We start from the raw sequence: 57,186 nt of genomic DNA on the forward strand, positions 1-57,186 counted from the left end.
GCAGCGACTTGGATTGCTTGAGCTGGGAGTGGTTACGGATTCTGCTGGATTAGGTCAGGAACTGGCCGAATCAACGCCTGCTGAGACTGGCGCCGCTGTGGGAACCCGTCACCGGGACGTGGTTCCTGCAAGTGCCGTCGTTGACACAGGAAGCCCCACCCTCAAGGAACGAGCCGCATCAGCGGCGAGCGAGTAGGGTGGGGTAGTTCACTGGCTTCGCTTCTGTCGGCCACGCGCACTCGATAGCGCACGCGAACCGACGTAGATTAGAGAATGAGTTTTGATGTTTCTCTGGACCTACCTAAATACAAATAGTTTCTATCGATTGCCGCACAATCGACTGCTATCACTTGGAATAGGAACGATGAAACAGCACAATATAGGGCCATTAGGCCTACTAAAACACCGAATCACGAATGGAGAGGTTCGGTTCGAGGTGGCGTTCGAGGTTGGCTCTCGTTCTGCTACCGAACCCCCCAATAACTGAGAACTATGGCCTAATACTCGCTAAAATCCGAATATTGGGGCGTGGTGGTAGTGTCTCAACGTAGTCATCAGCATATCCGCGAATCCCGAACACATAATTTTTATATCTATTATATCAATCTGGTGATTCTCCGGTTCGTGCTGCCTGTCTCTCCGGAGAAGACTGGTCGCAGGGCACCAAAGTGACGTTCCCCGTCTACCCTGCGGAACCGATTCGGTGGGTTTTACGCGCCGGCACTTCGTCCCCCCGAGTATGGGAGACGACTACCGAACCGAACGCGACAGTCTCGGCGAAATCGAAGTTCCAGCGGACGCGTACTGGGGCGCACAGACCCAGCGCGCCGTCGAGAACTTCCCCATCTCGGACGCCACGTTCGGGCGGCGCTTCGTGCGCGCGCTCGGCGTCGTGAAGAAGGCCGCCGCGCAGGCGAACAACGACCTCGGTTTGGTCGACGACGAGAAAGCCGACGCTATCGTCGAGGCCGCCGACGAAGTCATCGAGGGTGAGCACGACGACCAGTTCCCCGTCGACGTCTTCCAGACCGGAAGCGGGACGTCCTCGAACATGAACGCCAACGAGGTCATCGCGAACCGCGCAGCCGAAATTCTCGGTGAGGAAGTCGGCGCGCGCGTCGTCCACCCCAACGACCACGTCAACTACGGCCAGTCCAGCAACGACGTCATTCCGACCGCGATGCACGTCGCCGCGCTGGAAGCCGTCGAGAAGGACGTCGAGCCCGCGCTCGAACTGCTCGCCGACGCCCTCGACCAGAAGGCCGACGAGTTCGACGGCGTCGTCAAGACCGGCCGCACGCACCTCCAGGACGCCACGCCCGTGCGCCTCGGCCAGGAGTTCGGCGGCTACCGGACGCAGGTCGAGAAAGGCATCGAGCGCGTGCGCGACGTGAAAGCCCACCTCTCGGAGCTCGCGCTCGGCGGCACCGCGGTCGGCACCGGGCTCAACACGCACCCCGAGTTCCCCGAGAAGGCTGCCGCGTACATCTCCGAGGAGACCGGCGTCTCCTTCCGCGAGGCCGACGACCACTTCGAGGCCCAAGCCGCCCACGACGCGATGAACGAGGCCCACGGCGCGCTCCGCACGGTCGCGGGCTCGCTGAACAAGATCGCCAACGACCTCCGCCTGCTCGCGTCCGGGCCGCGCAACGGCCTCGGGGAGATCGAGCAGCCCGAGAACCAGCCCGGCTCCTCCATCATGCCCGGGAAAATCAACCCCGTCGTGGCGGAAGCCGTCAATCAGGTCCACAAGCAGGTCGTCGGCAACGACGCCGCCGTGAACGCGGGTGCCGTCGAGGGCCAGCTCGACCTCAACCTCTACAAGCCCGTGCTGGCGCACAACTTCCTCGAATCCTCGAAGGTCATCGCGAACGCCAGCGTCGCGTTCGCGGAGAAGTTCGTGGCGAAGCTCGAAGCCAACGAGGAGTACTGCGAGGAGCAGGTCGAGCGCTCGATGGCGCTGGCGACCGCGCTCAACCCCGCCATCGGCTACGACAAGGCCAGCGAGGTCGCGAAGGCCGCGCTCAAGGAGGGGAAGTCGGTCAAGGGGGTCGTCGTCGAGAAGGGCTACCTCTCCGAGTCGGAAGCCGAGGACGTCCTCGACCCCGAGAAGATGACCCACCGCGGCATCCTCTCGGGCGACGACTGACGACACGGGACGGCAGCGAACCGCGAACGAAATTTTTTCGAAGTGAGTTGGGCGGGACCCGTGTCAGTATTCGAGCCGCTGGGAGAGCGCGTCGCCGATGCGTTTCATGCCGTGGTCTCCGGGGTGGAGTAGGTCGGCGGCCAGCCCGGAGAGTGGCAGCAGTTCGGGACCCTCGACGAGCGAGAGGTTGTCGTGGGGTGATTCCTCGACGATGGAGCGCAACGTCTCCCGGTACGCCGTGGCGTGCTCGGCATCGCCCGATTCGGTCACGTCGTCGAAGTACGGGAACAGCGTCACGCACGTAATCGGCTTCTCGGGGTGGGCGGCCGCGATGGTGTCGACGAACGTGTCGGCGCGTTCGTGGAACTCCCCTGGAGAGAACCCACCGGAGGCCGCCATGTTCACCGAGATGGTGAGCGTCGCCACGTCCCAGTCGTCGCGGGCGGCGATGTGTTCGGCCATCGCAGTCTCGCAGTACGCGGACCCGGAGCAGCCGAGGTTCAGCGCGTCGAACCCGCAGTTCCGCGCGACGTGCGTGACGTAGTCCGTGTGAGGGACCGACGCCGCTGCACCCTCGGTAATCGACGTTCCGTACGCGAGATACCGCTGGTCGGGGAGCTCGTCAGATGTGGGTGGCCGGCAGTCGCCGGTGACGTCGTGGACGGCGATGGCCTGGTGGCGGTCGAATCGGATGCGGCAGACGCGCGGGTCGAACCGACCCGTCTCGTCGTCGGACGCGAGTTCCCGGAGTCGCTCGGGCACGCTGAACGTCAGCGTCTCGGGCTCGGTGCCGACGTCGGTCGGCTTCCACGGCTGAAACTCCCCCCAGAACGTGTGAATCTCGGTCGGTTCGGACGCGGACAGCGTCACCTCGACTTCGGCGTCGTCGGCGTGTGGGACGAACCTGACCTCGCTGCCGGTCGGGTGGCGAACGCGGTCGCGGGCCATGTCGTTCAAGCCGTCGCCCACCGCCGTGGGAACGCGGCAGAGGCGGTGGCCGCCGTCGGCCCACTCCGCGGGGACCGTCTCCGTGACGTTGTGCAGTGAGACGGACGGATAGTTCGCTCCCTCCATGTGGTCCTCGTCTGGAGGGGTTCACGTGAGTGTGTCGGAGTCCCGTCTCGTCGATTCGGCTCGCCCACCTTCTTGTACCCGCGTTTCGATGACCGACGCATGGAACGACTCGACTCCCGCGTCCGCCTCATCTGGTTCCTCCGCGTGTTCGTCGGTTCCGTCGTCGCCGGCGCCGTCGCGGCCGTCGTGACGGGGGTCGTCGACCGCGTGGCCGTCTCGCCGCTCCTCGCCGGCGGCGGCGTGTTCGTCGCCTTCCTCGTGCTCGGTGCCGTCCACACCGTCCTCCGGTACCGAGCGTGGCGGTTCGAAGTCCGCGAGGACACCCTCTACATCGAGCGCGGCGTGCTCGTGAACGTCCGCACGGCCGTCCCGTTCGTGCGCGTCCAGCACGTCGACGCGCGCCGCGGCCCGATCGAGCGGGTGCTCGGGTTGAGTAGCGTCGTCGTCTACACCGCCGGGTCGCGCGGGGCGGACGTCTCGATTCCCGGGCTGGTCGCCGAGCGCGCCGACGACGTCCAGGAGACGTTGCGTCGCCTCGCAATCGAGAGCGAGCCCGAGACCGGCGACGCCGGGGATGCAGTGTGAAACTCCACCCGCTGTCGATTCCCGTCCGCGTCGTCTCGCGCGCCGTCGGCATCGTGTGGGCGTTCATCTTCGCCGGCTTCGCGTTCGCGGGCGGCGATCCGGTGTTGCTCAGCGGCGTCGTCGTGCTCGCGGTCGTGGTGCTCGCCGGGCTCGCGGGCTACGAGGTGGCCTACTACCGCCGCTTCGACTACGAACTCACCGGCGAGAGCCTCGACATTTCCTCGGGGGTGTTCTCGCGGCGCGAGCGCGAGATTCCGCTGCGCCGCGTGCAGAACGTCGACGTCACGCGGTCGTTCGTCGCGCGCCTGCTCGGCATCGCGGTGGTCGACGTGGAGACGGCGGGCGGCGGCGGCACCGAGGCGAACCTGCGGTTCGTCGGCGGCGAGGAAGCCGACCGCCTGCAGGAAGCGATTCGGGCGAAGCGCGCCGCGCTACAGCGGGAGGCGGGCGCAGAGGCCGAATCCGAGGAAGCGGAAGCCGCGGCGTCGGCGGGCGGCGAGACGCTGTTCGAGCTCTCGGACCGCGACCTCGTGCTGTACGGCGCGCTCTCGTTCGACCCGCGGCTGGCCTCGGGCGTGGTCGCGCTCGCGACGTTCCTCGCGCCCACGTTCGGGGACCGCATCTCGCTGTCCGGGCTCGGCATCGCCGCCGTCGTCGGCTTCGCTCTCGTCGCTGCGCTCGCGCTGTGGGCGGCGTCGGCGGTCGCGCGCATCGTCCAGTTCTACGGCTTCCGGCTGCGCCGCGTCGGCGACGACCTGCGCTACGAGCGCGGCCTGCTCTCGCGGCACGACGGCACTATTCCGCTGTCGAAGCTCCAGACCGTCGCCGTCGAGGAGAACGTCCTGATGCGGCGCTTCGGCTTCGCGTCGCTGGCCGTCGAGACCGCGGGCTACGCGCCCGGCAGCCAGCCCAGCGGCGGCTCGGAGGCAGCCATCCCGATTGCGCCCCGCGAGGACGTGCTCTCGCTGGCGCAGACGCTCGAACCGTTCCACGACTTCGAGGTCGAACGGCCGCCCGAGCGCGCCCGCAAGCGCTACGTCCGCCGGTACCTGCTCGTGGGTCTCGCGGTGGTCGCCGCGGGGTTCCTCGTCGACCAGTTCCTCACGAGCGTCCCGTGGTACGCCGCCAGTGTGTTGCTCCCGCTCGCGTGGCCCGCCGCGCGGCTCACGCACCGCCATCGCGGCTACGAAGTCGGCCCGGACCACGTCGTCACGCAGGGCGGATTCTGGAACCGCAGCACGCGCATCGTTCCCTACCGCCGCATCCAGACGGTCATCCGGCGACGGACCGTCTTCCAGCAGCGCTGGCGGCTCGCGACGGTCGTCTTCGACACCGCCGGCTCGCGCTCGATATCGGCGGGTGACGCCGCGGCGCTGGACCGCGACGAGGACGACGCCGACAGCATCGCGGTGGCCGTCCGCGACCGCGTCCTCGACGTCATCTACGAGCGTGACCGGGAGTAGTCGGGACGACAGACTGAACGGTTTTTTATCGTTCGCCCGCACACGACCACGTAATGACCGAGTTCGACTACGACGAGCTGGGACTCGTCGCCGGGCTGGAAATCCACCAGCAACTGGACACGGCGACGAAGCTGTTCTGCGAGTGCCCGACAGAGCGCCGCGAGCCCGAGGCGGCCGAGCGGACGTTCACGCGCTACCTCCACCCGACGCGCTCGGAGCTCGGGGAGATTGACGAGGCCGCCCTCGAAGAGAGCAAGGTCGAACGGGAGTTCGAGTACCTCGCGTACGACACGACGTGTCTCGTCGAGGAGGACGACGAGCCACCCCACCGCCTCGACGAGGAAGCCCTCGGCACGGCGCTGGAAATCACGCAACTGCTGGACATGGACCCGGTCGACCGCGCGCACGTGATGCGGAAGGTCGTCATCGACGGGTCGAACACGTCGGGCTTCCAGCGGTCGACGCTGGTCGCCCACGACGGCGAAATCGAGACCAGCGAGGGCAGCGTCGGCATCGAGGACCTGATGCTCGAAGAGGAGTCCGCCCAGCGCGTCGAGGAGCGCGAGGGCGGCGTGCAGTTCTCACTGGACCGGCTGGGCATCCCCCTCGTCGAGATTGGCACGAAGCCGGACATCTCGACGCCCGAGCAGGCGCTGGAGGCCGCCGAGCGCATCGGGATGTTGCTGCGCTCGACGGGGAAGGTCAAGCGCGGGCTCGGGACGATTCGCCAGGACGTCAACGTCTCCATCGCGGAGGGCGCGCGCGTGGAAATGAAAGGCGTCCAGAGCCTCGACGACATCGACGACCTCGTGCGCGAGGAGGTCCGGCGGCAGGTCGAACTCGTGGACGTCGCCGACGAACTCCAGGACCGTGACGCCAGCGTCGGCGACACGCAGGACGTCTCCGACGTCTTCGCGGAGACGGGGTCGGGCGTCATCCGGGGTGCGCTGGACGCCGACGGCGTCGTCTACGCGGTCCCCCTGTACGGCTTCGACGGGCTGGTCGGCCGCGAACTGCAGGCGGACCGCCGGCTCGGCACGGAGTTCTCCGACCACGCCAAGCGCCACGGCGCGGGCGGCATCTTCCACACTGACGAACTCCCGGCGTACGGCGTCACCGAGGACGAAGTCGAAGCCCTCCGCGAGGCAGTCGGCGCGGGCGAGAACGATGCGGTCGCTATCGTGGCGGACGAGCCGTCGGTGGCGACGGGCGCTATCGACGCGGTCGCGGAGCGCGCGGAGACGGCCATCGAGGGCGTCCCCGAGGAGACGCGCGGCGCGAACGACGACGGCACGTCGGAGTACCTGCGGCCGCTGCCGGGCGCGGCGCGGATGTACCCCGAGACGGACGTGCCGCCCGTCGACCCCGACCCCTCGGAGGTCGAACCGCCGGAGTTGTTGACCGAGAAGGTCGAGCGGTACCAGGAGGACTACGACCTCGATGCGGGGCTCGCCGAGCAGGTTGCGTACGGTCGGCGGTGGCCGCTGTTCGAGGAGCGGGTCGAGGCCGGCGTGGATGCGACGCTTGCTGCGCAGACGCTGGAGTCGACGGTGACGGAGTTGCGCCGCGACGACGTACCCGTCGAGAATCTCACCGACGACCACTTCCGCGGCGTGCTCGACCTCGTGGCGGAGGGGGAACTCGCCCAGGAGGGGGTTCCGGAGCTGCTGGCGGCGCTGGCCGAGCAGCCCGACCGGGAGGCCGCCGACCTCGCCGAGGACCTCGGGCTCGGCTCCGCGGGCGAGGACGAGGTCCGCGAGGCAGTCGTGGAAGTCGTCGAGCGGAACAGCGGACAGGTCGAGGAGGAAGGAATGGGTGCGTTCTCCGGGCTGATGGGCGAGTGCATGGGCGCGCTCCGCGGGAAGGCGGACGGCGACCTCGTCAGCGAGGTGCTGCGCGAGGAGATTCAGAAGCGCGCGTAGCTACTCGTCGGCTAACTCTTCGAGAAGCGTCTCCAGTTCGTAGCTCTGGAGCGGGCGCTGGGTGTCTTTCTGCCGGGCGATGACGAACGTGGAGTTCGTGCGGTCGACTTCGGGGATGGCTTCGAAGTCGGAGATGAGGCGTTCGACGTCGTCGGAGTGCGGGAGGCGTGCGAGCACCATGAAGTCGGTCTCGCCCATCGTGAAGAACGTCTGCGTGACGCCTTCGACGCCGCTGATTTTCTCGCCGACGTCCTCGTAGCTCCCCTCGTAGGAGGTCAGGACTTCGAGGACGACAGTCACGCCGAGGCCGAGTTCGTCGAGGTCGAGGTCGTAGAGGTCGTCCTCGACGATGCCTTGCTCGCGGAGATTGTTGAGGCGGTAGTGAATCGTGGAGACGGGGATGTCGGTCTCCTCGTGGAGTTCCTCGGGGCTGCCGGTCCCGAGGTCGGAGATGGCTTTCAGGAGGCGTACGTCGCGTTCGTCCATGCCTGTCGGCATCGACAGGCGCGAGGATAAGCCTGTGGGAGTCGGCTACAACCTCCCCGGCAGAGGTTTGACATCGACACTAATGAACGACCGTTATATTGCCTTGTAACTCATCAACGCAGACTTCTTTGAAGAAAACTCTAATATATCTACGGCTATTTGTAGAAACATGAGCTACCGACGTCCCCGGTTGGGCGTCTCCCCTGCGGCCCTGATGTTCATCGCGCTCGCCGCCATCTGGGGGACTTCGTTCCCAGCCATCGAAATCGGGCTGCACACCGTGCCAGCCCTCTCGTTCGCCGCCATCAGGTACAGCCTCGCAGGCCTCATCATTCTCGGCTACGCCGTCTACGCCACCGACCGCTGGCGGCCCCGCGGCACCGAGGAGTGGCTCGCGGTCAGCGTCGCCGGCCTCCTCGTCATCGCCGTCTACCACGGGTTGCTGTACCTCGGCGAGCTCCGCGTCTCCGGCGCAATCGCCGCCATCGTCGTCAGCCTCTCGCCCGTCCTCACGGCCGGTCTCGCGAGCGTGCTCCTCGACAGCGACGTCGACCTCGTCGAAGGCCTCGGCCTGCTCGCCGGATTCGCCGGCGTCGTCATCGTCGCCTCCCCCGGCGGCGGTGGCACCGACCTGTTCGGCGTCGCACTCGTGTTCGGCGGTGCCGTCGCGTTCGCGCTCGGTGCCGTCCTCGCGCGCCCGCTGTCCACCGACCTCCCCGTCGAGACGATGGAAGCGTGGGCGATGCTGCTCGGCGCCGGCGTCCTCTGGATTGGCGCGGGCGCTCGCGGCGAATCCCTCGCGGGCGTCGAGTGGACGCTCCCCGCGCTCGCCAGCCTCGCGTACCTCACGCTGGTCGCGGGCTGCGTCGGCTTCCTGCTGTACTTCGAGCTGCTCGACCGCATCGGCGCGGCGGAACTCCACCTCGTCGGTTACCTCGAACCCGTCGTCGCCGCGCTGATGGCGTGGGCGCTGCTCGGGCAGGTCGTCGACTCGCAGGCGCTCGCCGGCTTCGCGGCTATCTTCCTCGGGTTCGCGCTGCTCGAACGCGACGTCCTCTTCGAAGCGGCCGTCACCACCGCCGATGCCGTCCGTTCCCACTAGCTGGCAGCGTCCCCAACAGCTAACGCGGTCCATTTCGAACCCCTCCGACGTGACCGTTTACTTCGAAGACCTCGACGAGGGTGACGTCCTCGAATTCGGCACGTACGACGTCACCGAGGACGAAATTGTGGAGTTCGCCGAGCGCTACGACCCGCAGTGGTTCCACACCCAGCCCGAGCGCGCCCGCGAAGAGTCGCATTTCGACGACCTCGCGGCGTCTGGCTGGCACACGTGCGCGATAGCGATGCGACTCGTCGTCGACGGCCACTACGTCGACGCCGCCGGCCTCGGCGCGCTCGGCATCGAGCAACTCCGCTGGCCGAACCCCACGGTCCCGGGTGATTCGCTGTCAGTCACCGTCGAAATCCTGGAGATGCGGCGCTCCGAAAGCGACCCTACCCGTGGCCTCGTCACGCTCAACCACACCGTCACCAACCAGGCCAGCGAGGTCAAACTGGAGATGCGGCCGACCGTGATGTACGCGTGCCGGAACAGCGGGTGACGACCGCTACAACGAAGAATAGGCGCAATATGTAGCGTAGCTACCTACTCCATCTGGTTCTCGGCGCGCCGCAGCAGCCCGAGGACGGTGTTGATTTCCCGGCCCGTCGGGTGGGTGCGGCCGACCATGCGGCGGAGCATCCGCATCGCCTTGTCGCGTTTCTCCTCGGGGTAGTCGATTTCCGCGAGGAAGTCCTCGGCGTGGTCGTGGAAGCGCTCGATGGATTCTTCCTCGGCGCGGTGGCGCTCGACGTCCGGCAACTGGGTCTCGTTCATCGCGAGGTCCCGGAGTTCGTACAGCGCGACGGTGGCGGCCTGCCCGAGGTTCATCACCGGGTAGTCGTGGGAGGCGGGAATCGACGCCACTTCGTCGATTTGCGCGAGTTCGTCGTTCGTCAGGCCGACGCGCTCGCGGCCGAACACCAGCGCCGTGTTCGACTCGACGTCCGCGAGGCTCTCGGAGAGCTCCGCGGGCGTGCGGAACGGGAACCGCACGTGCTTGGTGGCGTCCTCGTTCGTGATGGCGGTGAAGCCGACGGTGTGGAACTCCGAGGTGAGGTCCTCGAAGGAGAGTTCGCGGGCGTTCGGGAGCACGTCCTCGCGGGCCTGTCCCGCGAAGCCGTAGGCTTCCGAGTCCCGGCCGAGGTACGGCGGGTCCACGAGCAGGAGGTCCTCGAAGCCGAAATTCTTCATCGCTCGTGCGATGGTGCCGACGTTGCCGGAGGTCTTGGCGTCCACGACGGCGACGTCTGGCTTACTCATCGCTCGTGGGGTAGTCGGCGTCCAGGTCGAGGTCGAGCTCGTCGGCGTCCTCGATTTCCGGCCGAAGGTCGATGCCGGCCTGTTCGTCCTCGGGCAACTCGACGTTGTGAATCTCGGGATCAGGGATGTCCGGATTCGGCGTCTGCTCTGGGTCGGTAGCGACGTGCTCGGGGCCGTCGTACCACTCCGGCGCGCGCTCGCCGTCCGCGAACCACTCGCGGAACGCCTCTTGGAATTCCTCGGTGCCGCGGTACTGCTCGCCGCCGGCTTCGAGGAACCAGTAGTAGAAGTCGACCTCGTGTTCGGCGCACAGCAGGACTTCCGCGCGGGGTTCGCCGTACACCGCAGCGGGCGTGTTCCGCGACGTGTCGTCGTCACCGTGGAGGAGATAGCAGGCGTCACACGGCCGGTCCATCAGCGCCGGCAGCCGCTGCAGGCGCGCGCTGGCGTCGTCGGGCATCTCGTCGAAGTCCCGGTAGTCGCCGTGCTCGTCGAAGACCTCGTCCTCGTCGAAGCGCCACCCCCGGAAGCCGATGCTCACCTTGCTCATTAGCGGCGCGTAGGCGACCGACGTACAAAAGTCGCCTGAAGGCTCCCGCCACGCGGGAGGCGGCCGCGAGCCCCGGAACCGATTCGCCTTTGGGCGAGGGGTTCCGCCTTCGAGGCATGCAGACGGTCGACGCCGCCGGGCTCCCGATTGGAGACGACCACCCGCCCCGCATTATGGGCGTGTTGAACGTCTCGAAGGAATCGCCGTACGACCCCAGCGTCTTCGACGACCCCGACGAGGCGGCCGCGTACGTCGACGAGGAGCTCGTCGGCGAGGGCGCGGACATCGTCGACGTCGGCCTCGAATCCGCGAACAAGAAGTTCGACGTGCTCTCCCCCGAGCAGGAGCTCGACCGGCTGGACACCGCCGTCGAGACCATCCAGCGCGTCGGGAGCGACGCCGTATTCTCTATCGAGACGCGGTACGCGGAGGTCGCCGACGAAGCGCTCTCGCGTGGCTTCGACATGGTCAACGACATCTGCGGGTTCGCCGACCCCGAGATGCCCGAGGTCTGTGAGGCCCACGACGCGGCCGTCGTGAAGATGGCGAGCCCGCCGGACCTCGAACGTCCCGGTGCAATCGAGGACGTGGACTGGGCGGCGCGAAGCGCCGCCAATCCAGAGCGTAGCCGCAGCTACGCGGACGACATCTACGACGCGCTCACGCTGAACGGCTTCACGGACAAGACCATCGTCGACCCGGCGTTCGGCGGGTGGAGCGAGGACAAGACGCTCGCAGACGATCGCGAGACGTTCGACCGGCTCCGAGAGTTCCGCGGGCACGGCTACCCCATCCTCGTCTCAATCAATCGGAAGAACTTCCTCCGCGAGGTTGCCGACCGCTCCACGGAGGAGGCGCTGCCCGTCTCGCTGGCGGCGACGTCGATGGCCGTCGAGCGCGGCGCACACATCGTCCGTACGCACGACGTCGCCGAAACGCGGGACGCTGCGCTCATCGGCTACGAGTTCCGCCGCGACCGTTACGAGGCTGAGCACGTCGAGGAATTGGACGTGACGACCGTTGCGGAGGCTGAGCGCCACGTGAAGCGGCTGGACGGCGACCTCGATGCTGCCGGCGACGCGGCCGCTCGCGCGTACGAGGTACACGGCCTCGACGGCGACGACCGCGCGGTGCTGGCGGCCAAAGGTGTCGCCGTCACGGGGGACGACCCGGCGTTCGTCGCAGCCCCTATCAGCGTGCTTCGGGCTGCCGCGGATGCGCTCGAATCCCCGGACGGCGTGCTGGGGGAACTCACAGCGGCGTGGTCGACTCGCACGTAACGGGAAAACTTATACCGGCGGGGCCTAAATCCGAGGTTGGAAGCCGGACCCCCGCTGGGTAGGGGTACTTCGCGGGGCGTCTCGGCTCGAACCAGGAATCCTTTCATTTATTCGACTTCGTAGCGACAGCCATGGACTTCACCGACTGGGCGCCGGTCTACGAGGAGGTACTCGCCGACTTCGGGTTCGACAGAGCCGCCGACGAGCACGCGCGAGACGTGCTCGCGGAGTACGCCGAGCCGTTCGACCTGACGCGCCTCGACTGCACGGGCCAGCGGGTCGCTATCGCCGGTGGCGCAGCGTCACTGGCCGGCGAGACCGCGGTTGCAGCCGATGCAGACGTCGTGTTCGCCGCGTCGACCGCCGTCGACGTGCTCGACGATGCGGGCGTCGACGTCGACCTGATGGTGACCGACCTCGACAAGAACCCCGACACTGCGCGCCGGCTCACCGAATCGGGGACGCCGGTCGCGGCGCACGCCCACGGCGACAACGTTCCCGCCGTCCGCGAGCACGTCCCGAAATTCGACCTCGCGCACGTCCTCGGCACGACGCAAGCCGAACCCGTGGACGCGGTCTACAACTTCGGGGGGTTCACGGACGGCGACCGCGCGGCGTTCCTCGCGGACCACTTCGGCGCCGCGGAACTGACCTTCCCCGGCTGGGACTTCGAGGACCCGTCGGTCGGCGACCAGAAAGCGCAGAAACTGGCGTGGGCCGAACGCCTCCTGTCCTGGCTCGAACGCCGGCGTGGCGACCGGTTCGGCGTGCTCGACGGACGACGCGACGGCATCGACGCGCTCCCGTAGCTACCCGCCTACGGTGACGGTCGCGTCGTTGGCGATGCCGATGGAGACAGTGTCGTCGCCGGTGAACTCGTAGGTCTGCTCGGTCGTCTCCCCGTCGACGGTGACGGCGACGACGTACTCGCCGCTCCCCTCGAACGCCGGTAGCTCCTCGTCGGTTTCGGCGTCGACAGTCACGTCCTCGCTGTACACGCTGTCGCCGTCGTTCAGCACTTCCACGGTGACGTCGTGGCTCGTCTCGTCGTTGTTGACGAGCAGGACGTTCGTCGTCGCCGAACTCCCGAATCCGAGTGCGCTACAGCCGGCGGTGGCGACGAGGACGCCGACGAGCGCGATCAGCACGACCTGCTTGCTCCGACTGTCCATACCCACCCCTGACAGAGTGAACGTAAAGAACGCCGGATAGCTCAAAGAACGGTCGAACTCTTCGACTGCGTGCGAGGCGTTATTCGGGTGCCACGGCCGCCAGCGTCTGGTCGATGACCTCGCGGTCGGCGGCGCGTGGGAACGAGACGGCGATGGCGTCGATACCGTCGACGGCCGCGAACTTGGCGACGCGCTGGCGGACCGTCTCGGGCGTGCCGGCGGCCGCCAGCGCGTCCAGCAGGTCGTCGGAGACGCTGGCGACGGCGCGCTCGCGGTCGCCGTCCTGCCACGCGCCGTGGATGGTCTCGGCGGCGTCCTCGTAGCCCTGCCGGGCGACCGCATCCCGGTAGAACGTCCCCATGCCGCCGACGTAGAACGCGAGATGCTGGCGCGCGAGGTCGCGGGCGGCGTCGCTGTCGGGCAGCGCACAGCACGGCAGCATGAACGTCGTGTGGACGTCCTCGGCGTCGCGGTTGCCGAGGCTCGCGCCGCGCCGGAGGTCCGCGTAGCGGTCCTCGAAGCCCGCCTGCGTGAACATGAGCGCGTGCCAGCCGTCGGCGAACCGGCCCGCGAGTTCGACGGCTTTCGGGCCCATGCCGGTGATGTCGATTTCGGGGACGGGCTCCGGCGGGTCCTGTCGCAGCCTGAAGCCGCGGGTCTGGACGACGTCGCCGTCGTAGTCGACTTGTTCGCCCGACAGCACTTGTCGAACGGCTTCGACGTACTCGCGCGTTCGCTTCAGGGGGTTACCGAACTCTTGGCCGTGCCAGCCCTCGACGACTGCGGGGCCGCTCGGGCCGAGGCCGAGGCGGAACCGGCCACCGGACTGCTCCTGAAGTGTGGCGGCGGTCTGCCCGAGGAGCGCGGCGCTCCGGGAGTACGTGTTCACGATGCTGGTGCCGACGCCGATGGTGTCGGTGCGGTCGGCGAGCGCGGCCAGCGTGGTGACGGCGTCCCGGCCCCACGTCTCCGGGAACCAGACGCGGTCGTAGCCGAGTTCTTCGGCACGTTCGCCGATGCCGACGACGTCGGACAGCGAATCCTGTGCGGCGACCGGCAGGTGGACGGTGCGGGCGGTCACGACTCCGGGTTTCGCACCTCGCCGCATAAATCTGTGTCAACTCGTGACAACCCGCGGTGGGTTGGCCTACTCCTCGACGAGTTCGAACTTCTGGACTTTCCCCGTGGTCGTGCGCGGGAGTTCGTCCACGAACTCGACCTCGCGGGGGTGTTTGTACTCCGCGAGGCGGTCCAGACAGAACTGCTTGAGGTCGTCGGCGCTCACGTCGGCGTCCGGGGCTTTCACGACGAACGCCTTCACCGTCTCGCCGCGGCGGTCGTCCGGAATCCCGACGATAGCTACGTCGGCGACGGCGTCGTGCTCGAAGAGCAGTTCCTCGACTTCGCGGGGGTAGACGTTGTAGCCCGCCGTGTTTATCATGTGCTTCTTCCGGTCGACGACGTAGAAGTAGCCGTCCTCGTCGTGGTAGCCGAGGTCGCCCGTGTGGAACCAGCGCTTTCCCTCTGCTTCGGTGAACGCTTCTTCGTTGGCGTCCGGAAGTCCCGAGTATTCCTTCATCACGTTCGGACCAGAGACGACGAGCTCACCCGTGATGTCGTCCATCTCGACGTCATCTTCGTCTATCGGCCCTACCTCGATTGGTGGGACGTCCTCGAAGTCGGCGGTGACGATGCGCGCGTCGATGCCCTCTAATGGTTTCCCGATGGAACCGACGCGCCGCCCCCAGTTCGGGCTGTTGAAGTGGGTGACGGGGCTGGTCTCCGTGAGCCCGTACCCCTCGTAGATTTTCACCGGGTAGAGCTCTTCGAAGCGCCGCAGCACCTCGACGGGGATGCCGGAGCCACCCACTGTACACTGGCGCAGCGAGGAGAGGTCGAACGCCTCGGCGTTGGGTTGGTTGATGACGTCGTTGTACATCGCGGGCACGCCGTCGAACAGCGTCAGGTCGGCGTCCGCGACGAGGCTCATCGCCTCCTGGGCGTCCCACGCGGGCAGCGGGTAGAACGACGCACCCGCGAACAGCGCGGCGTTCATCCCGACGGTCATCCCGTAGATGTGGAACAGCGGGAGCACGCCGAGTTTGCGGTCCGACGGCCGCACGCCATCGGGGACGATGTCGATGGACTGGTCGGCGTTCGACGCGAGGTTGTGGTGGGTGAGCTGGACCCCCTTCGGCTTCCCGGTGGTGCCGGAGGTGTACGGCTGGACGGCGACGTCGTCGTCCGCGCGCTCGGCGACGCTGTCGTCGCCGCTGGTGAGGAACTCCCGGAACGGCGTTCCCGTGTCGGCGTCGCCGCCGACGGTGACGACGCGCTCGACGCTCGTGTCGTCGCGTACCTGCTCGACGAACGGGACGACGTCGGCGAGCGCGACGACCGTTTCGGCCCCGGAGTCCGAGAGCAGGTGTCGGATTTCGCGGCTCTTGTACTGGGGGTTCATCGGCACGACCGTACACCCCGCGCGGAGCGCGCCGTGGAACGCGACGACGAATTGCGGGAGGTTCGGGAGGTAGATGCCGACCGCGTCGCCGGCTTCGACACCCGCGTCGCGGAGCGCGGCGGCGAACTGCCCGGTTTGGGCCCAGAGCTCCCCGTAGGATAGCTCGGCGTCCTCGTAGACGACGGCGGGTCGCGCTGGCTGCTCGTCGACGACGGACTCGATGTGGCGGACTAGATTCGTCACGGCTACTCCGCCCAAGGAAGTCTACCATCAATAATACTGGTGTTCGCTGGGGTCGCATCGACCCGGTGGCCTTTTGCCGGGTGACCACGCATCCGAACGCATGACAGCGTTCGACGCCGAGGACGTGCAGGCGTTCATCCAATCGTACGTCGACGACCACGGCTTCCTCTCCTTTCTGGACCTCCAGGTGGAGGCCGTCGACGACGGCGAAATGACGCTGCGCATCCCCTACGACGGGAAGCTCACCAACCACGGCGCAGGCGAAGGGAACGTCCACGGCGGCATCGCCGCGACCATCATCGACACCGCAGGCGGACTCGCCATCCGCACGACCCTCGACGAACCCGTCACCGCTGGCGTCGCCACCATCGACCTGAACGTCTCCTACCTCCGGCCTGCCCGCGGCGACCTCGTTGCCGAAGCCGAAGTCATCCGCGTCGGCTCCACGGTCGGCGTTGCTGAGGTTACAGTCACCTGCGAAGACGACGAGGGAGAACGCGTCGAAGTTGCGGTCGGCCGCGGGTCGTTCCGCGTGTTCGAGTAGCGGTACTTTTTCGCAGTCCCCGTCCCACGAGTCGGGCATGCAGCTGTTCTGGCACCGCCGCGACCTCCGCACGGCCGACAACCGCGGGCTCGCCGCGGCCACCGATTCGGGCGAGGTCGTCCCCGTGTTCTGCTTCGACGACGTCGTCCTCGACCACGCGAGCCCGCCACGAGTGGCGTTCATGCTGGACGCGCTCGCCGACCTGCGGGCGCGCTACCGCGACCTCGGCAGCGACCTCCTCGTCCGTCGCGGCGACGCGTCGGCGGCGCTGCCCGCGCTCGCCGAGGAGTACGATGTCGACCGCGTCGTCTGGAACCACGACTACTCGGGGCTCGCCCGCGAGCGCGACGAGGCCGTCCGCGCCGCGCTCGACGACGCTAGCGTCTCCCACGAGCAGGTCCACGACGCGGTCTTCCACGAGCCCGGCGCGATTCGCACGAACGCCGGCGACCCCTACTCCGTGTACACGTACTTCTGGAAGAAGTGGCAGGACCGCGAGAAACCGGAGCCAGTCCCCGAACCAGCCGAGGGAGACCTCGCGGACGTGTCGGGCGAGGAGTTGCCGACAGTGGCGGACCTCGGATTCGCGGAGCCCGACGCAAAACTGCCAGCCGCAGGGACGGACGCAGCTCGCGAGCGCCTCGCGGCCTTCTGCGAGGACGACATCTTCCGCTACGAGGAGGCCCGCGACTACCCCGCGCAAGCGGCGACGTCGCGGCTCTCCCAGGACCTCAAATTCGGGACGATTGGCGTCCGCGAACTGTACGAGCGAACGGAGGACGCGATGGCCGAGGCGGACGGCGAGGCGGAGCGTGAGGGCGTCGAGGAGTATCAGGGGCAACTCGCGTGGCGGGAGTTCTACGCACAAGTACTGTACTTCAATCCGGAAGTCGTCTCGCAGAACTACAAGGAGTACGCGAACCCAATCGAGTGGCGCGACGACGATGCCGAACTCGCGGCGTGGAAGCGTGGGGAGACGGGGTACCCAATCGTCGATGCGGGAATGCGTCAACTCCGCGAGGAGGCGTACATGCACAATCGCGTGCGGATGATTGTCGCCTCGTTCCTGACGAAGGACCTCCTGGTGGATTGGCGCGAGGGGTACGACCACTTCCGCGGGCACCTCGTCGACCACGACACCGCCAACGACAACGGCGGCTGGCAGTGGGCGGCCTCCACGGGCACCGACGCACAGCCGTACTTCCGCATCTTCAATCCGACGACGCAGGGCGAGCGCTACGACCCGGACGCCGAGTACATCACCGAGTACGTCCCGGAGCTACGGGACGTGGCTGCCGAGAAGATTCACGCGTGGCCGGAGTTGGACGCCGACGAGCGCGCGGAACTCGCGCCCGACTACCCGGATCCGATTGTGGACCACGGCGAGCGCCGCGAGGAAGCAATATCGATGTTCGAGCGGGCACGCGGCGACGGCTAACCGGAGTCGGAAATACGGTTAGTACAGACAAGGCACTTACCGGAGCCGTGCGAGTGTTCAGGTATGAATCGACGGCACGTTCTTCTGGGAGCGACAGCCGCCTTAGCGGGAATGGCGGGCTGTTCCTCGGGCGATAGTGCCTCTCCAACAGACTCCGATGGAATCTCTGGAACTACAACACCAGGCTCGGAGACAGCAACGGAGACGACATCACCGACAACAATTGAGCAAGCCACAATCGAAGACCTGAATCTTGGTGCAGCTGTCGTCACGCAACCATCGGAGGAATCACCGGCCGAGATAGCACTGACGCTTGCTCACACACACGATGAGTCGATATCGGTCTCCCCGGTGAGCTTGGGAACGTACGCCTTCGAGTTTCTGCAGCCACTGAGTGGGGAGCGCGGTGCCGTATTGTTGTACCCGGATTCGCCCCGTGTGAGTCTTGCGCAGGGTGAATTTCCGGAGGACCCCGTCAACGGCTGTTGGCGGGTGATTGATACGAGTGCGGAGGGTGAACGAGGCCCCTATCTCAAGGGACAGAATCTGGCAAAAGAGAAAGAAATTGCGCCAGATGAAACGTACAGTGTCCTCCACGAAGCCTATTATCGAGGGCCGGACTCCTACTGTTTCCCGGCCGACACCTATGAGACGATGGCCGAGATAGAGTTCGGCGATCGAGAGCAGAGCGTTGAACTCACCTACACTCTCGATGTTTCCTCTGGCGGAGAGTTCGAGATTTCTGTCGAACACGAGTTGTGGGACGAATCGAATTGAACCGAGAAACGCGTTATACTACTATGGCAACGTCTCCTAATTGCCGTAGAGACGACGGCTGAGCTTACCCGTGCGTTATATTCGCACACCTACTGAGCGGCTGTTTCACGTCAAATCAGCTGGTGAGAACCCGCCTCGATGCGGTTCGGCGTTTCGTAAGGTACAGACAAGCCGATTCACGGTTAGTACAACTGCAGGCGGTCACAAAACCTATGTTTATGTTGTTGTGAAATCCTTGTAAGGAAAATGAGTGAAGCGATAGAGCAATCCCGGGAGACGATATTCCACGGATACATCGGCTGGCACGTCAGAGCGATTATCTGGACAGTTCAGGTCATTATCATCGGGGTTATCCTCCAATTCGTATTGGGAAGAATTGGTACTCTACTCACATTCCCGGTATCTGCTCTGCTGTTGTTCCGCCAGCTCCACCACCACATCATTCACGAAACAACTGAATAAGTCGCCCCAACTTCGCGGTTTGCACCCCTACTGAGCGGCTATTTCACTCCGGGTTCGCTGGGAAGAATTTGCCTCGGTGTGATGCGTAGCTTCTCTAAGTACGCGGGATCGTGGTATCGGTCAGTCTCGAAGTGACTTGATTGTGTTTTCTGTCTACCCACAAAACACTTTATTGCTGGTTTGGGAACTGACAGTATGCGCCGTGAATTGATGGTCGTCCTCCTCGTGCTGCTCGCTGGCTGTAGCGGGCTGAACGGCGGCGCTCCCTCCACGCAACCAACAGAGACGACGTCCCCGGACCCAACAACTACGTCCAGCCCGTCGAATGCAACGCCGAGTAACACTGTCAACTACACCGAACTCTCGGACACCGAGCAACGAGCGTTCGATACCGCCCAGCAGCGACAAGTCGGGTTCGCTCCCGACGCTATCCGTGAGTCACCATACGTCAATCGAACGTACTTCCCCACTGACGCTCAGGACGTTTTCCAGAATCACGAGTACGTCCTGAAGAACGGGACGTACTATCGCCTCACGTGGCATGTCGGACCAATCGTGGCACAGCATATAATCGAGGTCTCTGAACGAGAGCAAGCACCGCCTGAGAATGCCACTGTCGTGTCTCTCGGAAATTTCACGCCGGACGTTCGAGAGGCCGTCGAAAAGGCGATTGAGAACGGACGGTACGAGACGACGTTTGGGAAATGGAATGCGTTACCTGACGAGTTAGACGGTGTCGATTATATCCGAGACGGTGAACAATATTATGAACTAAGCATCGGATACGGTGATTACTGGGGCGAGGAAGTGCGCGCGGAGCCAGTCCAGTAGCAAGTCAGTACTCAATATAGATGCATCTCTACTGAGCATTTGTTTTACACCAAATGCAGTTGGTGAGAACCTGTCTCGAAGTGGCGAGTAGCTTCGGTATGTGCAGGGTTCTCTAATTGTTATGTACTCACAGAAAACTTATTGCTACAACGGCAGTTATAATTAACGTGAATAACCGGGTTCAAGCAGGCCTCATTACTGTGCTTACACTCGGCATCCTGTACGTTCTCGCCACAATTGAGGGGCGGCCAAATGCGACCGCCCTCTCGCCCCTCGGGTCTGCCCCAGCAATCGGAGTAACAGGAATCGTTTTTGGAGTGGCTAGTTACGTTACAATCACGGAGAAATACGGCCCAGAATCAATCCTAGAGGCCGCGAGTGTCGTCACGCTCATGTATGGTGGAGCTGCGCTTGGACTCACTGAGTTCAGCCTGTGGTTGCTGGACAAGGAGATTCTCTTCTTAGTGTTCGGCTTGGGAACGATACCCGCTGCAACCGGCGGAGCGCTCGCAGTAGGGTCATATAGAGATGAACTGCTGTTTGGTAGTGTATTCGTTGTGGTATCGCTAGGTTTGGCGTTCTATCTTCGCGGCGACCTGCTGAACCGAGTCGTCCTGCACACGTGGGCGATGGTTCCCGGGCTCCTCCTTGGATTTGTGTACACGAGTGCGATGAAAGCCGGCGTATTTGAGTGATCGACCGTGCCCGACTCACCTGAGAGATTCGCCCATTTGCTTTTAATTGGTATAGACACGAGAGGTCTCGCTAAGTACAGGGCGTTTATTGAGTTTTCATCATAGTCTTCTGTAATTAGATACTTGTATGCAGATTACCATGTGTGATTTATGGCACGAAAAAGAGTGATTTTTCGACTCAACCTCATCATCTGGCTTCTATCCATCCTTATTGCGATGGAACTATGGCCAGTTCTACGCACGGGAAGGGGAATCGTAGTCATCTTAATCGTGACGCTGGCCGCCATTCTCTATTGGGGCCTTTATAAGATAGATTGACAGTCCATCTATCGACTGAGGGACTGTTCCACGCCAAATCTAGCTGGTGAGAACCCGCCTCAACGTGATGAGTAGCTCCGATACGTACAGCGCCCACCATATTGTAGGCCCATCCACAAATATAATATCCCCCAACTTTTAGTTGAAACCAAACACATGAAGTCATCCTCTTCCCGCCGAAAATTCCTCTCCACCGTTACGACACTCTCTATGTTAGGTATAGCGGGATGCTCTTCCTCTCAGCAACGCACCGACGCAACGGTATACCTCTCAAATCTGTTGGATAGTAAACAGGCAGTAGTTATTCAAATTTTCGATGCTAATGATTCCAAAGTTTGGGAGCAACAAGCAGAACTACCTGCTGCACCACCTAACGAGGCCCCATCTGTCAACACAGTAAACGCCTTACAATCCGTCGAGATAGGTTCCAAATTCCGGATTGAAGTCGATGTTGACTCAATCGAAAAAACAGCGACGAGATATATTACGATTGACTGCAAGGATAGTGAATTCGTCAGAATCCGAATTATGAAGCGATATGAAGGGGGAAAACCGGTAGTCGATTTCAGAGAGCCTTCTTGCTAGATGAAGCACGCAACAGAGCCAGAACGGAGCCACAACTTTCGAGCTTAGTTCACACCCCTACTGATCGACTGTTCGACGCCAAATCCAGTTCGGGAGAACCCATCCCGATGTGGTGCGGCATTTCGTTAAGTGCAGACAAGACATTTACACGTTCGAAGGATTCTACCCGTATGGCTACGACAGAGGCTAAATCACTCATCATTTTAGGACTCATCAGTAGTCTTCTTACCATCGTTGGTCTTTGGCCTGAATATGGGCCGTTAAATGCTGACCTTCCGGAATTGGCCACTATTCTTCTCCTTCTGATTAATCTCGGATTTGTCGTAACTGGTTGGTTCTGGTTCCGAGAGTCTGCACCCGGTCAAAGTCGGTACGAGCAGGTTCCAGCGGTCGTTATTAGTCTGGTCGGTATCACGGGTATCGTCGGGAGTCTTGTCGTGTTTCAGCCGTGGCAGTACACTGGGATGGCCGCCGGTCTATTTTTCGTTTCTACTGGTCTGTTCGTTATTCCCGGTATCGGGCTAAGTCTGAGTGGCTATTTCTGGTTTCGGCAGCGGGAGATGCGGTATCCACTTGCATTGTTGGTTGGTTTACTGGCTGTCGGTCTCTTATATATCATCCGTCAGCGATTGAGTGTTATTATTGAAATTCCGCTCTTTGCGATTGTCGTTGTGGCTGTCTTCGCTCTGCCAGTTGTCGTAGTTCTCCGGGTTACTCACCATAGTCATTAGCAAAGTAACTACCACCACTCTACTGAGCGGCTGTTTCACTCTGAATCAGCTGGTGAGAACCCGCCTCGATAGGTTGAGTACTTTCGTTACGTACGGGTGTACAACTAATTATTCTGAGTTAACCCTCGCGTCAAGGTCAAAGGGTGTAATATTGCTGTCAGAGACTGCCTGATTCCGGGGCTCAGTATTGTGGACTCGGAGATAGCCGAATCCATCATCTCCCCATGTGGTACTGACCGATGCGACACCACCGAGGGTAAGTTCGTTAAAGGCGGTTTGTGTGGCCGCTGTATTGACTGGGGTCTTATCTCCCTCAGTCGATTCTACATTAGCAAGATACCGCACGTCCTGGAACTGATTTCTTAGTGCCTCGTGGAGATCGTCGGAAACGGTAACGAACCGTTCATCGATAGCAGACGCTATGTACTCCGGATCGTAGGACCCGTGGAGGATATTTTCATCCTGCTCGAAAATCACGTTGAGCAGGTCAGTCCTGACCGGGTTCCCATCAGCACTGGTCACCTCGACGTCGATTGATTTCCTCAAAACGAGTCCTGTCGTCGTGTCGGACGTACCAAGGCAGCCAATCACCCCGACAGCACTCGCAGTACTCACTCCTGCGAGAAACTTCCGGCGGGAGGGCATACCCTAGACATGTGGCATACCGAGAAAATATCTTGTGCCTGGTTCACTTCACCAATACTCGATATACACCGCTTGGGCGGCTGTTCCACTCTGAACCAGCTGGTGAAAACCAGCTTCCTCGGTGTTCGATGAATCGCTAAGTACAGACGACCTACCCATCGTTGCGTACAGTGGCGGTACTGCTTCTCGAACTACTTGGGATAGTCGCGCCTGGACTACCTGTGGCCTCACTCTCTGACGGTCCGAAACGGCCGACGCTCAGGAGGCCAGGAAGATTGTCGCGGCGAGCAGGATGACGAAGAGCAGGAACGGAAGGAGGATCCAGACCACGCCCCACCAGCTCGACCCAGTCGAGTCGTCGTCCGAGGGTTGTAGAGACCCTGGAGGGGAATCACCCATGGCGCTACCGGGGTCATTCATGTGTGAGTCTTTGGCGTGCCTCCCATAAATACTTCCTGTGGTAACTGTTCGGAACGATGTCGGCCAGCTCCACGTCTCTCGTTTGGGAGTGTAGCAGTCGCAATCCTCTCGAGCGGCTGTTCCACGCCAAATCAAGTCCGTGAGCACATGCCTCGATGTGGTGCGTTGTTTCTGGAAGTACAGTTGCACCACCACTCAGTACAGATCTCCACAAGACACTTCGCACAGTCGTTATCTAGCTTTGCTGTGAACCGGTGAAGTATTGTATTGGCTGTTTCCGGGGTGATTCTACTATGGATCGCGGTTCGTATGGGAGGGCTCTCAACGGGCTATGGGCTCGGTCGAGCATCGGTACTTCTCCGCGTCGGAATAGCATACGCTGCACTCGGCATACTAACCGGCATCTTGCGTCCGAACACGGTACGAAAGCGGGTGTTGAACGCGATAGCGACGCTCGCCGTCGTCTTCGTCACCGGTGTCATAGTCATGTATCTCGATTTAGGAGTTTACCCGCCCGAATATGGCACGCCCCTGACTCTCCGCCGGCTGGTCGGCACACAGATGGAACTACTGCTCGTCACGCTCCCGGTTCCAGCAGGCTACCTCGCAGGAATCCTCGTGCGAGAACGAACAAATCTCGAAGCGGCAGGCCTCTTGCTCACCGCGATGGTCGTCGGATTCGCCGGTGGAACGTGGATTTCGTTAGCCCGAGGAAGTGCACCCGGCTTCACCCAATTCATATTCGCTGGGGCAATCCTCGCAACCACCGCATTCGCACTACTCCCCCTAGTTGTGATGGCATGGCTCGATCGAGACAGGCACAACATTTTGTGGCGCGATACGACGGGTGACTAGCAGTGGCAGAGAATCACGCTCAGTGCTGGCCAATTCTGCTAGTCGGTATCGGCCTCGGAATGGTGGTTTTCGGTGGGCAAGCCACGCACTTTGCGAATTTGCCCGAGTTCACGTACAGTGTGGAGGCGACAACACGGGCCGCCGCAACCGAAGCCGCCCAAGCGTCAGACCCCGGCGTCGACGTCATCTACCAGTTCACAGAGCTGCCAGCAACCGCACAGGACGCCTTCCGCCAAGCACTCGAAGCCCCGGACAACAGAACCACGATTCGAGGCCTGGAACACCAAGTCACGGAATTAACGAGCGCAAGTGATACCACCGCACAGCCCGGGTACGGGCGCTACTACGTCGAGTATCAGGAGAGCTACTACGAATTCACGATTCGACAGCCGATGAACTCTGCCGCGTCGTCGTCGTTGCTCGGGTACGCGTTCGTCGTCCTCGGAGCTATCGTCGGGGTCTGGGGCAGTTTCGAACACGGGTCGACGACCCGTGCCCTACTCGCACACCTGAGTGGGGTCGTTTCCTTCCTTGCGGTGTATGGTGTGACCGGCTGGTGGGGGCTCAATACCTTCCTGTCCCTCGTCGTCGTCGGCGCTGTTTGTACGTACCTCCCGGCAGCCAGCGTGTGGTCGGTTTATGGAACACTTCGTTCCTGAGTGTGTGTATCCGCGTCCCAGTTCGGTCGTTTGAATTCCGAGCACCAGTCTGAGCGAAGAAATTTCGCTAGCAACTACTCTGAAGCCTGCCGGGCGACCTGCGTCCAGACGACGATTGCCCCGATTGCCGTGACGGCGGCGGCGAGCGTCCACGCGACGTCGTAACTGAAGCCGTCGACGACGAACCCGAACAGCGGCGGCGCGGTGATGCCGCCGAGGTTCAGCATGGTCTGGCCGCCCGCGGTGGCGGCTCCGACTTCGTCGTCGTCGACGATGGCGGTCATCGTCGCGTAGTAGACGCCGGGGAACCCGAGAATGAACAGCCCTAGCAGCGCGAACGCGACGGCCGACGTCCATGGGGTCTCCGCGACGGTGACACCGAGGAAGCAGACGGCGGCGAGGACGCCCTGTGCGGTTAGCACGAGTGCGGGGCCGCGGGCCGGCGAGCCACCGAGCCGGTCGGAGAGTGCGCCGCCGACGAGCCGGCCGACGCTGCCCGCGACCTGCACGCTCGCGAGCACGGCACCCGCGAAGCCGGCGGCGACGGCGACGGATTCGGTCATGTGGAGGACGACGTAGCCCGTGGTCGTGAACACCGTCGCGCCGAGGAACAGGCCGGCAACGACGAGCCCTCGGTACGCGGGGTCGTCGAGGAGCCCGCGGACGTCCGGCATCGAGAGTGTTCCGGAGCCGGCCGTTCCCTCGTAGCCGGCGGCGAACGCTGCGGCGACGACGACGGCGATGCCAGCGATGACGAGGAAGCCCGCGCGCCAGCCGAAGCGGGTGGCGGCGATGCCTGTGACGAGGAGCGCACCGAGACCGGAGCCGCCGGTGACGCCGACCTGTTTGACGTTCATCGCGAGGTTGCGGCTGCCCTTCGGGGAGACGGCGACGATGGCGCGGTTGGTTGCGGGCATCGCGGTGGCGTACGCGAATCCGAGGACGACGAGCGCGGCGAGCAACAGTGGGAACGTCGGCGCGTACGCGACGCCGATGCACCCGACGGCCATGCCGAGCAGCCCGACGATCATCACGGGGCGTTCGCCGTAGCCGTCGACCGCAGCGCCCGTTCCGAAGAGGAGGACGGTGTAGCCGAGCATGATGGCGGTGACGACGGTGCCGGTGAGCGCGCGGGAGATTCCGAAGTCGCCGCGGACGAACGCTGTCGACGCGAAGATGGCGTAGAACGCGAGGCTCGCGGTGAACTGCCAGCCGGTCACGAGGCCGACGCCGCGCCACGAACGCATACGCGGTGGTCGAAGCTCCGGACGTATGTGAGTGACCATCCAAACCGCGAGCAAGCGGCGTTACTCGCCGGTTTTCGTGGTGCGTGCTAGCAAAGATGCCACAAACGTTTAACACGAACCGCTACGATGGTTCTCCCGGGTGACCGCACCATGAGTGACTACGAACTTCCACCGCTTCCGTACGACTACGACGCACTCGAACCGCACATCTCCGAGCAAGTGCTGACGTGGCACCACGACACGCACCACCAGGGCTACGTCAACGGCTGGAACAGCGCCGAGGAAACCCTCGAGGAAAACCGCGAGGAGGGTAACTTCTCGTCGTCGCCGGGCGCTATCGGGAACGTAACCCACAACGGCTCCGGGCACATCCTGCACTCCATCTTCTGGAACAACATGAGCCCGAACGGCGGCGGCGAACCCGCCGGCGCGCTCGCCGCGCAAATCGAGGAGGACTTCGGCTCCTACGAGGCCTGGAAGGGCGAATTCGAGGCCGCAGCCTCCGCGGCGGGTGGCTGGGCGCTGCTGGTCTACGACAGCCACTCCGAGCAGCTGCGCAACGTCGTCGTCGACAAGCACGACAAGGGCGCGCTCTGGGGCTCCCATCCGATTCTGGCCCTCGACGTCTGGGAGCACTCCTACTACTACGACTACGGTCCCGCCCGTGGCGACTTCGTCGACAACTTCTTCGACGTCGTCGACTGGGACGACGTCGCGGACCGCTACGAGGACGTCGCTGCGCGCTTCGAGTAGCGTTACACATCCGCCGTTTTTCTTCGCGCTACGCGTCGTCGGGAGCGACTGGTGCGAACGCGCCGGCACCGTACTCGTCGGCGAGGCCGTGGACGACGTCGGTGAGCGTGCCGAAGTCGTAGCTGGTGCCGTCCGAATCCAGGCCGACGACGACGCCGACCTGGGCGTCGTCGTCCGTGACGAACGTCCGGAACAGCTCCCACGTGTCGAACCCGCGGTGCGTGTACCGGAACTCCGAGTAGTGGAGGCGGTTGTACGTCTGGCGTGTGACGAAGCCGTAACGTTCGTTGTCGAGGTGTTTCTCGACAGCGACGTCTTCGATGCGTTCGGCGACGTCATCGCGGAGGTACAGCGGCTGTTGGGTGCGTTGGTCGAGTACCCAGACGTCTCGGAGAGGGTCGCCGAGCGCGTCGTGGAGGGCGTCGACCAGCGCGGCCTTCCCGTCGTCGAGACCCGACTGGGGCTGCGTGTCGTACGTTGTCATACGGACCGTTCGTCCGTGGTTGCGACGGACGCTCAGATAAGCGTTCCCCACGACCGGCGCGCCACCGGGGGTTTTTTCGTCGCGACGCACGCACGTCGAGTATGCCCGTTCCGAAGGACGACTTCGAGACATTCCACCCGTGTGACTTCTACACGCCGGCGGAGCTCCTCGACGAGGACGAGATGTACACCGTCTACGAGATTGCGCGCCTCCTCCAGGACTTGGCGGCCGACGCGGAACTGGACCCGAACACGGAGAACGTGCTCCTCGATTGGGCGATTCCGTGGATTATGAACCACAGCGACGACCTCGTCGTCGCCGAACCCCGCGAGGAGGAAGAGCCCGGCTACTACGGCGTTGCGGAAGACGCCTGAGGCGTCTTCCGCGGCCCGTCAAAACGCGCAGCGTTTTGCGGACCATCGATACCGAATAGTTACCGCTGTCGGGCGGCCCGCGCCGCCAACTCGATGTTCTCGATTGCGCCAGTCGTGACGCTCGGGCCGTGGCCTGCGTGCATCACGTCGAGGTCGTCGACGACGTCGAGCACGCGGTCGATGCTTCTCAGGAGTGTGTCACGGTCGCCACCCTCCAGGTCGGTGCGGCCGAACGCGCCGTTGGCGAACACGAGGTCCGCGGCGAACAACACGCTCGCGTCCTGCGAGTAGAAGGCCAAGTGGTGTGGCTCGTGGCCGGGTGTGTGCAGGGCCTCGTAGTCGTGGTCGCCGATAGCGACGGTGTCGCCGTCCGCGAGTTCGTGGTCGATGCCATCGTCGCTGGCGTCGAAGCCCCAGGCATCGACGTCGAAGGCGGCTTTCACGTCGTCGAGGTTGCCGACGTGGTCGGGGTGGGGGTGTGTGACAAGTACTGCGTCGAGATCGTCGACGTGCTCGCGGACGGGACTGCCGACATCGAAGTTCGCACCTGGGTCCACGAGCGCCGTGCGGTCGCCCTCCACGAGGAAGGCGTTGCTCGTGAACGCGTCGACGCCGGCAGCGAGATTGGTGGCCATACGCTGGCTACGCTGTCCGACACTTAGGCGTTGGCGGGACGCGAATGCGAGGAGAAGCGTGTGCGGCGGCTGTCGGTCGCTAGCGCGGTGCGCCGACGAGGACGAGTTCGGAGTAGTGGTCGCGGTTGCGAATCTGGCGGGACTCCTCGGCGTCGATGCGGATGGCTTCGCGTTCGTCTAGGGAAACAGTCGCGTCCCCGAACTCCACGTCGACACCACCCTCGACAACGTAGTAGACCTCTTCCTGGCCGGAGTCGCGGTGGTCGTGTTCCATGCCCTCGGCGTTGGGTTCCATCGTGAACAGCGTGAACGCCACCTCCTCGGTGTCGAGGGCGTCTTTCATTCGGAACATCTTCGCGCGGGCGTCGTCCGGCAGCGCCGATTCGGCGTCAGCTATCGTCGCCTTCTGGTACGGCATACCGGGAACTGGGGCAGGCCGGTACTTCTGGTTAGTGGCCGTTGCCTTCGGAGCGCTTTTGTCCACGGCGCGAGCATCCACGTCCAACATGCGAGTCCGTCTTCTCGACACGACCGACGACCCGGAAGAACTCATCTGCCGGGGCGCGCGCAACGACTACATGAGCGGCTGGGTCGCCGAACAGGACTTCGAGGAAGCGATGGACGGCGTCGAGGGCGATAATATTGAGGACCAGAAAGCGAACTTCCTCGCGAAGCTCCTCAAGCGCGGGCACTACGGGCCTTTCGAGCACCCGAGCGCGACGTTCGCCATCGAGGGGATGAGTCGGTCGTGTATGGCCCAGCTCACTCGGCATCGGCACGCGAGCTTCGACGTGCAGTCGATGCGGTACGTCGCCTTCGACGAGGTCGACCCCGCGGACGTCGAGGAGGGTGAGATGGTGGTGACGCCGCCGTCGGCGACCGACCCGGATTGGATCGGCCGCAATCAGAAGAACGCGGACGTCGACGAAGAGACTATCGAGCAGCGCGAGGAAATCTTCCAGCAGTCCGTCCGGCAGTCCGTCGAGGACTACCAGGAGTTGCTGGAACTCGGGATGCCGCCAGAGGACGCGCGATTCGTCCTGCCGATTGGGACCGAAGTGAACGTCGTCGTCACGCTGAATCCGCGGTCGCTGATGCACATCGCGGACATGCGGGCGGCCGCGGACGCCCAGTGGGAGATCCGGGACCTCACCGAGCAGCTGCTGGACCTCGCTGCGGAGTGGTGTCCGCACACGTTCGACTACTACGAAGCGGAGATGAAACACCGGAAGAACCGCCTCGCACCCTGAGACTGGGTGTGGCCGTTAGTCGTCGTCCCGGAACCGCTGGACGACGCCCGCGGTGAACGCGACGGCTGCCGCGGCCGCGCCGAACCCAGGCGCATTACCGCCCGTCGACCCCGATGCTGTCGCTGTTTCCGACTGCGTTCCCGTCCCGCTGGTAGTGGATTCGGACTGCTGGACTGATTCTCGGAGTTCGATGCGCTCGGTCGCGCGGACGTCCCGGGAGGACGCCGCGACGGAGACGTCGTACTCGCCGTAGTCGACGGCCCACTCGTCGGCCTCGTCGTCCCAGTACCGGAACGCCTCGCGGTCGAGTTTCACGGAAACCGTCTCGGTCTCGCCGGCGGCGACGTCGGTCTTTGCGATGCCTGCGAGTTCCTTCGGCGGTCGCTCGACGCTTGGGTCGACCGCGCCGACGTACACTTGGACGGCTTCCGCGCCGTCCCGGTCGCCGGTGTTCGTCACGTCGACGCTCACGGTCAGGCCATCCACGGGCGTCGTCGCGGCCCGCGAGACGGACGCGTTCTCGTACTCGAAGGCCGTGTAGGACTCGCCGTGCCCGAACGGGAACAGCGGCTCGATGTCGTGCTCGTCGAAGTGACGGTAGCCGACGAACACGCCCTCGTCGTAGTACGCGGTTCCGTCGATGCCCGGGTAGCCGCGCGCGCCGTTCGGTAGCGAATCAACTGCCTGCGGGAGGTAGTCGCCGAGGGACTCGGCGAACGTGACCGGCGTCTTCCCGGAGGGGTTCGTCTCCCCGAACAGGACGTTTGCGAGTGCGCGACCGCCTTCCTGGCCTGGGAACCAGAGCTGGAGGACGGCCGTCACGGCAGCCAGCCACGGCATCGCGACCGGCGACTCCGCGTTCGAGACGACGGCGGTGTCGGCGTTGGCGTCCGCAACCGCGGAGATGACTGCGTTCTGGTTGCCGGGGAGCGCGAACTCGTGGCGGTCGTCGCCGTAGAACGTGTCCGTCTTCGCGAGCACGATGGCTGTGTCCGCGCTCGCGGCGGCATCCGCAGCCTCCTGGACGGCCGCTGGTGGCGTCCATTCGAGGTTGACGGGCGGCGTGCCGACGGCGTCCACGCGAATTTCGTGAGACTGCCCGGCCTCCAGTTCGAGCGTGTACTCCTCGGTCTTCGGCCCCATGAAGCCGCCACCTTCGTTCGTGACGACTTCCTCACCGTCGACGTAGAGGCGACTGGGCGCTTGGCTCGTCAACGCGAGCGCGTACGTCCCCGACTCCGACGGCGTGACGGTCCCGGTCCAGCGAACGGAGACGTTCTCGGCGTCGATGCCCGAGAGGTCGTCTTCGGTCAACGCCACGTTGTCCTCGACGCGAGTGCGCGTGGGCGACCCCGACCAATCGGCGTTCGGGTAGTACTTTGCAGTGAGGCCAGCGCCGTTCCCCGACGCCGGCGTGAACGCGTCCGGGCCGACGAGTTCGCGCGGGTCGGTCGCGACGGTGGTCACGGTGACGTCGCCGGCGACCTCTCGAATGCCGTCGGCAGGACTGATGCGTCGAATCGCGTCGATGTGGTCGCTCCCGCCGACGCTGGGCTTGAACGACTCGACGTTCGGGCCGACGAGCGCGAGTTCGTCCAGCGAGTCCGCGTCCAGCGGGAGCAGGTCGTCGTTTTTCAACAGGACGGTGCCCTCCTCGGCGACGTGTTGGGCGGTCTGGTAGTGCTCGTCGGTGCCGCGAGCGGGGTCGCTGCCGGCCTGTTCGCCGGCGAGCGCGCCGGTCTGCTGTTGGGAGTGCAGTCCTCGCTGGACCATGTCGTCGACGACCGTCGTCTCGTTGACGCGGTCGGCTTCGACGGCGTCCGCGAGCGCGTCCCCGAAGTACGTCCCGCTGGGCATCTCGACGTCGAGGCCGTTGACGGCCGCGTGGACGGTACTGTGGGTGCCGCCCCAGTCGGAGACGACGAGCCCGTCGAACTCCCTCTTTGAGGATGTCGTCGAGCAGGTCGTCGTGCTCGCTGGAGAAGATGCCGTTGATGCGGTTGTACGCGGTCATGATTGCGCCCGCGTCGCCGTCGGCGACGGCGGCCTCGAACGGTCGGAGGTAGAGTTCGCGGAGTGCGCGTTCTCCGACGACGACGTTGTGCTCGGAGTACGAGAAGTAGTCCAGGACGTCGCCCGTCGAACTCGCCTGGTTGTAGCACGCGAAGTGCTTGGGTGTCGCGATGACGCCCTCTGATTGGACCGCGCCCGTGTAGGCGGCGGCGATGGTGGACGCGAGGAACGGGTCTTCGCCGAGCGTCTCGGCGTTGCGTGCGTGGAGGGGCACGCGGAACAGGTCCATCGAGGGGCCGAGCAGCATCTGTACGCCGCCGGATTTCGCTTCGCGGGCGATGGCGCGGGCTTGCTCGTCCACGAGGTCCGGGTCGAAGGTGGCTGTGGCCGCAATCGGGTGCGGGAACGCGGTTGTCGGGTCGCCGAGTGAGGCTCCCGTCGGCCCGTCGGCCATCACGATGCTGGGGACGTCGAGGCGTTCGACTCCGGGGAGTGTGCCGGCGACGCCGTCCGGGCCGCCGCTGCCGCCACGGGTGCGTCGGACTTTCTCGTCGAGGGTCATCTCGGCGACGATGTCCGCGACGTCTCTGGTGTCGGTTGCTTGGGCGGCGGCGAGGTCGGTTGCTGTGAGCAGCGGGACGGCGGCGGTTCCGCCCGCGGCCTTGAGGAACATTCGTCGTGTCGCGCCAGTCGTGTGCTCACCGTTACCGTGTGTGTCGTCTGGCATCCAATCGAGAACATACACGGAATTAAATAAATGTTTGTACAGCTATTGAGTGTATTTTTGGAAATAATTTTCCACTCGTTGTGAAACATTTTCTCCCAATACAGCTACCGAGGAATACGTGGCCGCTGTGCGAGCGCCGCGAACCACACGCTGTCCCACTCCGTGCCTTCTTGAGTGGCGACATCATCGGATGGCCTAATGACCGACGACGCGCGCCTCGTCTCCCGGCTCCAACAGTTCGGGTTCTCCGAGAAGGAAGCCAGCGTCTACCTCGAAGCCGTCGAACGCGGCCGCGGCACGCCGAGCGACCTCGCCACGGACGCCGGCGTCTCCACCAGCTACGTCTACGACGTCTGTGACGACCTCGAACGAGAAGGACTGGTCACTGTCGACGACCACCAGACACCCACGCAAATCCGTGCGACACCGCCCTCGGAGGCACTCGAAGAGCGCGTCCACACCATGACCGAGACGATGCGCGAACTCGACGAACAGTACGAGCGCCCCGACGACGACTTCGACACGCTCGAACTAATCCGGTCGCGCCAGACGCTACTGCGGCGCGTCCGGTCGTTCGTCGAGGCCGCCGACGACGAAGTATTCGTGACGCTCCCGGCAGACGCCTTCGACGAACTCGCGACCGTAATCCGGGGTGCCGTCGAACGGGGCTGTCTCGTCCTCGTCGCTGTCAGTGGGCTCGACGAGGCCACCTTGGACGCTCGATACGGCGACGTGGCCACTGTCGTCAAGTCGTGGTCGAAAGACGAGTCCATGTACCTCTGTATCGACCAGCAGCGTGGCGTCATCGCGCCAGCCACCCTCCTCGGCTGGGACCACGGCGACGCCAGCGCCGTCACGTTCCAGAACTACTCCACCGCGGTCGCCATCGAGAGCGCGTTCCTCGGCACCGTCTGGGCAGCCTCCGAACCGCTGTCCGTTCGCCGTCCCGCTGCGCTCCCCCACGATTACGGCGACAACTTTCGGCGCGCACTCTACGACGCCACCCTCCTCCGCCGTGCCGGCCGTAGCGTCGATGCGATGCTGTCAGTCCGGCCGACCGAGACCAGCGAGGACCCACAGACGATTACGGGGACGATTACCGGGACGAAACAGGGGCTCGTCGCTCCCAGGACTAGCGATTTCGGGATGGAGAACATGCTCTCCGTCGACACTGGCGACCGGTCGGTGACTGTTGGTGCGGTCGGTGCGTTCCTCGAGGACTACGAGGCGACGAACGTGGTGTTGCGGGACGGCGAGTGAGCGTGCACGCTCGGTTGCGAGTCGATTTATTGCTGTTTTGGCCTGCTCGTCGTTCAAGGGCCTTCCGGAAATATCGATTGTCACAGTTAAGTCCAGCGCAAACTTTAAGTATCACTGGCCCTTACCTATAGTTATAGACGGGTCCCCGGGAGCCCACTGTGGCCGGCATCCCGGACCGGAATTCAACATGAGTACGAAGACAATCCAACAGTACAGCGGAACGGCACAGCACGAGACGGACACGACCGAAACCGAACACGCGCAGACCCACACCTGCCCCGAATGTGGCGGATCCCTCGAACAGGACGAAACTCACGGCGAGACCATCTGTGTCGACTGTGGCCTCGTCGTCGAAGAGGACGACATCGACCGCGGCCCCGAGTGGCGCGCGTTCGACTCCAGCGAGCAGGACGAGAAATCCCGCGTCGGTGCCCCCACGACGAAGCTGATGCACGACAAGGGGCTGTCGACGAACATCGGCTGGCAGGACAAAGACGCCTACGGCAACAGCCTCTCGTCCAGCCAGCGCCAGAAGATGCAGCGCCTCCGCAAGTGGAACGAGCGCTTCCGCACCCGCGACAGCAAGGAGCGCAACCTCAAGCAGGCGCTCGCAGAAATCGAACGCATGGGGAGCGCGCTCGGCCTCCCGGAGGACGTCCGTGAGACCGCCTCGGTCATCTACCGCCGCGCCCTCAGCGACGACCTCCTCCCCGGCCGCAGCATCGAAGGCGTCGCATCCGCGGCCATCTACGCTGCCGGCCGGCAGGCCAACCACCCGCGCAGCATCAAGGAAGTCGCGAACGTCAGCCGCGTCGACGACATGGAGTTCAAGCGGACGTACCGCTACATCGTCCGCGAACTCGGCCTCGCCGTCAAGCCTGCCGACCCCACCAGCTACGTCGGCCGCATCGCCTCTGAGCTCGACGTCGAAGACCACGTCGAACGCCGCGCCCGCCAGCTGCTCGACACCGCCGACGGCACGGGCGTGTTTAACGGTAAATCCCCAGTCGGCCTCGCCGCCGCAGCCATCTACGCTGCCGGCCGCCTGACCGCCACCCGCTCCACGCAGGACGACGTCGCCGCAGCCGCCGACATCAGCACGGTCACTATCCGCAACCGCTACCAGGAACTGCTCGAAGTCGCCGACACCACGTCGGCCTAACGCTCTCCGAGTAGTTCGGTAGCGTCGCCGTCCCTCGATGGATTCCCGAGACTACGTGTGTGTCACTCTCGCAGCGTGCAGCCGAGACGAAACCGTTATTTGTACACCTCGGCTACGAAAGAGTGGACGCGCTCCGTTGGTGTAGTCCGGCCAATCATCTTGCCCTCTCACGGCAAGGACCAGGGTTCGAATCCCTGACGGAGCACTCTTCTGAGGAACGAAGTGACGAAGAAGGAAGCGCACGGAAGGGATTCGAATCCTACCAGTCGCGCGCAGCGAACGGCGTGAGCGAGCACGTCTGGGTCCGGTTCGAATCCCTGACGGAGCACTTCTCTACAACCCACATCGGCCAGCAACAGCCAACCGAGTGCCTCAACGCTCGACTCTGGGTGTTTTATTACAGATCGTACAACTCACGTTTGGTTCGATCAGCTTCAGGTGGTGCTGTGTGTTCGGGTTTTGTGGAGACGGCGCCCAGCCTAACTGTATAGGCATACCCTGGAAGAGGGTGGCTGGGTATTGTAGAGAATGGTGAATCCGATGGCCAGTAAAAACGTCCAATCCGATGGAATCACGGAAGAGTGCACAGCCTGTGGCCGCGAGCAGCCACACAGCGTTACAATCGATATTCTCACCGAAAGCGACAAAGACGAGAACGCGTCGTTCTCTCGGGAACCCTACCGAGTTGCTGAATGCCAGGCCTGCGGCACCACTACCAAAACCCGCATGAACAACGTCTAGCGTGGCCGTTTCCCACCCTCTGGAATACCCTTACTGACCGAACGCAGTCTATTACTAGGTGATCTGATGCGTTCGTTCCGACACAGTCACGCCACCTTCGTTAGTCGAAGCGGAGCATTTCAACGAGACCGGCCTCGCTCGATTCGTGGTGTTCGACCTCCAGTCTCTGCTGATTCGCCAGTGCTACTACCTCTACTCCGAGGCCGTAGCGGATGTCTCGACGGCTGACCTCTGTCGTCACACGCTACTGATTGATGACGACAACCCGCCACCGCTCGTACTGTCTCCTACTGCTCAGCCACGTCGACATCGACGAGAGAGCCTCAAGACCGAGCGACGAAGTACGGCCTCGAAGACGAAATCGACGCCTTGCCCCGGTATCTCGAAACGCACGGTGGAATTGACGACGAACACCTCCCGAGTGGGACGAGTTCCAGGAGTCGGCAGCTGACTACGAGGTGAGTCTACCATAAGACCAACATTCGGCTGTGAGCACATCGAGAACGAGTTCCAGCGAATTGCAGATGGGCTGTCTGATCCACTTACGGTTTGCCTGATCGGTGGTGGCGCGATGGCGGTGTGTGACCTTGTTTGCAGCCACCTTCGAGAGTTCGCTGCTGCCAGTTGGGACAAGTAGAGGGCTCAAAGCTATCCAGCGCGAAAACCCACGGCTTTCGTCGTTGGCTGAGGTTGGGGGTGCTCTTTACGGTTTCTGATCAATTCTCTTCGACACCCGTATTCGAACAAGGTATTCTTAATTCAGCAAAAGTCGAATATTGTCTGGGAAAAGGTTAAGTTATAGGATTTAATCCACCTACATAGAGGAGACTATGACCCAAGAACAATCCATGCCCGCGGGAAACGCGGCAATTGAGGAGCGATACGAGCAGTACCTCATGCCAATCTGGAAAAGCCTCAACGTCCCAATTAAACGCGCTGAAGGCTGTACCGTCGAGGACTTCGATGGCAACGAATACCTCGACGTCTTCTCCGGCATTTCCGTTACAAACGCCGGACATCGAAACGAAGCTGTCGTTGAGGCCGCCAAAGACCAGCTCGATGAATTCATCCACGGCTGTACGTACCTGCACCCACATCAACCAGCCGCGGACCTCGCCGAGAAATTAGCCGAAGTAACACCGGGGGACCTGCAGAAAACCTTCTTCGCGAATTCGGGGACAGAAGCCGTGGAAGGTGCTGTGAAACTCGCCCGGAAGTACACTGGCTCGAAGGAAGTGGTCGCCCTGGAGATGTCCTTCCACGGGCGTACGCTTGGCTCTCTATCTCTTACTGGGAACAAGGCCTACAAGGACGAGATGGCGCCGACGCTGAATGACGTCGCACACGTAGCTCCGCCGTACAGCTACCGATGTCCACGCTGTGATGGCGACTCCTGTACGGCGGATTGCGCAAACCAGCTCGAGCGCATTATTGAAACGCATACGTCCGGTGATCTCGCTGCCGTTATTGTCGAGCCAATCATGGGTGAGGGCGGGATTATCGTTCCGCCGGAGGGGTGGCTTGAACGAATTCAGGAAATCACACACGAGCACGGTGGCTTGCTGATCGTTGACGAGGTACAGACGGGCTACGGACGGACAGGGGAAATGTGGGCTAGCGACCATTTCGATGTTGTCCCAGACATCATGCCGCAAGCAAAAGGGATTGCAAACGGCCTGCCACTCGGCGCATTTACTGCCCGCGAGGAAATCGCCAACGCCTTCGAATCCGGCGATCACCTCTCAACATTCGGCGGGAACCCAGTTGCCTGTGCAGCAGCCCAAGCAACCATCAAGGAGTTACAGGATGGCTTAGTTGCGAATGCACGCGAACAGGGTGCCTGGCTCGGTGATCGGTTAGCTGACCTCGAAGCAGCCTACGAGGTCGTCGGGGATACCCGAGGCCTCGGGCTGATGCAAGGCGTCGAATTAGTCGACCCATCGGAGACGGGGCCGATGGACGTTGCACCAGCACCAGACGCCAAACTCGCAAAACGCGTCGGCAACCAACTCCGTGAAGACGGGATTGTGATGGGCGTTGGTGGGTTCTACTCGAACGTCCTCCGCTTCCAGCCCCCACTCCCGATTTCCCGAGAGCAACTCGAACGCACCGTCACCACCATCGAAGACGCGCTCGACAGAGAAACTCGCTAACTGTCCGTTCTTTCTCCTTCCGACCGTAGAGGGTGGCGTCCACAACAGACAGTGAACTTCATCCATCCAACGAACGCGCTCCCGCTGACCACCACGAAAACGTCGCAATAGATGGGGGTGTCGTCTCTCAATTAATTCCGAAAACTAGGCGTTGAGGGATCCCTTCATAGAGAGCGCACTGTCCGGGACTGTACCGTCGTGATGCCAGCCTCTGGCGTCGTAGTAGGCGTCGAGGGCGTCCTCGAAGCCGGGGAGTTGGTCTTCGTAGGGGAGGCGGTCGTCGTCGCGGTCGAGGCCGCGCTGATTGTTGAAGTGACGCTCCAGTGTCACGATTCGACTGCCGACGTCCAGCAGTTCCTCGAAATCCGCGCCGAACAGCATCTCGTAGCGTTCGGGAGTCATGTAGTCCCTAGAGAATTTGCAGACGACGCCGCTGTCGGTGAGCGCCATCAGGTTCTCGCGTTCGACCAGCCGCTGAGCCTTCCCGTCGAACCCACGGGGAGCCATCGCCTCGTCGTCGGGGACGAGCGGATACTCCACGGAGTAGAAGGTGGCGTACATGTGGTCCGCACCGCGATTCGAAACAGCGTAGGAGAGGCCTTGGCCGTGGAGGATGCGACCCTCGTGGGCAGCGAAATCCATATTCTTGACCGACCAATTCTCGACGCCCAACTCGTCGTGGACGCGCCCAATTCCCTCCGCGAGTTCGTCGCCGACACCCTCGCGGTGGGCGATCTGTTCGACGAGTTCCCAGACGAGGTCCTCGTTGCCGAACTCGTCGTTGGCCGCCAGGTAGGCCGCGACCGTGTTCCCCGCCGAAATCGCGTCAAGGCCGTATTCATCGCAGAGCTGGTTGGACTTCATCACGTCCACGATGTCGTCGACCCCGGAGTTGGAGCCAAAGGCCATCGCCACCTCGAACTCCGGCCCCTCGGTTTCGACGCCGCGGGCCTCGTCGCGGGTTGGGAGTTTGCAGGCGAACGCGCACGCCGAGCACGTTCCTTTCTCGTATTTTTTCTCGGCGATGGCGTCGCCGTTGATGCCTTCGACGCCCTCGAAGGACTGCTCGGAGAAATAATAGGAAGGGAGGCCGTCCATTTCGTTGGCGAGATCCATCACGGACACCGTCCCCTGTTCTTTCATGATGTGGTCGTCGGTGGCCGCCTCGCGGTGTATTTCCATCTGGCCCGTTGGCACGTCGATGTCGGGACGGGAATCACCGTCGAAGGTGAGGGCTTTCACATTCTTCGAGCCGAGGACGGCACCGAGCCCACCACGACCGAACGCGCGTTCCTCGGTCGTCATGACCGAGGCAAAACGGACGAGATTCTCGCCGGCCGGGCCGATACAGGCGACGTGTTCGGATTCGAGGCCGTGTTCGGCCTCGATGTGCGCGCACGTCTCCGGGACCGTCGCACCAACTAGGTCCGGCACTTCCTCGAAGGTGACGCCGTCGTCGCGGACGTGCACGATGACGAGGTTGTCGCTGGCTCCGGTGAGTTCGATAGCGCCGTAGCCCGTCTCCGCAAGGTGTCGGGACATGAATCCGCCTGCGTTCGAGGAGAGCAAGCCGTCAGTCAGCGGGGAGACGGCCGTTGCGTTCATCCGGCCGGTAAAGCTCATGTTCGAGACCTGCATCGGCCCCGTGGTGAACACGAGGCGGTTCTGCGGCCCGAGCGGGTCCGCGTCGAAGGGTGTCCGGTCGTAGACCAGTTTCGTCCCCACCCCACGCCCGCCGATGTATTGCTGGAGGGTTGCGTTGATGTCCGTTTCTGTGGTAGTCTGTTCGGTCAGGTTAGTGGTGAGGAGCGGCCCTCGGCTATGGAGCATAACTGGATACTGTTTCTCTAATACAATAAATCTTAATCAGAATTCATAACCTTGGCGTATAGTGGTATTATGTTCAACTAATTTGGGTTGCTAGCCGGTACGCGTGTTGTTGGCGAGAGAGTGGCTGCCGCTGTTGGTACAGAAGCGCCTGTGTTGACTCCGGTTCTATATATAGGTTATTTCCTGAACACCGTTCAAGAGTTGCTAAAGATATAACAGTGAGTAGGTAGTAGTTTTCTACACCGAGCGCAGTTCGAAACACGAGGAAACCCATGGACGAGAAAGACATCCAGATCCTGACGACAATCGCAGAAGAGGGCATCAACAGTCCGGAGAAGATCGAGAAGCACACCGATATCCCGAAGTCGACGGTCCACTATCGGTTGAATAAACTCCGAGAGGACGGACCCCTGGAGAATGACCTGTCGGATATGAACCTTGAGGAGTTGGGCTTGTCGATCACGCTCATCAGTGAGGTGTACGCGGAATTTGGAGAAGGCTACCACGAGACGGTCGGCGAGAAACTGGCCGATATCGAGGGCGTCAATCAAGTGTATTTCACGATTGGAGACACTGATTTCATCGTGATTTCCCACGTTGTGGATCGAAAGATGGCCGAGTCGCTAATCGGAGATTACGAGGCGATCGACGAGATCACGCGGACTAGTTCTCGATTCGCCATTACCAGAGTCAAAGACGAGTCGCATCCGATCAACGATTTCGAGTACGACACGCTTATTGACGCTCTTATCGACGAGTAGGTTCTGACTCAGGGCGTTTCGGATTCGTGTTCTCGTGCGCATCCTTGTCTTGAGGGGTGAGCTTCGGCCGTGCACCTTCTCGAATTTCGCCTGGGACACGTTGTTCAATAATATATTAATGCCTTGTACAGAGTCTGGGAAAACCGGATTTTCATAGATGTAATCCAACTCCTGTGCAAGGTTTTATTAACCATTAGTAAGAACGGGCATCCAGACCATGAGTGATAATATCAGTCGGTCGTTCAGCCGCCGGGAGTGGCTGAAAATGACCGGCACGGCAAGCGCCCTCGGAATGGCCGGCCTCGCAGGCTGTACAGGTGACCCGGACGGAAGCTCACGCGACACGTTCAAATTTGGTGTCGTCACTTCCCTCTCCGGAAGCCTTCGCTTCGGTGGCCAAGTCACCCAACGCGGGTACGACCTCTGGAAGAACCGCATCAACGAGCAAGGCGGTATCGAAGTTGACGGCGAGCGCTACGAAGTCGAACTCGTCTACAACGACGCCCAATCCGACCCAAGCACCGGCGCCGACGCCGCCTCACGGATGATCTCCGATGAGAACGTCGACGCACTCCTTGGGCCGTACTCCAGCAACGTCTCGCTGGCAGTTGCCCCGATTACCGAGCAAAACGAGATCCCCCACATTACTGGCAGTGCGGAGACGCCTCGGCTGTGGGAAAACCAAGAATTTTCGTACACCTTCGGCACAGTTCCAACTGTCAGCATCATCGCCGAAGAAGCGGGTAGCCAAATTCTTTCCCTCGAGCCGGAAGCCGAATCGGTGTACATCACTGGTGTCAGCGAGCCGTTCTCGGAATCGACGGCCGAAGCGATGCGAACGGCTGCCGAAGCCGCTGGGGTCGAAGTGGCAGGCTTCGAGCTCAACCCCTCCGACGCGGACTACACGAATATCGTCAGTAGCGCACAGTCCGCTGATCCTGACCTCCACTTCCACGGGGGGCACGTCGGCAGCCACATCAGTCTCCTCAACGCTGCGGAGCAACTCAACTACAGCCCGAACGGGTTCTACTGCCATTACGGTGTCAATACCAGCGACTTCAAGGACGGCGCCGGCGGCAACGCACAGAACACGTTCGGAGCAACCGTCTGGCTCCCCTCGATCGAACGGGAAGGTGGCACGCTCTTCGATTCATCGGCGGACTACGTCGAGGCATCACAGAGCACGTTCGACACGATGCCGGACTACACGCAAGCGGCGTCGACGGCGGCTGGAATCGTCTACCAGGAAGCACTCGGGGAACTTGGCTCCGCGCCGCCGCTCTCCGACGAGGACAAGCGTGAGATGGTATCCATTCTCGAAAGTGTCAACATCGATACGTTCTACGGGCCAGTGGCCTTCGAGACGGATGGTGAGTACTACCACAACAACGCCAAAACCACGCCGCGCGCGATTCAACTGCAGGAGAATCTCGACCCCGTAATCGTGGGTGGTGAATCCGCTGGAGAAGCGAACTATCCCGTCGAATAACACGACGACCCTCGAGAGAAACGCTGCCCATCCGCTCCCATACCCAAGTGAGATATGAACGTCCGAACTGTCCAAGCCGACCCAGAACACGGCGCTCCGCGGGAGAACGTGCGCCAACTCGAAGCGGCCGCAGAGCGCGCTCGTGCTGCAGACGTCGATCTGCTCGTTTTCCCCGAGCTGTTCCTGACTGGGTATTATCTCGATACCGATGACGCAGCTTCGACCGTCGCCGCAGCGGAGAACGTACTTCCGCGAGTCGCCGACGCGAGCATCGGCCTCGTTCTCGTCGTCGGAACCGCCTTCGAGGGCGACGACGGCTTCGAGAACACCGCCATCCTCTACGACGATGGCGAGCGGGTGGGGACCTACCAGAAAACCCATCTCTACGACGAAGAGGCAGCCATCTTCGAGACGGGTGATACGTATCCAACATTCGATACGTCCGTCGGGACGCTCGGTGTCGAGATCTGTTACGATCTCGAATTTCCGGAGGTTGCGCGCCAACTAACCCTTAATTCTGCTGACGTGATAGTCACAATCTCGGCCAACATGCAACCGTTCGAGACGTACCACCGGACGTATCACCGCAGCCGGGCGATGGAAAACGGCCGACCCCACGTGCTCTGCAATCGCGTCGGGAGCGAACGCGATCTCGACTTCCTGGGCAATAGCCGGATTAGTGATGCTCGCGGTAACCTGCTGGCCAGCACTGAGACTGACGCCGAGGTGGAACTCACCGCGGACATTCCGCTCGACCAATCGACGCACAAAACACTCACATATCTCGACGATCGCCGCCTCCCACTCGCAACGGAGGACTAACATCATGGCGAACGATAACACGAAATCCACGACTGACGACGCACAGAGCAGCCAATCGACTAGCCGGATTACACTCGGCCGGCGGAACCTACTGAAAACAGGAAGCGCCCTAGGGATGGCAAGCCTCACAGGCTGTACCGGTGGAAGTGGGTCCAACAGCGACCGGGAAACGTTCCGATTCGGTATCGTCACGTCGCTCTCGGGCCCGCTCCGCTACGGAGGGCAAGTCACGAAGCGTGGCTACGACCTCTGGAAGAACCGCATCAACGAGGACGGCGGTATCGAAGTCAACGGCAACCGCTACGAGGTCGAGTTCACCTACGCTGACGCCCAGTCAGATCCCAGTACTGGTGCCGACGCTACCCAGAAAATGATCGACAACGAGGATGTTGACGCGATGCTGGGCCCATACTCCAGCCAGGTCCCGTTGTCCATGGGGCCGATTCTCGACCAGAACCAGATGCCCTGTATCACGGGCAGCTCCGAGTCACCGGAGCTATGGCGCAACCAGCACGAATACTTGTTTGGCACCATCCCGTCGGTGAACGTGTTCGTCGGCGACGTCGTCGAGATGCTCCTCTCGTTCGACCCGTCCGCTGAAACGGCGTACATCACGGGCGTGAACGGGCCGTTCTCGAAGAGCGCAGCGCAAGGGATGCGGGCTGGCGCCGAAGCCGCTGGCGTCGAAGTGCTGGGCTACGAACTGTACCCGGCTGATGCTGACCGGTCGAGCATTATCAGTGAGGCGCAGTCGGCTGAACCGGATGTGCATCTGAACTCCGGGAACATCGACAGTAATGCGACGTTCATGGCCTCCGCCCAAGAGCTATCATACGAGCCGAACGGGGTCTTCCAGCACTACGGTATCAACACACCCGGATACAAGAATGCCGGCGACGCTGCCGCGTACACCTTCGGGGCAACCCTCTGGCTGCCGCAGGCCGGTCGGTCCGGTGGTCAGCTCTGGGGGGATTCCCAGACATACGCCGACCAGTTCCAAGCAGAATACGACAAACTCCCCGAATACACCGAGGCAGCGTCCAGCGCAACCGGCGTTGTCTACCAGGAAGCACTCGCAGAACTCGGCGCCGAGCCACCACTCACCGGCGACGAACAAACGCAACTCATCAGCATCCTGGAGGAAATCACCGTGGACACGTTCTGGGGAACGATCGACTACGAATCCGAGGGTGAAAACTACCACAACAACATCACAACGAATCCGCTCGCTATCCAGCTCAACGAAGACCTCGATCCCGAAATTGTAGCGCCCGCGGACGTCGCCGAAACGGAACCCACGTATCCGATCCCATCGTGGAGTGATCGGTAAGCGATGGTCTCGACAGGACTACTCACGCAGACGCTGATCAACGGCCTGCTACTCGCAGGGATTTACATGGCCGTTGGCGTCGGCTTCTCGTTGATCTTCGGCGTGCTCGAGATCATCGACTTCGCCGTCGGTCAATACGTCATGGTCGGTGCTTTCGCCGGCGCGGCCTTAGCACCGATACTCGGCAGCGAAGCACTACTCGCCGTGCCATTCGTCTTCGCGGCATTCTTCGTTGTCGGTGTTTTCGTCCAACCGCTCATCCACCACGTCACGACTGGTGACCGCCCCATGCCGCTGTTGATGGGGCTCGTCTTCACGTTCGGGCTCGCGCGCTTCATCCGCGGGTCCGTCCTTACGATTGCCGGACCGAACAGTCGTGACGTACCGACGAGCATCGCTGTCGGATCGTTCTCGATCCCCTCGATCGGCACGTTCCCGATGGTTCGCGTGGCGACGGCGCTGTTCGGCGTCGCCGCGCTCGCCGGGTTCCTGTACTACCTCTACCGGACTGAGGGCGGGACGGCGATTCGTTCTGTTGCAGAGGATCGTGACATCTCCCGGCTGATGGGTGTAAACATTAATCGGTATCAATCGCTGTCCTACGGCGCATATGCGGCGATGACCGCGTCTGCAGGCGTCTTCATCGGGATGGTGTACTCGGCAAGCGTCGGCATGGGCATGCAGTATACTGGCTTCGCATTCTTCATGATCGTGCTCGCCGGAATGGGCTACCTTCCTGGAATCATCCTTAGCGGGCTCGTACTCGGTATCGTACAATCACTAACCGCGGTTTACCTGGGGTCCGAGTACGTCTTCTTCATCCTCTTCGGCCTCATCTGGGTGCTATTGCTTGTTCGGCCGACCGGCCTTCTCGGCAAGGGAGAGGTGGCATAATGTCGGATACAGACTCCAAAACGACCCGTGATCGCTTCCGCCTGCTCCTCGACCAAGCGAACAATCGCGTCGTCGCTGGCGGACTAATCGTCGTCCTCCTCCTCTTGCCAGCGGCGTTGAACGCCTTCTGGACGCGTATCGCCGTCGGGGCGTTGATGTGGATCGGGCTTGCCCAATCGTGGAACATGATCGGTGGCTATGCGGGCTACCTGGACTTCGGCCATGGGGCCTACTTCGGGATTGGCGCGTTCGCCGCCGGCATTACCATGACGACGTACGGATTACCGTTTATCGCCGGACTCTCCGTCGCAGCGATCGTCTGCGCCATCGTCGCACTCGGCGTCGGTATTCCCACCCTCCGACTGAAGGGAGCGTACTTTGCGATTGCCACGTGGGCATTCGCGGAATCGATGCATGAGCTCGCACTCATCTTAGATATCACCGGCGGAACGTTCGGGATGAGCCTCCCGACTGGTGCGGACGCCATCATCCTCCCGCTCTCGGGGCCGCCCACGGAGATGTTCTTCTATTATGTGATGTTGGCCCTCGCCGTAGGAACGACGGTTCTGGCGTACGTCCTCTTCGAACGCAGCGAATTCGGATTCCGCGTGAAGGCGATCCGGGACAACGAGGACGCTGCCCAAACGCTCGGGATTAATGCTGAGCGCATCAAGCGTCAGGTGTACGTGCTTTCCTGCTCGATTGCCGGCCTCTTCGGGGCTGCGAACGCGTTCTATATTACCTTCATTCACCCGAACGACGTGCTGGCATCCATCCTCACTGACCAGATGATCATCATGGCTTTGCTGGGTGGCCTCGGAACGATTGCCGGCCCCATCGTTGGTGGGATCTCCATCTTCATGCTTGACCGCATGTCGTCGTTGTTCCTCGGCACGTCGACGTTGTACCTGCCGATGATCGGCCTCCTGATCATGCTGACTGTCCTGTTCGCACCCAGTGGGATTATCGGAATTCTCCGGGGTGAAGTCGGTCTAACCGAAATCAAGGACAACGTGAGTGAACTTGCTGACAAATTCAACTTCACCAGATAGCCATGCCTGAACACATTATTGAAACAGAAAGCCTGACGAAGCAGTTCGGGGCGTTGACCGCCAACGACGAGATCACACTCAGTGTTGAGCGTGGGTCCATTCATGGCATCATCGGGCCGAACGGCAGCGGCAAAACGACGTTCTTCAATACACTCACGGGAATGCACCAGCCGGACGGAGGGACGGTCACCTTCGATGGAACGGACATTACTGGATGGAAGCCACACCGGATTGCCCGCAGGGGGCTTGGCCGGACGTTCCAGATCGTCTCCCCGTTCAAGAACATGACCGTCCGGCAAAATCTCCTCGCCGCGAAAACAGGCGGGAACAACAAACGGGCACGAGCCGACGAAATCCTCGAGTTCCTCGAAATCGATCATCTCGCCGACGACGAAGCCAGCGACATGAGCGGCGGGCAGAAGAAACTGCTCGAACTCGGTCGTGTCCTCATGCTTGATCCGGACTGCATCCTGTTGGACGAACCGACTGCCGGCGTCAACCCGGCGCTCGAACAACGGATTCTCGATCATCTCGAAGAGATCAATAACAACGGTACGTCGTTCCTCATCGTCGAGCACGACATGAACGTCATTCGAGACGTCGTCGACCGTGTCTCCGTATTCGACCAAGGCCAACACATCGTCGAAGGAAGCTTCGATGAAGTCACCAACGACGAACGCGTTCGCGAAGCCTACCTTGGCTCTGCCGACGACGAGGAGGTCCCAATATGAATTCCGAGACGCCAACACTCCGCGCGACTGACATCGTCGCCGGCTACGGAGATCACGAAGTCCTGCACGGCGTCTCCATCGAGTCCCACGAAGGCATCACCTGCCTGTTCGGCCCCAACGGCAGTGGGAAGTCCACTCTCCTGAAAACGCTTAATGGGACCGTCCCAGTCTGGTCCGGCTCGATCACGTACGGTGACGTCGATCTCACAGACGCAACACCCGAAGAGACTGTCAAAGCAGACATCGCAACGGTCCCACAGGGTGGGGGCGTCCTCTCCTCGCTTACTGTTGAAGAAAATCTCCGCATCGGCGGCTTCACCGTTGACGACGAAAGCGTCTATCAAGACCGTCGTACCGAAGTCTTGGATGCATTCCCCGCACTCCAGGAGAAACTAGACGAGCGCGCTGGCTCGCTATCCGGCGGCCAGCAAATGATGGTTAGTCTCGGCCGCGCGATGATGACCGGTGCTGATACCTTCCTCATGGACGAACCCAGTGCCGGCCTCTCACCCGCACTCGTCGAAGACGCCTTCGATCTCGTCGAACGGTTAGTCGACCGCGGCGCCCGAGTCATTCTCATCGAACAGAACGTCAGGGCCGCCCTTCGCATCGCCGACTACGTCTACATTCTCGCAGAAGGAAACATGCAATTCCACGGCGAACCAGAGAGCCTCGCCGAGGAAGATGACCTCATCGAAACCTACCTCGGCCTCTAGCCAACTCATACTTTTCGCGATATGGCTCTATCATCGCGTTTGCATCGGCGAACGTAGTATAGTAACGAGACCACGTATTCGAGCGGTAGCTGATCGTTGCCGAAGAACTCTCCAAACTGGCCGTCGGCTCTGCAAAGCTATGTGAAAAGGTGTGTCGCCGGTCTTCCTCTACAGGGGTTAGAGGAAGCGGGGTGGTGACAGACAATATGGCGACAGCGGTCTCAATTCTGGCGCCGTGTCGACGACACATGCGTTGATGAGAACTCGTGTAATGTATCTTTTTCGACCACTCTAATACTTTCTACAGACAGACAGCCACTCGCCTTCGGCGTTCCCGGGTTTGGCCCGCTCGTGATGACACTCTCGGTGTCGAGGAGATCTCCAGTAGCTGGATTCCATGTCTTCGAACAATTCCTTGCGTCACCGCTGAACGGTCGAAGTTGTTGAGGGAGCCGTGAGAGCTATCCGGGAGGTAGCAGTGTCCTGGTGCATCCAAGCGCGTTCGTACCAGCACCTCGTCGAATTTGTACAGCGCCGAGGCGGGGAGTATTTCTGGACAGCGGTCTCATTCACCGACGGTTGGGAGGATTCGTCTGTCGGCAAAACAATATTCTGCGTGAGCGTGCTGAAGCGCGCACTGACGGCGCCGTCGCAGGGCCCCGTCGACCGAATAGGTGATTAACTGGACTCGCCGTTGAGATTTGCTCCGTGCGCGAGAAGAGGGATCCCGACGACGTCCGATATTGGGCAGTGAGAACGAAGGTGCTGACAGCGGACAATAGTACGGTGCCGAGTAGATATACCGGCGATTTTATGCGAATTGATTGATGAAGCGTGGGTATGCGACACCGTGTGCTGATTGGGTTCGTGGCCCTGCTAGTTTTGACGGGGTGTTCTGCGTTCCCTGGTTCGAATAGCCAACCTGCGCCAGCGGAGACTGAGAATGTCCCACCAACCACGGTGATAGCGGACACAGAAACTTCGACATCGACAATAGACCGTACTGACACGACGTTTACGGAATCAACGGCGACTGGAGAAATCCTCCTTCAGTCATCTGAATTACCTAGCGGGTACCTGCTCGATGGGGAAACGGAGGAAACTCGCCGCACCGTAGAGAATGCGACTGCCGAAACGTTTGCTGAACGAAACATCATCAAACTCCATGAACGCGCCTACGCCCGTTCCGGGACAGATGTAAATGGGCCTGAACTCATCCTGTTCTCAACAACCATCTTTGAGTCTCCTGAAGCGGCAACAGAGTACATAGAGTCGGTTATTGACTCACTGGCAGCGAACGGCACGGTCAACACCGTCGAATACGGTAACGCAATCACAGCGCAGCGAATCCAGTTTACTAACGAGAACGGCTATCGAACCGTCGTGACAGTGGCGCGCATCGATAATCTCGTCATGTATATCGCAGGCAGCGATCCCAACCAATACTATACGAATAACACCCTCGACCAGTTCATCACGATGTACCGGGACGCAGAGGGGCTCGCAGCCGACGCGAACTAACCCAGACCTGGTGAACGAACTGGCGCTATGGATGCTACCTGTGGTGAGCGGATCGATGGCTCCTGTATTGGGGTGCGGGAGTGTTCTGCGCCCGGGTATGTGATATCGAAGTCCTCGACGTCGAACGTATGGACTTGGCGGTCCGTGCCACTGCCAGCGACGATACGAACACGATCGAACCGGGGTGGGTTTGCGCTGTCAGCCAGCCACTGTCCGAGGACCTGACGGAGGTTCTCACGGGAGGCGAGATCCGCACTGACTTTCCGAGCGCCGATTGTCGCCACGGACGTTCCATCACTGGTTTCAACTGAACTCTTCCGAATTTGACCTTGCACACCACTCAGCTCGCTCCGGAGTTTCCGAGTGTCAAGTGCCGGTTTGGTCGGATCCCGGTTTTTCACTTCGATGTACTCCGTTTCCCCATCGGTTTTCCGAACCAGTAAGTCGAACACACCACCGTCTGTCGGTTCGACAATCACCTCCCGTACGGATTGCTGATTCGCGAGGTCAACCGCACGCTCGGCTTCCAGGACTGTTCCAGTGAGCTTCGACGCCCCTTGCTCGGAGATGTCTTTGAAGTACCCTGCAGAGCCTTGAATCGCCTCTGTATTCCGGGCAGCCTTCACGTTTCGGAGATACCGTTTCAGTTGGCTAGTCGGCACGTTACTGTTCCGGCGGAATTGGTCGATACTGTCCCGCCACGCACGTGCGGAGACCTCACCAGGTGTCTTGACGTGGTACTGTGCTTTCCCGATTCCACTCCGGAGCGACGCCTCGAACTTCACAGCCTGCTTCACTTCAGGCACCGACGTATCCCGAAGATGGTCAGCAGCATCTGCGAGCCGGTCCGAGCTTTTGACGTAGTTCGTGATACCCGTCCCGAGATACGAGGTCATCACGAGATACGTCATATAGCCAGCGTACCAGCTATGCTTGTACGCCTCGTATTGCTGCGGCTGATGTGTTTTGGAATGCGGGTTATCGGCTCGCTGTTGTTCCTGAATTTGTTGTGGGAGTTGCGCGATCAGGTCGTCGAGTAATCCGATATCTCCCATCACGGTCACCACTAGATTAACCATCGATTTCGCGGATTTCACCGGTTCGCCGAGCGCTTCAAGTCCCTCGATTGAATCTTGAAGGCCAGCACTCACTCCATCGACCATCCCCTGGCTTGAGGCAATTCCCTCCGCGGTCGTCATCCGGTATGACTTACACGTTTCCCGGCTGTTATACCACGCACACGGGCCGGATGTTCGGTAAGTGTCGTCATCGGCCATGAAGTAGTTTGGACCTGTTTCAGCACGATCCACCGATGGGTCAGATCCAACAACGGCGCTGTTTTCGGGGAAGATCTGGGATTTCTGCGCTTCCGTCGAATCCTCGAAGAGGTTCGCCGCAGCATGCGAGAGCCGATCACGAATACTCGCAGCGCCTTCGAGTTCCTCGTCAGGAATCTCGAAGTTCACAGTCTGTGTCCCCTGCACGAACTCTCGTTGTATACTCGCTAGCTTATCGGCGCCCTGCCATACCTCGATCGTATACTCATCGTTTGACTCCATTCGACGGAGTTCGAAATTACCGTTCGAACCGACGGGGACTTCTGTACCGTTCCCGGCAACACGGATCGTTGCGTCAGTAATCGCGGCTCCATTACTGTCCGTGACCGTTCCGGTGACTGTTGTCGCGCGCTCAAATTCGGCGATAATCCTGGTTCGCTTTCCTTCTTCAATCGTTGAGGTATACGACCCCGTTGGCTTCGCGGTCACAAACCCACGATCGCGCAAGTTCTCCACGAACACCAACGCATCACTACTCCCAGACAAATTCGTGTACTTGACCAGCCCCGTCTCGTCGGTGGCTTTTCGCTCTAGGTCTGGGACGTACGGCTCGACTGGCACCCCGGAAATTGGATCCCCATCTTGATCGATGGCATATACCTCAAGCACCGTCTGCGCCGGCGACGCATCCACCGACGCTGAATCCAGTACGGTCCCATCTGACGCTGCAAGCGCGAGTTCAAGCGTCCGCTGCGTCTCCTCAGCATTCACACTCACTGGAATCGAGACCGTCCGAAGCTCGCCCGCTCCAAGTGTAACTTCCCGAGGAGACTCCGCTATGATACGAACGCCACTCTGCTCTGCTGGAACAAGCTCGTACGACCGTTCGGTCGTCGTTGGATTATGCAGTCGAACGCTGACCGTCGCCGAATCCTCGCCGTCACCGGATGAGAACGTCATGTCCTCGATGCTCCCTGCCGGGCTATCTACAACAGTGAGCACCCCGGACTGGACGGACTCTGTGAGCAGTGTTTGCTCAGCTGGCGAATCCCAGACTGCAACTCGAGTCGCATACGCCCCAGCCGAAAGGGAACCGGAGACCTCCGTACTAAGTGCGATCGATCGACGTTCACCCGGACCAATCGTGATCTCAACACCATCAGCTCCACTATCACCACGAGGGATACCATAGCTCACGTATACTGTGCGTTCTTCCTCGCCGCGATTCTCAATCACGGCACTCGCGTCTACCACTCCATCCTCGTAGTATTTGCCAGAGTCAACATCAACCGCATTCACGTGCATCGCTGACGTGGATTCCCCCACTACTTCGAACGCTGTCTCCTGCACAGCGTCATCCAAGCGGGTTTGGAGGTTATCCCGATCGGTCTCTCGCCAGATGGAGACGCGACCGTAATACTCACCACTGGGTACCGACTCAGGGACCGTCCACTCTACCGTAATCGCTCGTCTTTCCCCCGAACCGAGTGTTATCGGTGTTCCCGTCTGGTCATTATTCGAGTACGAATCGCCCTCCGGGCCAATTACCGAATACCCAACGAAGAACGATGCTTCTGTGTTCCCAGTATTTTCCACGACGGCAGTTGCCATGACTTCTTCATCCGGTTGGAACTCACCAGATGCACCGTCTAGCTCCACAATCTTCACCGATTGAGCTGTTGACTCAACCACACTAAACGAACTAGACCGACGAACAGAATCAACACGCGTCTGCAAATTGTCTCGATTCTGCTCCGCCCACACCGAAATCTCCGCACCATAACTGCCCGCTGGGGTACCGTCTTCAACTGTCCACTCCAGCGAAACCGATCGACGTTCACCAGCAGCCAACGTCACCGTCCGCCCGGTCTGTCCATCGTTATCGTAGACACCACCATCCGGTCCAAGTGCGGAGTACCCGACGAAAAACGTGTGCTCTGTATTTCCCGTATTTTCTACAATCGCCGTCGCATCCACCGAACTACCACTTTGGAACTCACCCGACGCGATATCAACCGAAACGACTTCCGCGGCCACTTCCGTTTCCTCTGTCACTGAGAACTGATCCGCACGACGTACGTCGTCCAATCGCGTCCGCAAGTTATCCCGGTCACGCTCTTTCCAAACTGAAATCCGTGCATCGTAGTCCCCCGTCACTGCAGTGCTCTGGACGGTCCACTCCAGCGAAACCGTTCGCTGTTCACCGGGCTGTAACGTGACTGTTTGTCCTGTTGCTTCGTTATTATCGTACGACTCGCTGTCAGGGCCAATCACTGAATATCCGACGAAGAATGTGTGCTCGGTGTTCCCCGTATTCTCGATGACAGCCGTCGCATCAACGGCGTCACCCGGCGTATACTCACCTGATGCCACAGAGGCTTCCACCACTTGCGCCGAGATATCCGCCGGCTCAGTCACAGTAAACACGTTCTCCCGGTGCACGTCATCTAACCGCGTTCGCACATTGTCTCGGTCTTGCTCCGCCCACACAGAGATTCGACTACCGAATTCCCCACTCGAAACTCCGTCTTCAACGGTCCACTCAACCTGCACTGATCGACGTTCACCGGGGTCAAGCGTGACGACTTGCCCTGTCTCACCATTATTATCGTACAGCTCACCGTTCGGGCCGACCGCCGAGTACCCCGCGAAAAACGCATGGGATTCGTCACCAGTATTTTCAACGACTACCGTCGCATCTACCGTTTCACCGCGGTCATACGTTCCTCCATCCACAGACACATCCCGAATCGCGGCGTCAACCTCCGCTGGTTCAACCACCTCAAACGCACCATTCTGCCGAGCACTATCAAGTCGCGTCTGCAGATTATCGCGATCGCTCTCCGCCCACACAGACGTTACAGCATCATATTCGCCAACCGGCACATCATTACTGACGGTCCAACTAACACTCACCCACTCTCGCTCGTTCGGACTAAGCGTGACCGTCGTCCCAGTCTGCCCGTCATTATCATGCCAATTCCCATTCGGGCCAACCATACTGTAGCCGACGAAAAACGTCTGGTCACTACTGCCGGTATTCCGGACTTCAACCTCAGCAGTCACGCGCTCCCCCGCTTCAAAACTCCCGGAGTCCTGATTAAAATTCAAAATCCGAGCACTCGCTGCAGCTGCCCCTACCTGTGGCTGCGCCCCTGCATGACTACCAACCGCTCGCTCAGTAGTCATACCCCCACCACGTTCGAACGAGACGGCACCAGCCACCGGTGCTGACAGGAGCAACACCACCGAAACCACCGCAAACACCGTTCGGAATGTATCACTCAACATCACTGAATACCGTAGTTAACCCACAATTCCGCCACACTAACAAATTTCCTACGGTCGTACTAGCCAGCTGTAACGGCAGTGTTCAGATAAGGATTGAAAGGCGAGGCGGTGCGGTTTTTCGGGTGTCCATGCCAGAAAACGCCCGCCTCAGCGGTTGTTTAGACTAGATCGACTTAGAGTTTGTTGAACGAGAAGCGACACCGCAGCTGCTGATGAAGCTCAGTGTTCAACTCCATCTTGCTGGACTCTCGCTTTCGAATACTGTCTCAATTCTTGAGCTATTCGGTATCAATCGAGCTCAATCCACCGTTCATAATTGGGTCCATAAAGCCGACCTACAGCCCGAGTCTGGACGGAATCCGGATCACGTCGGGGTTGACGAAACCGTGATCCGACTCAATAACGAGCAGTACTGGCTGTACGCTGCTGTCGATCCCGACACAAACAAATTACTCCATACGAAGCTTGAATCGACGCGTACGAACGTGATTGCTCGCTCGTTTTTCGCACAGCTCCGGGAGAAACACGACGTCGATGATGCCGTGGTTCTCGTGGATGGCGCACCCACGCTGAAAGACGCCTGCAACCGACACGGCCTCCGATTCCAGTATGAAAAACATGGGAATCGGAATGCTGTCGAACGTGTCTTTCGAGAGATAAAACGTCGAACCTCATCGTTCTCAAACTGTTTCAGCAACGCCGCAGCAGATACCGCCGACGATTGGCTCAGATCCTTCAGCTTCGCATGGAATCAGCTTATCTGAACACTACCGTTCTTGGAGCGCATCAACATATGTGGTTAGCCACGCTGTGTCGCCAACAGCGACAATCACAGACGAGTCAAGGACATGATGTGGTTGCGAATTCATGGGGAGGGTGGCCAGTACCAACCACAGAATACGATTCTGTACGCGTTGATACTCTCGACCACTCACCAGACATGCAAAACCACTCCTATTTACTATTCAACCCCGCGTTGAACTGTAGATCTCAAAAACAACCCATAGCGGAGCCACGGCTTTCGCCGTGGAAGCGGACAACTATCGGAGGATGGTGACCGGGACGGGCGCGCGTCGAGTGACGGTTTCGGCGACGCTTCCGAACAGTACCCGACCGACGCCCGAGCGCCCACGACTCCCCATTACGATGTGGTCGATATCTTCGGCTTCGACTGTTTCGATGATCTTTGCGGCCGGCTTTCCTGTTTCAAGTCTGGTTTCGAAATCGACGCCGCGCTCGCTCGCCGTCTCACCGTATTCTCCGAGTAGTTGCTCGGCGTGCTCGTGCTGTCGCTTCGCTTCCGCTTGATACCCTTCGAAGTCGAAGTATTCGTCGTCGCCGTAAGTGTACGTGCTCGCGGGATTGAGGACGTGGAGCAGCAGCACCTGCGCGTCGGGGTGGTTGTCCAGCACGTAGTCGAGCGCTGCCTCTGATTGCGGTGACCCATCGACTGGCACGAGGATACGTCGGCTCATACTGACCAGTGACTCGGGACACGCATAAGTGCTAACCTCTGTTTAGCGCCCGTTCTATCCGAGTACGGTCTGTTCCGAAGAACACGGCTATCAGCGGCTCACTGATGAGCGCGAGCGGAATGATGCAGAATCAAGCGATACCGACTGTGGCATACTCGATAGCTGCTATCCGGGTACCGTCGATAGCTACTGCATAACTGGGCTGACGACCCCGTAGTTCTGACATCGAAGGGGTCGTAACCTCTACGAGACTTCGGATACTGAGTTTCTGGTATGGTGTCAAAGCCTCCACTTCGACAGCATTAGCCGTGATTGGCGTTCTCTCGCTGATCGCCTCGATGATTCCCGTGGGGGCGTCGTCCGAGCCAGTCGAGTTCGTCCACCGTGTCGATCCCGCCGATAACGGAACGCTGGCATACGGAATCGAGTACGAGACGAGCGACGTTCGGGCGTACGAAAATCTCTCCGAGCGCGGGCAGACCGTCTTCGACCGTGCTCGTGCTGGGTCACCGTACGTGGTCACGAATCAGTCCGCAACTGCGCCAGACTTCGAGTACGCGACTGATCACGTCGCCCTCGGGGAAGGTGTGTACGCTATTGCGTACGAGGACGAGGTGTACTCGTTACACACCCAGCGCGACGCCCCCGGATTCAACATCGCTGCCTCCCTCGCCGAGCTCGCTACTGTCGCCGCCCGCGTCCTCAGTGCCATCTTCATCGCAGCCGGACTGCTCTACGCCGGCTGGCAACAATACAGCCAGTGATTCACCCTGGCGGGCTGGCTGTTCGAGTTTGTCTGCAGGCTGATATCTGGATTGGGATGATATTTCGGCAGAATCGGTGCGAAGTCGATCAATAGGTACGAGATTAGTTCGTGCTCTCGGTTGCTGTCGTCTCACCGTCGACGGTGCTGGTGACTTCTGACTGTCCTGCCGGCGTCCGGATGACGTTCGGAGAGCAGTCATTCTCCGACTCTTGCGTCCGCGTCGAGGGTGTGGTACCGAAACCGGAATTCAGCGACCCCTGTACAGAAGCACTACAGCGCCTGGAGAAATAGTTTGTAAAATGTTCATTTCTAACTCCAACCAAATATACTATGGTAAAAGTGATTCCGGAATAGCATACTCCTATTTCGAGCCAGAAGGTTTAACGACGAAATACATCCGATATGATATCCATGGATTATCGATGATCCCGCCTCCTATTGGTTTTAAAGAGTATATTCGTCCTTCAACGGTCCTGGTTGCATCTCTACAATTCCTCATCTGCTTACTAAAATATACCCCACCCAAGAAATTATATTTTCTGAACTGGTGCCTTATTAATTTCCCTTTTCTACAGTATTACCCATTATTTTGACGTTATACTGTAGAATTACCTCTCTAGTCGAGGTTCTATGGAACTGTCTCTTGTGAGTATACACTCCCCCCACAAACCAATATCAGACATATCTTTGATATGACTATCTTATTGATGGTTCTCGTGTTTCGGTGTCTTCGCGCGGCAAATCGGTTGAAGCGTGCTACAAATTTTAAGATGGAGCAGTCTGATTCGTGGATGTGGCATTAGAACCCATCCTACTAGCGGTCGGTCCCAAGGATAGCGACCGAGCAGAGAAACTCGCAGATTTTGCTGTCGATATTGCCGCGCCCGCGGATTCCACAGTCGTCCTCGCACACGTGTTCACCGAGGAGGAGTACACGTCTGCGACGGAACAACTAGGAATCGAAAGCCCCACGGAAGTAACACCAGACGAGGTGGCACGACGTCACAGCACGACACGCGCAATCTCGAAAGCGCTCGACGATGCTGGGGTGAACCATGAGATACGAGGCACGATTGGCCCGCACGGTGACGAAATCATTCGGCTTGCGGCAGAGGACGACTCCGGCCTCGTCGTTGTCGGCGGGCGAAAGCGATCACCCACAGGCAAAGCTGTTTTCGGGTCAACCGCACAGGAGGTTATGCTCTCCGCACCGTGCCCAGTGACGTTCGTCCGCGGGGAGTAGTCGGAACATCTCCGATCGCCCCTTCATTTCCACGTCGATTATCCGCTTACTCGTCGCCCGCAGAGCGGTCTTCGTTGGACCCCTCTATTGTGACAGCTTCACGAAGTCGCGCTATCGCCGTCAGTACTGGATAGGTCCAAGATTGCTCCCCGTAGAGGTACGTACAGAGGGAGTGATCGTCGAGGTATGTCTCTAACGGCCTGTTCCGCAGCGTCTGCTGTCGATTTTCTGCGATTGTATTTAGCTCTCCGGCGAAGTTTTCGTGGTACCAATCCGGGAGAATCGTCGTGTCCAGCTGTACGAAGAGTGTATTCAGGGAATTCCGGGCCTCAGTAATCGACTGAGATTCTTCAGTGAGCGTCGTGAGGAAATGCTGTCGGCTGTGTATTGCGTGCTTGAGGCGTGCCTGGAACATAGCTTTGAATGACGCCGTAAAGGCTGTTCCAGAATCGGTGAGCCGATCGGCAAACTCGACCCCG

Annotated in this window: 54 protein-coding genes, 1 tRNA gene and 2 pseudogenes (2 of these 57 running past the window's edge); 39 read left to right on the forward strand and 18 right to left on the reverse strand. The window is 61.2% G+C overall.

The features are described 5' to 3' along the window. A protein-coding gene (locus LT974_RS07480) for an RNA-guided endonuclease InsQ/TnpB family protein (protein ID WP_232590121.1) crosses the window boundary here: on the forward strand, positions 1 to 196 show its 3' end. It extends 1,109 nt beyond the left edge of the window; 196 of the gene's 1,305 nt are visible here — the last part of the coding sequence; its start codon lies beyond the left edge, outside the window; it ends in the stop codon at positions 194 to 196. Between the two features lie 543 nt (positions 197 to 739). Further along, positions 740 to 2,149, forward strand: coding sequence for a class II fumarate hydratase (locus tag LT974_RS07485; protein ID WP_232590122.1), 1,410 nt, complete (start codon positions 740 to 742; stop codon positions 2,147 to 2,149). A 63-nt stretch (positions 2,150 to 2,212) separates the two neighbouring features. Here the strand turns inward: LT974_RS07485 and LT974_RS07490 are convergent, their stop codons facing one another. Then, positions 2,213 to 3,223, reverse strand: a complete 1,011-nt coding sequence (locus LT974_RS07490) for an SGNH/GDSL hydrolase family protein (RefSeq protein WP_232590123.1) — start codon at positions 3,221 to 3,223, stop codon at positions 2,213 to 2,215. Between the two features lie 99 nt (positions 3,224 to 3,322). Here LT974_RS07490 and LT974_RS07495 point away from each other — a divergent pair, with 99 nt between their 5' ends. Genes LT974_RS07495 through gatE form a run of 3 tightly spaced genes read left to right on the forward strand, consistent with a single transcriptional unit; the run spans position 3,323 to position 7,193 of the window. Then, on the forward strand, positions 3,323 to 3,808 hold the full coding sequence (locus tag LT974_RS07495) for a PH domain-containing protein (RefSeq protein ID WP_232590124.1): 486 nt from the start codon (positions 3,323 to 3,325) through the stop codon (positions 3,806 to 3,808). After that, entirely contained in the window at positions 3,805 to 5,271 is a 1,467-nt protein-coding gene (locus LT974_RS07500) for a PH domain-containing protein (RefSeq protein ID WP_232590125.1), read from the forward strand. Before LT974_RS07495 ends, LT974_RS07500 begins: the two co-directional genes overlap by 4 nt. A 53-nt stretch (positions 5,272 to 5,324) precedes the next feature. After that, complete coding sequence (gene gatE / locus LT974_RS07505; RefSeq protein WP_232590127.1) at positions 5,325 to 7,193, forward strand: Glu-tRNA(Gln) amidotransferase subunit GatE; 1,869 nt, start codon at positions 5,325 to 5,327, stop codon at positions 7,191 to 7,193. Here the strand turns inward: gatE and LT974_RS07510 are convergent, their stop codons facing one another. Then, positions 7,194 to 7,679, reverse strand: coding sequence for an Lrp/AsnC family transcriptional regulator (locus LT974_RS07510; protein ID WP_232590130.1), 486 nt, complete (start codon positions 7,677 to 7,679; stop codon positions 7,194 to 7,196). It abuts the gene before it with no gap. A gap of 169 nt (positions 7,680 to 7,848) precedes the next feature. Between LT974_RS07510 and LT974_RS07515 the strand changes: the two genes are divergently transcribed. Beyond that, positions 7,849 to 8,781, forward strand: coding sequence for a DMT family transporter (locus LT974_RS07515; RefSeq protein WP_232590133.1), 933 nt, complete (start codon positions 7,849 to 7,851; stop codon positions 8,779 to 8,781). Positions 8,782 to 8,830: 49 nt separating this feature from the next. Continuing rightward, positions 8,831 to 9,283, forward strand: a complete 453-nt coding sequence (locus LT974_RS07520; RefSeq protein ID WP_232590136.1) for a MaoC family dehydratase — start codon at positions 8,831 to 8,833, stop codon at positions 9,281 to 9,283. Positions 9,284 to 9,327: 44 nt separating this feature from the next. Here LT974_RS07520 and LT974_RS07525 read toward each other — a convergent pair whose 3' ends face one another. Beyond that, positions 9,328 to 10,044, reverse strand: coding sequence for an RNA methyltransferase (locus LT974_RS07525; RefSeq protein WP_232590139.1), 717 nt, complete (start codon positions 10,042 to 10,044; stop codon positions 9,328 to 9,330). Then, a complete protein-coding gene (locus tag LT974_RS07530) occupies positions 10,037 to 10,594 on the reverse strand; it encodes a hypothetical protein (protein ID WP_232590141.1) in 558 nt (185 codons plus the stop codon). Before LT974_RS07530 ends, LT974_RS07525 begins: the two co-directional genes overlap by 8 nt. Positions 10,595 to 10,710: 116 nt before the next feature. Here LT974_RS07530 and folP point away from each other — a divergent pair, with 116 nt between their 5' ends. Further along, complete coding sequence (gene folP / locus LT974_RS07535; protein ID WP_232590143.1) at positions 10,711 to 11,874, forward strand: dihydropteroate synthase; 1,164 nt, start codon at positions 10,711 to 10,713, stop codon at positions 11,872 to 11,874. 131 nt (positions 11,875 to 12,005) lie between these two features. After that, a complete protein-coding gene (locus LT974_RS07540; protein WP_232590145.1) occupies positions 12,006 to 12,683 on the forward strand; it encodes a 6-hydroxymethylpterin diphosphokinase MptE-like protein in 678 nt (225 codons plus the stop codon). On the opposite strand, the gene LT974_RS07545 is transcribed toward LT974_RS07540, so the two are convergent. The 3 genes from LT974_RS07545 to LT974_RS07555 form a co-directional block, all read right to left on the reverse strand. Then, the gene (locus LT974_RS07545) at positions 12,684 to 13,046 is read right to left on the reverse strand and encodes a hypothetical protein (protein ID WP_232590147.1); all 363 of its coding nucleotides are present in this window, start codon (positions 13,044 to 13,046) and stop codon (positions 12,684 to 12,686) included. It abuts the gene before it with no gap. A 79-nt stretch (positions 13,047 to 13,125) separates the two neighbouring features. Further along, positions 13,126 to 14,127, reverse strand: coding sequence for a TIGR04024 family LLM class F420-dependent oxidoreductase (locus tag LT974_RS07550; RefSeq protein WP_232590148.1), 1,002 nt, complete (start codon positions 14,125 to 14,127; stop codon positions 13,126 to 13,128). A gap of 66 nt (positions 14,128 to 14,193) precedes the next feature. Beyond that, positions 14,194 to 15,750: a long-chain-fatty-acid--CoA ligase gene (locus LT974_RS07555; RefSeq protein ID WP_232590149.1), complete on the reverse strand. Its 1,557-nt coding sequence runs from the start codon at positions 15,748 to 15,750 to the stop codon at positions 14,194 to 14,196. A 100-nt stretch (positions 15,751 to 15,850) separates the two neighbouring features. Here LT974_RS07555 and LT974_RS07560 point away from each other — a divergent pair, with 100 nt between their 5' ends. The 7 genes from LT974_RS07560 (at position 15,851) to LT974_RS07590 (ending at position 22,131) form a co-directional block, all read left to right on the forward strand. Further along, on the forward strand, positions 15,851 to 16,294 hold the full coding sequence (locus LT974_RS07560) for a PaaI family thioesterase (protein WP_232590150.1): 444 nt from the start codon (positions 15,851 to 15,853) through the stop codon (positions 16,292 to 16,294). A gap of 37 nt (positions 16,295 to 16,331) precedes the next feature. Further along, the gene (locus tag LT974_RS07565; RefSeq protein WP_232590151.1) at positions 16,332 to 17,732 is read left to right on the forward strand and encodes a cryptochrome/photolyase family protein; all 1,401 of its coding nucleotides are present in this window, start codon (positions 16,332 to 16,334) and stop codon (positions 17,730 to 17,732) included. Between the two features lie 63 nt (positions 17,733 to 17,795). Then, positions 17,796 to 18,509 carry a hypothetical protein gene (locus LT974_RS07570; protein WP_232590152.1) on the forward strand — a complete coding sequence of 238 codons (714 nt, stop codon included), beginning with the start codon at positions 17,796 to 17,798 and terminating at the stop codon, positions 18,507 to 18,509. Between the two features lie 246 nt (positions 18,510 to 18,755). Further along, positions 18,756 to 18,971, forward strand: a complete 216-nt coding sequence (locus tag LT974_RS07575) for a hypothetical protein (RefSeq protein WP_232590153.1) — start codon at positions 18,756 to 18,758, stop codon at positions 18,969 to 18,971. 210 nt (positions 18,972 to 19,181) lie between these two features. Continuing rightward, positions 19,182 to 19,802 (forward strand): hypothetical protein, encoded by a 621-nt coding sequence (locus LT974_RS07580; protein WP_232590154.1) that lies wholly within the window; start codon positions 19,182 to 19,184, stop codon positions 19,800 to 19,802. Positions 19,803 to 19,969: 167 nt separating this feature from the next. After that, positions 19,970 to 20,497, forward strand: coding sequence for a hypothetical protein (locus LT974_RS07585; RefSeq protein ID WP_232590155.1), 528 nt, complete (start codon positions 19,970 to 19,972; stop codon positions 20,495 to 20,497). 1,073 nt (positions 20,498 to 21,570) lie between these two features. Continuing rightward, on the forward strand, positions 21,571 to 22,131 hold the full coding sequence (locus tag LT974_RS07590; RefSeq protein ID WP_232590156.1) for a hypothetical protein: 561 nt from the start codon (positions 21,571 to 21,573) through the stop codon (positions 22,129 to 22,131). Between the two features lie 108 nt (positions 22,132 to 22,239). On the opposite strand, the gene LT974_RS07595 is transcribed toward LT974_RS07590, so the two are convergent. Next, a complete protein-coding gene (locus LT974_RS07595; RefSeq protein WP_232590157.1) occupies positions 22,240 to 22,776 on the reverse strand; it encodes a twin-arginine translocation signal domain-containing protein in 537 nt (178 codons plus the stop codon). Positions 22,777 to 23,505: 729 nt separating this feature from the next. On the opposite strand from LT974_RS07595, the gene LT974_RS07600 reads away from it, so the two are divergent. Next, entirely contained in the window at positions 23,506 to 24,051 is a 546-nt protein-coding gene (locus tag LT974_RS07600) for a hypothetical protein (protein ID WP_232590159.1), read from the forward strand. 119 nt (positions 24,052 to 24,170) lie between these two features. Further along, positions 24,171 to 24,710 (forward strand): hypothetical protein, encoded by a 540-nt coding sequence (locus LT974_RS07605; RefSeq protein WP_232590161.1) that lies wholly within the window; start codon positions 24,171 to 24,173, stop codon positions 24,708 to 24,710. A gap of 74 nt (positions 24,711 to 24,784) precedes the next feature. Here LT974_RS07605 and LT974_RS07610 read toward each other — a convergent pair whose 3' ends face one another. After that, a complete protein-coding gene (locus LT974_RS07610; protein ID WP_232590163.1) occupies positions 24,785 to 25,957 on the reverse strand; it encodes an MFS transporter in 1,173 nt (390 codons plus the stop codon). Between the two features lie 150 nt (positions 25,958 to 26,107). Between LT974_RS07610 and sod the strand changes: the two genes are divergently transcribed. After that, the gene (sod, locus tag LT974_RS07615; protein WP_232590164.1) at positions 26,108 to 26,710 is read left to right on the forward strand and encodes a superoxide dismutase; all 603 of its coding nucleotides are present in this window, start codon (positions 26,108 to 26,110) and stop codon (positions 26,708 to 26,710) included. Between the two features lie 28 nt (positions 26,711 to 26,738). Here sod and LT974_RS07620 read toward each other — a convergent pair whose 3' ends face one another. Then, positions 26,739 to 27,194, reverse strand: a complete 456-nt coding sequence (locus LT974_RS07620; protein ID WP_232590165.1) for a DUF7522 family protein — start codon at positions 27,192 to 27,194, stop codon at positions 26,739 to 26,741. A 101-nt stretch (positions 27,195 to 27,295) separates the two neighbouring features. Here LT974_RS07620 and LT974_RS07625 point away from each other — a divergent pair, with 101 nt between their 5' ends. Beyond that, complete coding sequence (locus tag LT974_RS07625) at positions 27,296 to 27,568, forward strand: DUF5827 family protein (RefSeq protein ID WP_232590166.1); 273 nt, start codon at positions 27,296 to 27,298, stop codon at positions 27,566 to 27,568. Positions 27,569 to 27,627: 59 nt separating this feature from the next. On the opposite strand, the gene LT974_RS07630 is transcribed toward LT974_RS07625, so the two are convergent. Both LT974_RS07630 and LT974_RS07635 read right to left on the reverse strand, forming a co-directional pair. Continuing rightward, a complete protein-coding gene (locus tag LT974_RS07630; RefSeq protein ID WP_232590167.1) occupies positions 27,628 to 28,203 on the reverse strand; it encodes an MBL fold metallo-hydrolase in 576 nt (191 codons plus the stop codon). 79 nt (positions 28,204 to 28,282) lie between these two features. Beyond that, the gene (locus tag LT974_RS07635) at positions 28,283 to 28,621 is read right to left on the reverse strand and encodes a cupin domain-containing protein (RefSeq protein ID WP_232590168.1); all 339 of its coding nucleotides are present in this window, start codon (positions 28,619 to 28,621) and stop codon (positions 28,283 to 28,285) included. 88 nt (positions 28,622 to 28,709) lie between these two features. Here LT974_RS07635 and thyX point away from each other — a divergent pair, with 88 nt between their 5' ends. Beyond that, on the forward strand, positions 28,710 to 29,453 hold the full coding sequence (gene thyX / locus LT974_RS07640; protein ID WP_232590169.1) for an FAD-dependent thymidylate synthase: 744 nt from the start codon (positions 28,710 to 28,712) through the stop codon (positions 29,451 to 29,453). Positions 29,454 to 29,468: 15 nt separating this feature from the next. Here thyX and LT974_RS07645 read toward each other — a convergent pair whose 3' ends face one another. Together LT974_RS07645 and LT974_RS17905 are read right to left on the reverse strand one after the other, a co-directional pair. Further along, the gene (locus LT974_RS07645) at positions 29,469 to 31,310 is read right to left on the reverse strand and encodes a glycoside hydrolase family 3 C-terminal domain-containing protein (RefSeq protein ID WP_232590170.1); all 1,842 of its coding nucleotides are present in this window, start codon (positions 31,308 to 31,310) and stop codon (positions 29,469 to 29,471) included. A 139-nt stretch (positions 31,311 to 31,449) separates the two neighbouring features. After that, positions 31,450 to 32,193: pseudogene (locus LT974_RS17905) on the reverse strand (glycoside hydrolase family 3 N-terminal domain-containing protein); the annotation flags it as partial. A 198-nt stretch (positions 32,194 to 32,391) separates the two neighbouring features. Between LT974_RS17905 and LT974_RS07660 the strand changes: the two are divergent. From LT974_RS07660 to LT974_RS07685, 6 genes and pseudogenes are all read left to right on the forward strand, one after another. After that, entirely contained in the window at positions 32,392 to 33,453 is a 1,062-nt protein-coding gene (locus tag LT974_RS07660) for a TrmB family transcriptional regulator (RefSeq protein ID WP_232590174.1), read from the forward strand. 187 nt (positions 33,454 to 33,640) lie between these two features. After that, positions 33,641 to 34,615 (forward strand): transcription initiation factor IIB, encoded by a 975-nt coding sequence (locus tag LT974_RS07665; RefSeq protein ID WP_232590176.1) that lies wholly within the window; start codon positions 33,641 to 33,643, stop codon positions 34,613 to 34,615. 130 nt (positions 34,616 to 34,745) lie between these two features. Further along, positions 34,746 to 34,820, forward strand: a tRNA-Glu gene (locus LT974_RS07670). A 335-nt stretch (positions 34,821 to 35,155) separates the two neighbouring features. Further along, complete coding sequence (locus LT974_RS18020) at positions 35,156 to 35,356, forward strand: DUF7835 family putative zinc beta-ribbon protein (protein ID WP_232590178.1); 201 nt, start codon at positions 35,156 to 35,158, stop codon at positions 35,354 to 35,356. 103 nt (positions 35,357 to 35,459) lie between these two features. Continuing rightward, positions 35,460 to 35,829 (forward strand): annotated as a pseudogene (locus tag LT974_RS17820) (transcriptional regulator TrmB); the annotation flags it as partial. A 375-nt stretch (positions 35,830 to 36,204) separates the two neighbouring features. Further along, positions 36,205 to 37,509, forward strand: coding sequence for an aspartate aminotransferase family protein (locus tag LT974_RS07685; RefSeq protein WP_232590180.1), 1,305 nt, complete (start codon positions 36,205 to 36,207; stop codon positions 37,507 to 37,509). Between the two features lie 144 nt (positions 37,510 to 37,653). On the opposite strand, the gene LT974_RS07690 is transcribed toward LT974_RS07685, so the two are convergent. Next, positions 37,654 to 39,339, reverse strand: coding sequence for an aldehyde ferredoxin oxidoreductase family protein (locus tag LT974_RS07690; protein ID WP_232590181.1), 1,686 nt, complete (start codon positions 39,337 to 39,339; stop codon positions 37,654 to 37,656). 272 nt (positions 39,340 to 39,611) lie between these two features. Here LT974_RS07690 and LT974_RS07695 point away from each other — a divergent pair, with 272 nt between their 5' ends. The 9 genes from LT974_RS07695 (at position 39,612) to LT974_RS07735 (ending at position 48,655) form a co-directional block, all read left to right on the forward strand. Next, entirely contained in the window at positions 39,612 to 40,100 is a 489-nt protein-coding gene (locus LT974_RS07695) for an Lrp/AsnC family transcriptional regulator (protein ID WP_232590182.1), read from the forward strand. Between the two features lie 217 nt (positions 40,101 to 40,317). Then, entirely contained in the window at positions 40,318 to 41,589 is a 1,272-nt protein-coding gene (locus LT974_RS07700) for an amino acid ABC transporter substrate-binding protein (protein WP_232590183.1), read from the forward strand. 54 nt (positions 41,590 to 41,643) lie between these two features. After that, positions 41,644 to 42,411 carry a carbon-nitrogen hydrolase family protein gene (locus tag LT974_RS07705; protein ID WP_232590184.1) on the forward strand — a complete coding sequence of 256 codons (768 nt, stop codon included), beginning with the start codon at positions 41,644 to 41,646 and terminating at the stop codon, positions 42,409 to 42,411. A gap of 115 nt (positions 42,412 to 42,526) precedes the next feature. Then, the gene (locus LT974_RS07710) at positions 42,527 to 43,741 is read left to right on the forward strand and encodes an amino acid ABC transporter substrate-binding protein (protein WP_232590185.1); all 1,215 of its coding nucleotides are present in this window, start codon (positions 42,527 to 42,529) and stop codon (positions 43,739 to 43,741) included. 3 nt (positions 43,742 to 43,744) lie between these two features. Next, complete coding sequence (locus LT974_RS07715) at positions 43,745 to 44,635, forward strand: branched-chain amino acid ABC transporter permease (protein WP_232590186.1); 891 nt, start codon at positions 43,745 to 43,747, stop codon at positions 44,633 to 44,635. Continuing rightward, complete coding sequence (locus tag LT974_RS07720) at positions 44,635 to 45,687, forward strand: branched-chain amino acid ABC transporter permease (RefSeq protein WP_232590187.1); 1,053 nt, start codon at positions 44,635 to 44,637, stop codon at positions 45,685 to 45,687. The genes LT974_RS07715 and LT974_RS07720 overlap by 1 nt, the downstream gene beginning before the upstream one ends. A gap of 2 nt (positions 45,688 to 45,689) precedes the next feature. Beyond that, on the forward strand, positions 45,690 to 46,418 hold the full coding sequence (locus tag LT974_RS07725) for an ABC transporter ATP-binding protein (RefSeq protein WP_232590189.1): 729 nt from the start codon (positions 45,690 to 45,692) through the stop codon (positions 46,416 to 46,418). Further along, positions 46,415 to 47,134: an ABC transporter ATP-binding protein gene (locus tag LT974_RS07730; protein ID WP_232590191.1), complete on the forward strand. Its 720-nt coding sequence runs from the start codon at positions 46,415 to 46,417 to the stop codon at positions 47,132 to 47,134. The genes LT974_RS07725 and LT974_RS07730 overlap by 4 nt, the downstream gene beginning before the upstream one ends. An 840-nt stretch (positions 47,135 to 47,974) precedes the next feature. After that, the gene (locus LT974_RS07735) at positions 47,975 to 48,655 is read left to right on the forward strand and encodes a hypothetical protein (RefSeq protein WP_232590193.1); all 681 of its coding nucleotides are present in this window, start codon (positions 47,975 to 47,977) and stop codon (positions 48,653 to 48,655) included. On the opposite strand, the gene LT974_RS07740 is transcribed toward LT974_RS07735, so the two are convergent. Beyond that, positions 48,652 to 53,121: a hypothetical protein gene (locus LT974_RS07740; RefSeq protein ID WP_232590195.1), complete on the reverse strand. Its 4,470-nt coding sequence runs from the start codon at positions 53,119 to 53,121 to the stop codon at positions 48,652 to 48,654. The genes LT974_RS07735 and LT974_RS07740 overlap by 4 nt on opposite strands. Positions 53,122 to 53,390: 269 nt before the next feature. Between LT974_RS07740 and LT974_RS07745 the strand changes: the two genes are divergently transcribed. Then, positions 53,391 to 53,987, forward strand: coding sequence for an IS6 family transposase (locus LT974_RS07745; RefSeq protein WP_232590229.1), 597 nt, complete (start codon positions 53,391 to 53,393; stop codon positions 53,985 to 53,987). A 276-nt stretch (positions 53,988 to 54,263) separates the two neighbouring features. Here LT974_RS07745 and LT974_RS07750 read toward each other — a convergent pair whose 3' ends face one another. Continuing rightward, positions 54,264 to 54,698, reverse strand: coding sequence for a universal stress protein (locus LT974_RS07750; protein WP_232590197.1), 435 nt, complete (start codon positions 54,696 to 54,698; stop codon positions 54,264 to 54,266). 308 nt (positions 54,699 to 55,006) lie between these two features. On the opposite strand from LT974_RS07750, the gene LT974_RS07755 reads away from it, so the two are divergent. Then, positions 55,007 to 55,462: a hypothetical protein gene (locus tag LT974_RS07755; protein ID WP_232590199.1), complete on the forward strand. Its 456-nt coding sequence runs from the start codon at positions 55,007 to 55,009 to the stop codon at positions 55,460 to 55,462. Between the two features lie 795 nt (positions 55,463 to 56,257). Next, positions 56,258 to 56,707 carry a universal stress protein gene (locus tag LT974_RS07760; protein ID WP_232590201.1) on the forward strand — a complete coding sequence of 150 codons (450 nt, stop codon included), beginning with the start codon at positions 56,258 to 56,260 and terminating at the stop codon, positions 56,705 to 56,707. 46 nt (positions 56,708 to 56,753) lie between these two features. On the opposite strand, the gene LT974_RS07765 is transcribed toward LT974_RS07760, so the two are convergent. Next, positions 56,754 to 57,186, reverse strand: partial view of a DUF7260 family protein gene (locus LT974_RS07765; protein ID WP_232590203.1) — the 3' portion only. The gene runs 341 nt beyond the window's last position; 433 of the gene's 774 nt are visible here — the last part of the coding sequence; its start codon lies off the right edge, out of view; its stop codon occupies positions 56,754 to 56,756.

Origin of the sequence: Halobacterium noricense, assembly GCF_021233435.1 — an archaeon.
In the GTDB taxonomy this organism is placed as follows: Archaea; Halobacteriota; Halobacteria; order Halobacteriales; family Halobacteriaceae; genus Halobacterium; species Halobacterium noricense.

Excerpts from the sequence above, each read along its gene's own strand:
- LT974_RS07600 (WP_232590159.1), top strand. The coding sequence starts at position 23,506 with ATGGGAGGGCTCTCAACGGGCTATGGGCTCGGTCGAGCATCGGTACTT.
- LT974_RS07530 (WP_232590141.1), bottom strand. The coding sequence starts at position 10,594 with ATGAGCAAGGTGAGCATCGGCTTCCGGGGGTGGCGCTTCGACGAGGAC.
- LT974_RS07590 (WP_232590156.1), top strand. The coding sequence starts at position 21,571 with ATGGCTACGACAGAGGCTAAATCACTCATCATTTTAGGACTCATCAGT.
- LT974_RS07610 (WP_232590163.1), bottom strand. The coding sequence starts at position 25,957 with ATGCGTTCGTGGCGCGGCGTCGGCCTCGTGACCGGCTGGCAGTTCACC.
- LT974_RS07645 (WP_232590170.1), bottom strand. The coding sequence starts at position 31,310 with ATGCCCAGCGGGACGTACTTCGGGGACGCGCTCGCGGACGCCGTCGAA.
- LT974_RS07730 (WP_232590191.1), top strand. The coding sequence starts at position 46,415 with ATGAATTCCGAGACGCCAACACTCCGCGCGACTGACATCGTCGCCGGC.
- LT974_RS07665 (WP_232590176.1), top strand. The coding sequence starts at position 33,641 with ATGAGTACGAAGACAATCCAACAGTACAGCGGAACGGCACAGCACGAG.
- LT974_RS07700 (WP_232590183.1), top strand. The coding sequence starts at position 40,318 with ATGAGTGATAATATCAGTCGGTCGTTCAGCCGCCGGGAGTGGCTGAAA.
- LT974_RS07660 (WP_232590174.1), top strand. The coding sequence starts at position 32,392 with ATGACCGACGACGCGCGCCTCGTCTCCCGGCTCCAACAGTTCGGGTTC.
- LT974_RS07740 (WP_232590195.1), bottom strand. The coding sequence starts at position 53,121 with ATGACTACTGAGCGAGCGGTTGGTAGTCATGCAGGGGCGCAGCCACAG.
- LT974_RS07715 (WP_232590186.1), top strand. The coding sequence starts at position 43,745 with ATGGTCTCGACAGGACTACTCACGCAGACGCTGATCAACGGCCTGCTA.
- LT974_RS07575 (WP_232590153.1), top strand. The coding sequence starts at position 18,756 with ATGAGTGAAGCGATAGAGCAATCCCGGGAGACGATATTCCACGGATAC.
- LT974_RS07565 (WP_232590151.1), top strand. The coding sequence starts at position 16,332 with ATGCAGCTGTTCTGGCACCGCCGCGACCTCCGCACGGCCGACAACCGC.
- LT974_RS07720 (WP_232590187.1), top strand. The coding sequence starts at position 44,635 with ATGTCGGATACAGACTCCAAAACGACCCGTGATCGCTTCCGCCTGCTC.
- LT974_RS07515 (WP_232590133.1), top strand. The coding sequence starts at position 7,849 with ATGAGCTACCGACGTCCCCGGTTGGGCGTCTCCCCTGCGGCCCTGATG.
- LT974_RS18020 (WP_232590178.1), top strand. The coding sequence starts at position 35,156 with ATGGCCAGTAAAAACGTCCAATCCGATGGAATCACGGAAGAGTGCACA.
- LT974_RS07545 (WP_232590147.1), bottom strand. The coding sequence starts at position 13,046 with ATGGACAGTCGGAGCAAGCAGGTCGTGCTGATCGCGCTCGTCGGCGTC.
- LT974_RS07695 (WP_232590182.1), top strand. The coding sequence starts at position 39,612 with ATGGACGAGAAAGACATCCAGATCCTGACGACAATCGCAGAAGAGGGC.
- LT974_RS07595 (WP_232590157.1), bottom strand. The coding sequence starts at position 22,776 with ATGCCCTCCCGCCGGAAGTTTCTCGCAGGAGTGAGTACTGCGAGTGCT.
- LT974_RS07485 (WP_232590122.1), top strand. The coding sequence starts at position 740 with ATGGGAGACGACTACCGAACCGAACGCGACAGTCTCGGCGAAATCGAA.
- LT974_RS07735 (WP_232590193.1), top strand. The coding sequence starts at position 47,975 with ATGCGACACCGTGTGCTGATTGGGTTCGTGGCCCTGCTAGTTTTGACG.
- LT974_RS07685 (WP_232590180.1), top strand. The coding sequence starts at position 36,205 with ATGCCCGCGGGAAACGCGGCAATTGAGGAGCGATACGAGCAGTACCTC.
- LT974_RS07725 (WP_232590189.1), top strand. The coding sequence starts at position 45,690 with ATGCCTGAACACATTATTGAAACAGAAAGCCTGACGAAGCAGTTCGGG.
- sod (WP_232590164.1), top strand. The coding sequence starts at position 26,108 with ATGAGTGACTACGAACTTCCACCGCTTCCGTACGACTACGACGCACTC.
- folP (WP_232590143.1), top strand. The coding sequence starts at position 10,711 with ATGCAGACGGTCGACGCCGCCGGGCTCCCGATTGGAGACGACCACCCG.
- LT974_RS07570 (WP_232590152.1), top strand. The coding sequence starts at position 17,796 with ATGAATCGACGGCACGTTCTTCTGGGAGCGACAGCCGCCTTAGCGGGA.
- LT974_RS07710 (WP_232590185.1), top strand. The coding sequence starts at position 42,527 with ATGGCAAGCCTCACAGGCTGTACCGGTGGAAGTGGGTCCAACAGCGAC.
- gatE (WP_232590127.1), top strand. The coding sequence starts at position 5,325 with ATGACCGAGTTCGACTACGACGAGCTGGGACTCGTCGCCGGGCTGGAA.
- LT974_RS07750 (WP_232590197.1), bottom strand. The coding sequence starts at position 54,698 with ATGAGCCGACGTATCCTCGTGCCAGTCGATGGGTCACCGCAATCAGAG.
- LT974_RS07510 (WP_232590130.1), bottom strand. The coding sequence starts at position 7,679 with ATGGACGAACGCGACGTACGCCTCCTGAAAGCCATCTCCGACCTCGGG.
- LT974_RS07620 (WP_232590165.1), bottom strand. The coding sequence starts at position 27,194 with ATGACAACGTACGACACGCAGCCCCAGTCGGGTCTCGACGACGGGAAG.
- LT974_RS07495 (WP_232590124.1), top strand. The coding sequence starts at position 3,323 with ATGGAACGACTCGACTCCCGCGTCCGCCTCATCTGGTTCCTCCGCGTG.
- LT974_RS07490 (WP_232590123.1), bottom strand. The coding sequence starts at position 3,223 with ATGGAGGGAGCGAACTATCCGTCCGTCTCACTGCACAACGTCACGGAG.
- LT974_RS07580 (WP_232590154.1), top strand. The coding sequence starts at position 19,182 with ATGGTCGTCCTCCTCGTGCTGCTCGCTGGCTGTAGCGGGCTGAACGGC.
- LT974_RS07635 (WP_232590168.1), bottom strand. The coding sequence starts at position 28,621 with ATGCCGTACCAGAAGGCGACGATAGCTGACGCCGAATCGGCGCTGCCG.
- LT974_RS07540 (WP_232590145.1), top strand. The coding sequence starts at position 12,006 with ATGGACTTCACCGACTGGGCGCCGGTCTACGAGGAGGTACTCGCCGAC.
- thyX (WP_232590169.1), top strand. The coding sequence starts at position 28,710 with ATGCGAGTCCGTCTTCTCGACACGACCGACGACCCGGAAGAACTCATC.
- LT974_RS07625 (WP_232590166.1), top strand. The coding sequence starts at position 27,296 with ATGCCCGTTCCGAAGGACGACTTCGAGACATTCCACCCGTGTGACTTC.
- LT974_RS07705 (WP_232590184.1), top strand. The coding sequence starts at position 41,644 with ATGAACGTCCGAACTGTCCAAGCCGACCCAGAACACGGCGCTCCGCGG.
- LT974_RS07690 (WP_232590181.1), bottom strand. The coding sequence starts at position 39,339 with ATGCTCCATAGCCGAGGGCCGCTCCTCACCACTAACCTGACCGAACAG.
- LT974_RS07630 (WP_232590167.1), bottom strand. The coding sequence starts at position 28,203 with ATGGCCACCAATCTCGCTGCCGGCGTCGACGCGTTCACGAGCAACGCC.
- LT974_RS07525 (WP_232590139.1), bottom strand. The coding sequence starts at position 10,044 with ATGAGTAAGCCAGACGTCGCCGTCGTGGACGCCAAGACCTCCGGCAAC.
- LT974_RS07560 (WP_232590150.1), top strand. The coding sequence starts at position 15,851 with ATGACAGCGTTCGACGCCGAGGACGTGCAGGCGTTCATCCAATCGTAC.